Below are 57,671 nucleotides of genomic sequence, written 5' to 3'. Positions count from 1 at the left end.
ACAAGTATTATTTCGTAATGGTCGCCAAATGATGACAAACTTTTATGCAGCCTTTCTACTAATGTGTTTACAAGGTTTTCAGCTAAATATACTGGGCTTACAATCGAGATCTTTATATGTTTCATCTATCTAAAGTGTATTCTGTAAAATTTTAAATAATATATGACGACAAACAATTTAGTTGTAATCTACAACTAAATTATTTCTTTTTATCAGTAAACTTTATTCTAAATTTTTTAAATGGTAAGATATTTTGTTTAGTTTCATCATCAATTACGTTGATAAGTTTTATTAATCCTGTTTTACACACAATTACAGGATGATTATTTTTTATAAAAATTATTTTTCCAACATCTCTATTTTCTATAACGACATCCTTTTCTAATTCTGCTTCTAAAATTCGAATTTTTTGTGATCCGTTTATATATGTAGATGCTCCAAGATATGGCGACGATACAGCATTTATGAAATTTAAAATTGAAACAGCACTTTGTTCCCAATTAATTGAATAATCATCTTCATCTCTCCATAGACTATAGCTAGCAAGTTCTTCATTTTGTTTATTTGCGATAATGGTATCTTTTTGTTTAATTTTTTCCATAATTTCCGTTACTACTTCTATGTAATTGATAGTGATCAAATCGATTGCTTTGGAAATTTTTATGGGATATTCAATTTTCGTGGAGGATTGTGTGATAAGGTCTCCTTTGTCGTACTCTTCTGAAGCAAAAATGGCACTAACTCCGATCTCTTTCTCCTGGTTTATGAGCATATTTACTAATGGGGCAAAGCCTCTATATTTTGGAAGAAGAGAATCATGAAGGATGATTAATTTAGATGAATTGCTTTTTATGAGCCATCTCCATGAAATTGCAATTGAAAAATCCGATGTTATAGAATAAGTGTCATTTCTTTCAAAATATATTAAGGCATGAGTTTTGCAAAGTGAAATTATATTTTCAGAGTAATCATTAAGAACACTTTTGTCCCTACCTATAATGACTTCAGTAATGTGTTTTTTAAAGTTATTAGTAACTAAAGAATGAAGTACTTCATACCCTTTTTTAGACATCAAATATAATGTTACGCTCATAATTAAATTTTGTGCATTTTTATTGAATTAAAAATAAGATAAATTCTAAAGAAAAATATGAATCAATATATTGTGAGTAATTACCTTGTTTTTATGCTACATAACTCTCTGATTCCTAATTAAAATTTCTATTGTTTATTCTTTTTGAGGAGAAAGGGAAATGAAATTTATATTTTTAATTTGTAAATCAAAAGATAACCAACGGAATACTTTGCCGTTTTTCTTAGTGATATGCTTTAAAATTTTTTAATATTGGTAAAAACCTTAAAAGCCATAAAATACTTTCTATATTAGAAGTTAATAATAACTAAATTGGATTTTAAATATGATTATTCCATTTAATAAGCCATATATGACTGGTGATGAGTTGTATTATATAAAAGATGCCGTTAATAGAGGGAAAATTTCAGGAAATGGATATTATACAGAAAAATGCCATAATTTTTTTCGAGAAATGATAGGATTTAGGAATTGTTTGCTTACCTCTTCTTGTACTGATGCTCTGGAAATGGCGGCAATTTTAATAGATATTAAACCAGGTGATGAAGTTATTATGCCCTCTTATACTTTTGTATCTACGGCAAATGCTTTTGTACTAAGAGGAGCAAAAATTGTATTTGCAGACTCTTATAAAGAAAACCCAAATATTGATGCGGATTCTTTAGAAAATTTAATTTCTGATAAAACTAGGGCTATAGTTGTTGTTCATTATGCTGGTGTGGCTTGTGATATGAATACTATAATGGCACTTTCAAAAAAACATAATTTATTTGTGATAGAAGATGCAGCACAAGCTATAGACTCCTATTATGAAGAAAAACCTTTGGGAAGTATAGGACATTTGGCAGCCTTCTCGTTTCACGAGACTAAAAACATAATATCAGGAGAAGGAGGTATGTTAGTGATAAATGATAAACAATTTGATAAGAGAGCTGAGATTATATGGGAAAAAGGAACTAATAGATCTGCTTTTTTTAGAGGAGAGGTAGATAAATATTCTTGGGTAGATGTAGGTTCCTCCTTCTTACCTTCAGATGTTACGGCTGCTTTTTTGTTTGCACAACTGGAAAACTTACAAAAAATCCAGTCCAGGCGAATTACTTTATGGAATAATTATTTTGAAAGCTTAAAAGAGCTTGAAGAAGAAGGACTGTTAAAGCTACCATTAATTCCGGATTATGCTTCTGTAAACGGACATTTGTTTTATTTAGTTTGCAACAGTATCGAAGAAAGAAGTGCTCTTATTTCATTTTTAAAAAAATACGGTATTCTCAGTGTGTTTCATTATTTATCATTGCATAAGAGCCCTTATTATTGTAAAGAAAATGCTGTAGAGCTTAAGAATTGCGATAATTTCGCTGATCGATTAGTAAGGTTACCACTGTATTATGAACTGGACATAGAAGATCAAAACAAGATAATTGAGTTGATAATAAGTTTTTTTAGAAAAAGATGATGTTATGGAGTTAAATTTAATTTCAAAAACAACCTATCGTAATGTGTTTATTGTTAGTGCAGTTCTGTTGGGTTTTATAATGTCTTTTTTGAGTTTTGATTATGGCCCTTTAGAGGATAATAAAATTCATCAAGATCACGGTGTTCGAATTCTTAATTACTTTAAGGGGATAGATACATTAGCAACATTGAGCCCTGTTGATGATCAGGGAAATTATTATGATGTAAATAAAGATAAGGATAGTGAATACCGCGGAATGAATGGGTTTGGTGGTTTTTTTGACTTACTAACCAATTTTTTACATCAGTTTTTTGATTCGGTAGGAGTGTATGAATTTAAAAACCTTATAAACTCATTATTTGGTTTTTTGCTCTTTTTATTTTGTGGTTTGCTAGGCAAAGAACTGGGAGGTTGGAAAGTTGGCTTGGTAAGTTTATTGTTTGTAGCATTACATCCTGTTTTTTTTGGGTATTCTATGAATAATCCTAAAGATATTCCAACTGCTGCTTTTTATGTCTTCTCATTGTATCACATTATTAAGTTATTAAAAGAACTGCCTGAAATTACGCTGAAACGTTCATTTTTTTTAATACTTAATATTTCTCTGTTGATTAATATTAGACCGTTGGGACTTATGGTAATAGGTTATCTGTTTCTAGCAGTTTTTGTATGGTGGTTGTTGGAAAACTCCAAGACAAAATTTTATCATTGGAAATCTAAAAACACGCTATTGCTAGTTAGCAAAACAATTGGTTTGGGAGTATTAGCATATTTGTCAGCTAGCATTTTTTGGCCATATGCTCATACGAATCCTTTTACAGTTCCTGTGGAGGTTTTATTTGAAATGGCAGAATTGAGAGCATTTCAAAATTTACAATTATTTGAAGGAAATTGGCAAAGCAGCTTTGATGCGCCCTGGTATTTTGCGATTAAAAACCTGTTTATCATCATGATGCCACTACATGCATTTATTGGTTTCTTTTTAATCCCCTTGTTGTATTATAAAAATAATAAACGCACCATATTGGAGGTTTCTCTAGTTCTTTTTTTCTCAATCTTTCCTATGTTAATGGTTATTATTGGTGAACCTAATAGTCACGATGGTTCGAGACAATTTATGTTTTCTGTACTTCCTATGGTTGTGTTAAGTGCATTTTCCTGGTGTAGGTTGTTTGAGTTGATTCCTCAAAAAAATATTGTAAGAGTTGCGTATATTTTTCTTGCATTGTTAATGATACAACCACTAAAATTTATGATACAATATCATCCTATGCAGGCTTTATATTTTAGTCCTATCATAGATGGTACCGCAGGAGCATACGGTAATTATGAAATAGATTATTATGGAGTTGCTGTTAGGCCCGCATTGGAATGGTTAGAAAAGAATGTTGGAGATAAAGACGACCCGCCTGGGGTACGATTGTATTATGGAAGTCAAACTAAAATTACCTCGTTTTTAGATAAAAGTTCAAAGTTAAAATACGCTCTATCGAGAAGAGAATCTCCAAAATGGGATTATTCTATTGTTATGTTAGCCGAAGGAAAGTATTATAAGGATATTCATAAAGCTAATTGGTCACCAGAGAATACAGTGCATGAAATAAAAATAGACGGAGTTCCGGTATGTTTTATTATCAAAAATAATTACCAAGCTGATAACCATATTAAAACTCTTGAAAATGAGTTGAAAACAAAACCTTCGGTTAGTGGTTATATGCAATTAAGTTTATTATATTTTGATAAAAAAGACTATTACAATAGTATTATTGCTTCTAAAAAAGTTATAGAATTGGATGTTAATAACAGTATTGCCTATAATAATATGTGTTCGGCTTATAATAGATTGAAAATGTATGATAAAGCAAAAGAAGCTTGCGAAAAATCGTTAAAAATTAATAATGATTCTCAATTAACGAAAAATAACCTTAAAGTTTCTCTTAAAGGGATTAACAGGTTAGAAAAACAGGAGCTAACAGCAAGAGAGTATCTAAGGTTAAGCTTTAATTATTATAAGTTTGGATATTTTGATAAATGTATAAATACCAGTTTAGAATTGCTTAGGTTAGAACCAGATAGTAAATATGCGTATAATAATATATGCTCATCCTATAATGCTCTGAAAAAATATGAGGAAGCTATGAAGGCTTGTAAAAAGGCTCTAGAGATAGATCCGGATTATCAATTAGCAAAGAATAATCTGAAATGGATTGAGAAGGAGTTAAAGAAATAACCATGATGAATTAGTTTTACAAATGGATTATTTCTCAGATATAAACTTCGAAAAATATAAAAGATATATTGATACTGGATTAGGTGTCATTATTTTATATGGAGTTTTGTTTAATTATGTTCATTTAATCACTGCTGTAACTAATACCTATTTACCAGTTTGGAGTGACGAATTTTTTTATTTTGTGAATACAATTTCATTCTTTGAGAATAACGTATTAGATGCTGCACTAACATATAATGGAGAAGGGAGTCATTTGCTAGGTGTAGATGCTCATGGACCTGGTTATCCATTATTGCATGGCAGTATCGCAGAAGTTTTCGGTTGGAGTAATCTGAATTTTATCTACTTTAATTTTATCAGTTTGTTTTTAGCCCTGGTAGTCATATGGTTTATGAAATCAATTACGATTGCTCAAAAAATTTGGATTGCTAACATCGCTCTGATGTTTCCTTTTTTTATGCTTTATGGGTTTACTTTTATGCAAGAATCCGTACACGTGTTTACTGGTTTGATAATTAGTGTTTTAGTTTATTGTATTTATAAAAAGGATGCTAAGAGAATTTATATATCACTTTTTTTGATTACTGTTTTTATTGCAGGGATTTTCCGTGCGTTGTGGTTTTTTTGGTTGATAGGTTTAATACCATTGGCAATAACAAATAAACAACTTATACAATACGTATGCTTATTTTTATTAGGTATTGTGGTGTCTTTTATTACCGTGAAATTTTTTACAGAACCAGTGCCTAATTACTTTTCTTCAGTAATTACACTTTTCAAGAATGATAGGTTAGGAGAAGGAGTAAGTTCTTTATTCAATCATTTCTACGAGAATCTATATAGCTATTTTATTGGAGAAAAAAATAACCTGCTCTATAGATCCATCAAGTACCTAAATTTTAGCTTCGTAGCTTACTTCTTATATCGGGCTATAAGGTATAAATCAAGAATGATTATTGCTATAGCTCTTATTGGGTTGTGTAATTTTTTCTTGCTTTTTATTCTTTATGATGCATTTGATTGGAGGGAAATACGAACCATGTCTCCTCTATTTTATTTTTACATTATTTTTATAGTAACACATAAAAGAAAAGAGCTTTCGTATGTATTAGTTATTGTATTGTGTTTACTGTTTTTTCCAACAATAAAAATGTCGAATCAATGGATATCTGAAAGAAACGGTGTTCAAGTTGAAAAGAGTAAAAAAGAGGCATATAAAGAAATTGAGAAAAAAATAGGCAAAGATAAAATGGTTTTATTGGATTATATACCAAGGGACTATTCTACAGATTTGCTAGATCTTCCTTTACGGAATGTTTCGGGTTTTCCTATACGTTATATCATTCAATATTACAAAGTAGAAAAAAAGCATTACGATTATACCATATTAAGGCCAGATACATTTACACAAAACTCTAAAATAATAGATAATGAATATTATACGCTTATAAGCAATAGACCTAAAGAAAGTTCAGTTAAGAACTTATCAGCTGATGAATATATTAAATTAAGTTTATTACATTATCGAAAGAGAGAGTATATAAAAAGTATCGAAGCTTCAAGAAAGGTAATTTTATTAGATTCAAACAATAGTATTGCTTATAACAATATGTGTGCTTCTTATAATAGACTTAGGATGTACGACGAAGCTAAAATCGCATGTGAAAAATCTTTAAAAATTGAACGGGAAGTCGCACTAACAAAGAATAATTATAAAGAATCTCTTCAGGGTATAGCGAAAGACAAAAAAGGAAAGTTTACCCCAAAACATTATCTGAGCCTTAGTTCTAATTATTATAAATTAGGACATTTTAATAAATGTATAAATGCTAGTTTAGAATTACTGCGATTAGAACCAGATAGTAAATATGCATATAATAATATATGTTCGTCCTATAATGCTCTGAAAAAATATGAGGATGCGATGAAGGCTTGTAAAAAGGCTCTGGAGATAGATCCGGATTATCAATTGGCAAAGAATAATCTGAAATGGTCAAAAAACAATTTGAACTATTGATTTTAAGATTAAATAAAAATGTAATGAACGAGATTAAAAAAATCGTGGAGTCTAAAAATTTTGATGCTATTTTAATTTTTGTATTACTAATGGCAATTTTTGTACCTATTGCCAATTATCTCAGTACGGATATTCCAGATCATATTCAATGGATAATTAGAGTTAATGAGGGTAATGCTAGTTATTCACCTCATTTTTTGTTTTTTTTTCTCGTTAATTTATTTTCCTTTTTTTCAAGCAATGTTTCTTTGATGCTTTTTGTAGCTTCGGTCTTGCTATCGCTGGCTACCGTTGGTAAATATTTGATTTCTAAAGAGGTGGTTTCTAGTTCGGTTTTAGATATAGCGCATCCCTATAAAAAGAATATTATAAAGACACTGTCTTTTATGCTTTTGTTTTGTTTCGCAATTCCAGATTTCTACAATTTCTTTTTCTTAAAAAAAATGTATTTAGGAAGAACGCCATCAGTCGTTTGGCATAATTCAACGATTATTGCTGTATTTCCGTTCGCACTATTGCTTTTTTGGAGACAACTTAAGCTATTTGATAGGGAGTATTCATCTATCTTCCATAAAGATCTTTTGATCGTTACCGTATTAATTGTTTTGAATGTTTTAATAAAACCTTCTTTTATTTTTGTTTTTATTCCGGTTAGTGTAGTGTTAATTCTTAAAGATTTTAGCATACAAGATTATAAAAAATATGTAATCAAGTTGTTTCCAATATTCATAGGAGCTATTTTTATTTTGATACAATATATAAGTATTTATAATTACCAGATAGGATCGTTTCAAGCTAAGGAAAGTTCTCTGGCAATTGCTGCTCCTTTTGACTTTTTAAGACATTTTGCGCCTGGCTGGTATGTTCCGATAGCCTTTTTCTTTTCTTTTACGTTTCCAATAGCTACTGTCTTCTACTATAGAGATATACTAAAATTTAAGCCATTTAAGTATGCTTTTTATTTAACATTTGTTGGGATAGTAATAAGTGCTTTTATCGTAGAAACGGGACCTAGAAGATTTCATGGAAATCTCGTTTGGCAAAATATAATTTGTGCCTATTTGTTAATGTTGACCACTGTTACTTACTTAATACCTACATTATGGAGTAAAGATAGATTTTCGAAAAAGAATATTATTTTATGGAGTCTATTTACATTACATTTTTTGTCTGGAATTTTGTATTTGATTAAAATCTATTTTACCAAGTCTTATCATTAGATAAAGTTCATTTTAAAATATAGAAAACCCAGTAAGTGTCGTTAATCTTTCCAGTGCAAACATACCTAATTCGGAGTTTCCTTTAGGGTTTAATCGGGGACTCCAGGTAGTTACCGCATATTGACTGGGATGAATAGCAGCAATTCCTCCACCAACACCGCTTTTCCCTGGTAGACCTACTCTAAAGCTAAATTCCCCTGCTTCATCGTAAAACCCGCAAGTCTGCATGATTGCATTAATTCTTTTTACCTTTCGTTCGGAAATTATTTGTGTGTTATCGAATAAAGTTTTTCCTGAATTAGCATAGATCATAAAGGCAGTTGCTAATTCTTTGCAAGACATCTCGATAGCACACTGAAAAATATAGAGATCCAATACTTTTTCAATATCGTTTTTAATATTGCCAAAGGATTTCATAAGGTTTAATAAAGCAGCATTTCTATGGCTATATTCCTTTTCGGATTGAAATACCTTAGGATTTACATTAATTTCATGATTATTTGAAATAGTACGGATGAGGTTTAAAAACTCTTCCTCTGGATTGTCCAAAGTAGAAATTAATATATCAGCAATAACCAGAGCGCCAGCGTTTATCAATGGGTTTCTTGGAATTCCATTTTCATATTCCAACTGTACTAAAGAATTAAAAGGATCTCCCGAAGGTTCTACATCTACTCTTTTGAATAATTCATCATCATCCAATAAAGACATCGCCAGAGTTAATGAAAATACTTTAGAAATACTCTGAATAGAAAATCGTTCCTCTTGATTTCCAAAACCATAATGTCCAGAATTGATGCAATATAGATGCATACCAAATTTATTGGGATCGATTTTAGCTAACTCAGGGATGTAAGAAGCAACATTTCCGCTAGATTCCCTAAGAGAAGCTTCTTTTTCTATAGTGTTTAGAATGTTCTGGTATTCCATAAAATATTAATTTAAGTCGGATAAAGAACTGCCGAAATCTATCTCATAGGGAGTTTTGTTTTTTTCAAAAATTCTGGCTGATAATTTACCTTCAAGAGTGATTTGATCTCCGTTTATTTTTAGCCAACTTCCTTCTCTTAAACCTACTACTGGTTGGGGATTCAAATAATGAAATTCTTTGATTCTGGTTTCTCTGGTTTCTCCTTTGTGCGTTGAGGTCGGATCAGGATCCAAATAATGAGCGTTGATGTTAAAAGGAAGTATTCCTAATGTCTTATAACTTTCTGGATGAACAATAGGCATATCATTTGTGGTTTGCATAGTAAGTCCGCAAATATTGCTTCCTGCACTTGTTCCCAAATATGGAACCCCATTGTCAATAGCAGTTTTTAGAGGAGACAATACATTATTTCTGTATAATTGATCAACAAGTAGAAAAGTATTTCCTCCTCCAGTATAAATACCTTGGGTATTTTCAAAAGCTTCATTTACCGATGAAAACATATGAATCCCGAGTACCCTTTTATTGATTTTTTTAAAAATATTATTTATTCCAATGGTGTATTCATCATGAGAGATGCCTCCAGGACGTGCATATGGGATGAATAATATTTGATCAGTGTTTTTATAAAGTTCAACTAATGTGTCGAATAGATATTCTAAAGGACCGCTACCATGAATGGTAGATGTACTAGCTATAATACAGTTTCTCATGAAATAATTTTTAGTAAAAGTAGTTTAACGTTTTCTTATAAAGAAATCTTCTTAGGATATTGAAAAAATATAGTATCTTGATTACTTACAAATTTAATTGCGCCAACTATGAAAAAGAAATTATCCCTACTTTTTATATTCCTAATAATCAATAGTTCTATAGCACAAATTACTTCAAGAGTCATGATCGATGGACGCATAAGCGCCCCAATTGGAGATGATGTAGAAGGTGTTGTGGTCTATAATCTAACATCCAAAAAAGGAACTATTACGGACAAAGACGGTAATTTCAAAATAAGTGCAGGAATAAATGATAAGTTAGAGGTTATAGCCATGCAGTATCAGAAATTTGTAGTTTGGATAAACAAGGGAGTATTGGATAATAGGCGTTTAAATATTTTTTTAAATGAGTCGGTTAATTTATTAGAAGAAGTGATTGTGAAGCCTTATGATTTGTTAGGTAATGTTTCTCTGGATCTTAAAAAGATTGATGTAACCGAAAGTGGAGTAGATGAAGTGGCAAAACTAACTTCTTCAAGAATTAATGATACTGATTTTGATTGGACACCCGATGAATTATCTGAACTTGATAATAAGGTTTTCTTAGAGGATCGAATGATTTATGGATTAAATTTTGTAAACCTTTTTAAAGAAGTCTTTCAAAATAAGGATAAAAAAGAGAATAAAGTCCCTGATGATATCGATGTGCAAGTGAGAAAAATGTATAATAACGAATTTTTTAAAACCAATTTAGCTCTAGAAATGGATCAAATCAACGATTTTATTTTCTTTGCAGAGGAAAATGGGTTGAATACGAATTACCTTGAAGAAGGAAACGAACTTAATCTGATTGAGTTTTTGGTTTCTCAAAGTAAAATGTATAAAAGTAGAAATTGATATTACCACTTATTCGCAACATTTTTTGGGCACTCCAGTCTTTGGATTAGTTGACTAAATTTTGAAAATTATATTCTCGTAAGAGTTTGGGTTTGGTCATAAACTAATTCACTATATGATCAAAACATTACGAGTATTTTTACTTTTCTTATTCATAAACAATTTTTCTTTTGCCCAAAATACAAGGTTAAAAGGTACAATTGTTGCGGATTCGTTACAAGGATTTGCTATCAATATTGTTAACTATACCAAAAAAATTGGAACTACTAATGATCAAAATGGATTTTTTGAAATACCAGCATCCGCTCAAGATTCTATCATTTTTTCTTCCGTTCAATACAAAGTAATTTCTGTAGTCGTTTCTGATAACGATTTAAATAATGATGCTTTTAAGGTTACATTGTATCCCGTAGTACAAAAGTTGGATCAGGTGAATGTTAGTAATGTAAAACTTTCAGGAAATATAGATAAAGATACTAAGGATATTGAAATTAAACCTTTTGTAAATAATAGAGCCTTGGGGCTTCCGTTTAGAGATATCCAACAGCCTACACGTGCAGAAAGAAGATTATACACGGCAAAGGCTTCTAACGGCATTATATCTGTAGATCGAATTATTAATACACTTTCCGGAAAGCTTAAAAAATTAAAAAACAACAAAGCCATAGAAGATTTAAAAACACTTATTCAAAAAGGGGGGCAATCATTTGACACTGCGTTTTTTACCGAAGATTTAGGATTGCCAGAGAATCTTATTTCAGATTTCGTATACTACTGTTCTGAAGATGCATACTTCGAAGATTTATTAGAAAATACCAAAAGGTTATCATTACTAGAATTTTTTCAAGAGAAAGCTAGGTCATACAAAGAATTTAAAGAGATTGACTAATATTTTCGTATTAAATAATTTTTGGCATAATATTTTATACCAAAATGTTACATTTACGACCATTAAATAAGGAAACTTTGAAGAAGCAGCTATTTATACTCACTATATTTTTGGTAACACTAAGTTCTTTTGGTGTATTACATAAGTTTTATGTAAGCGTAACACAGATTGAATATAAAGCGGAACAACAATCACTTCAGATAATCTCTAGGATTTTTATTGACGATATAGAAGAAGCGTTAAGGAAACGTTATGATGAAAACATAACATTACTTTCTAAAGAGCAAGAAACAAAGGTTGATCAATACCTCAGTACCTATCTAAAGCAGAAACTAAGAATTACTGTTAATGGTAAAGAAGTTTACTATACTTTTTTGGGGAAGGAGTATGATAATGATTTGGTATTGTGTTATCTGGAGGCGGAGAATGTTTCATCTTTAGAAACTATAGAAGTGTCCAATCTCACGTTAATGGATTTCTTCGAAGAACAACAAAATCTTATCCATGTTAAAAAAGGGAAAAAACGAAAAAGTTTGATCTTAGAAAAAGAAAGAGATAATGGCATGTTAAAGTTTAGTGAATAAATCATTAAACTTTTAAAAAACAATTATTTTGCAGTTTATTACTTAACACAATAACATCTAATGAAAAAATTACTTTTTGTCCTCTCGGCTACGTTTTTTGTATCTGGAATTGGATTGTACGCACAGAATCAGGGCAGCGCTGAAGAAACGCGTGAACTTGGGCATACAAATGAAAATAAGTTTAAGCAAATGTACGATGAGTTTGCAACACCAAACATGTACAGAACTGCTTCTGGAGCACCAGGATCTGCTTATTACCAACAACAAGCAGACTACAAAATGGATATCGAGCTTGATGACAAGAATAAAAAGCTTACTGGTAAAGAAACTATTACGTATACCAATAATTCACCTGATAATTTAGAGTTTTTATGGGTACAATTGGATCAAAACATGAGATCCAGAAAATCTAAAACTCCATTAATCCAACCAACAGGTGTAGATGCAGCGGATCCACCACAAAGATTTGTTGGAAAATATCTTGGAGAACCTTTTGATGGAGGGTTTAATATTACTGCTGTTAAAGATGCATCAGGGAAACCCCTTGAGCATACGATAAACGGTACGATGATGAGAGTAGAAATGCCTAAAGATTTGGCGCCTGGAGGAAAGTTTGTGTTTTCTATTGACTGGTGGTACAATATTAATGACCACGTAAATGGAAGAGGTAGATCGGGATATGAAGAATTTGAGGATGGTAATAGAGCGTATGTAATTGCACAGTTTTATCCAAGAATGGCAGTGTATAACGATGTAGAAGGTTGGCAAAATCACCAGTTCTGGGGTAGAGGAGAATTTGCACTTCCTTTCGGAGATTTTGATGTAAACATTACAGTACCTGCGGACCACATTTTAGATGGTACAGGAGTTTTAGTAAATAGAAAAGAAGTATTTACTAAGGAAATGATGAATCGTTATAATCAAGCAAAGAAATCATATGATAAACCAGTTCTTATAGTAACACAAAAAGAAGCTGAAGCAAAAGAAAAGTCCTTCTCTACTAGCAAAAAAACATGGAAGCTTAGTGCAAAGAATGTAAGAGATTTCGGGTTTGCTACATCCAGAAGGTTTATATGGGATATGATGGCAGTTAAGATTGGTGGTAAAGATGTGATGGCCGTTTCTATGTATCCAAAAGAAGGAAATCCACTATGGGAAGATTGGTCTACTAAAGTAGTAGCGAGTACGCTAAAATCTTATAGTAGAATGACTTTTGATTATCCATATCATAAAGCAATTTCGGTTCATGCTAAAAATCAGGGAATGGAATATCCTATGATTTGCTGGAATTATGGACGACCAGATACAAAAGGAAAATTTAGTGATCGTACTAAGTACGGAATGATGAGTGTAATCATACACGAGGTAGGACATAACTTTTTCCCAATGATCGTAAATAGTGATGAGCGTCAATGGACTTGGATGGATGAAGGTTTAAATACATTCGTACAATACGTAGCAGAACAAGATTTTGGAGAGTGGTATCCTGATGCAATTGCGCCTTTAAAAAGTTATCCTTCTAGAAGAGGTCCTGCAGCTAAGATTGTACCTTACATGAGTGGAGATCAAAGTTTTATTTCGCCAATTATGTCACAGTCTAATAATATTTATCAGTTTGGTGCTAATGCATATGCGAAACCTGCTACAGGTTTAAATATTCTTAGAGAAACAGTTATGGGTAGAGATCTTTTTGATTACTCGTTCAGAACATACTCTCAAAGATGGATGTTTAAACACCCAACACCAGAAGATTTCTTTAGAACAATGGAAGATGCTTCTGCAGTAGATTTAGATTGGTTTTGGAGAGGTTGGTTCTATACAACGGATTATACCGATATTGGTGTTAAGGATGTGAAAAAGTATGTGGTTTCTAAAGAACCAAACAAAAGAGCTAAAGATTTTGCCGCTGCAAGAGGTGCTAAAATAGAAGATTTTGGACCATTAGTTTTTATGGTTGAAGAAGGAAGTGAAGAATACGAAGCTATTAAGAAGAATGGAAATATAATCGATGATGCAAAAACATTGAAAGAGTATTTAATCGATAATTTCTCAGTAGAGGAAAGAGAAGTTCTAAAAGAACCAAAATATTTCTATGAAATTACTTTCGAAAAACCAGGAGGTTTAGTAATGCCGTTAATAGTTGAATATACATATGAAGATGGAAGTTCGGAAACTATTACTTACCCTGCTGAGATATGGAGAAAAAATGATGACTCGGTTAGAAGAGCTATCGCTTCGGAAAAGGCAATATCTAAAATTGTCGTAGATCCGAATCAGGAAACCGCAGATATTGATACCTCCAATAATAGCTGGCCTAAAAATAAAAAACTAGGTAAGTTTGATAAATTTAAAAACAAAGTTAAGGGTCAATAAGTTAAAAAACCTATAAATCGTTTTAGTAAAGCCGTTCGAATGTACGAACGGCTTTTTTGTATTCATTATTGTAGCTATATTTGCAGAGATATGATAGCATTACCTTTATTTATAAGTGGGACAGAAATAGCCTTTATAGTGTTTATTCTGGTTATGGTTTTTGGAGCAGATAAGATACCAGAAATAGCTCGTGGTTTAGGCAAAGGAATGCGCATTGTTAAAGATGCCACTAATGATATCAAATCCGAAATAACCAAGAGTGCTGAAAAGCACGGAATAGATACAGAACTTCCTAATTCCATTACATCAGATATTAAAAATGAGATTACTCAAGCAAAGAAAGATATCGAAGATGTAACTGGTTCTATAAAGCGCAAACTTTAGTCTTTTAAGCTAGTATTTTATCATTATACTAAAATTGAACATTCGTTTTTTTGAATTGATCAAAAAAACACCACTTTTTTTATACTTTTCTTACACTGTAGTATTTTTCTGTAAAACCCTTGTAAACATTGGTGGTTGACGATGAATTGTAGTCCTATGCAAGCATAGGATCGGTATTTTTTTTAAGATTCTTTCAAAAAAATATATTAATATTTAAACTTTATTTAATAAATTAGTCATGAAATTAACTAAATGATAATTATTTGATATTTTTAAGGATAACTGATCTTAAATTTCAAATTCGCACAAACTCATTAATCTTATACTAAAATGAAAAAAATTATTCCTCTGTTTTTAGGGCTTTTTCTTGTCGTATCTTGTTCTAAAAATGATCCCTCAGAAGTAATTGAAGAAAACCAGACGTCACAAAAGATTTTATCGATAGATGAAATCAATTCTTTTATCGAATCTCAGCTAAAACAAAAAGGAGATTTAGATTGGTCAAAAGATGCTTCGGCACATATGTTATATAGTGCAGTAATGCATGGAGGAGAAGTATTGACCATTGGTTATGGTCAGAAAGGAGAAAGTTTTATTGAAGGTACGCAAAGATCTTCAAGACTAAATGATATTATAGAAGATATTTACAATACAGTACAGAGTAATGAAGGAGTGACACGTTCTAATTTTCAAGTGTTTGAAGATGATAAGCTAAATGTGTTAGACGTTCATGTTACTAAATTAGAAACTATTGAGGAGCTTTTAGCAATGGATAATATCCGTTATTTAGAACCTAATGGATATGGTTTTTACTTACAAGAAGATGTACAGCAAAAATCCGCTGGATGTTCACAAAGCGGTCAATCTATTAATAGTGCTGATTACAGTGTAATAGCACCTAATGCTAGAGTGCCTTGGAACTACAACATTCATAATATACCACAAGCTTGGAATTATAGTACTGGTGCAGGAATAACAGTGGGATTAATCGATAGTGGTGTGTCTGCTAATCAAAACCTACTTGGAAATGGATTTAATGATGGAGCTTCCAATGGAAGAAGTATCCAAAAGATTGGAACATACATAGATTCTATTTGGTGGTGGTCTAATAATGTAGATGGACCAAATGATAAATGTGGGCATGGTACTCAAATGGCTTCAATAATTGCTTCTCCACGAAACAATGATTTTATGCCTATGGGAGTTGCTTATAATTGTAATTTAATTTCATATAGAGGAACATCTGATGTTGTTCTTGAAGATTATCATGAGCGTAAAGGAGTAAGTAATGCATTAAAGCAATTAGGTAATAATGGTAACGTAAAAATTATATCCATGTCTATAGGATACCCTTGGTCTATTGGAAATGTAAAAGATGCTGTTAAGTACGCTTACGGAAAAGGTAAAATGATTATTGCGGCAGGAGGTACCTCTACTACATTTACTAACTGGTATGGGGTTATTTTTCCAGCAAGTATGAATGAAACTGTAGCTGTAACAGGTTTAAAGGACAATGGATATAACAGATGTAATATCTGTCATGATGGAAGTAAGATTGACTTTACCATTGTGATGCAAAGAGCAAGCAATTCTAATAGAAATGTGCCGGTTTTAGGATTTAATAACGGAGATCAATCATATGTTGGTGGTTCATCCGCAGCTACTGCGGCTACAGCTGGAATCGCAGCATTGGTATGGGCGCGTAATCCAAATATGACCAGAGCACAAGTATTGGATAAGTTAAAACGAGCAGGAGAGTTCTATCCGAATAGAAATAGCAAATTTGGATATGGTAATATAGATGCTCTAAAAGCTGTACAATAAATGAATTAGCAATTGTAGTTACTAATACATGTAAAAAGTGGAATCCGTAAAACAGATTCCACTTTTTTTATAATACTCTACTGATAGTTAATCCATCTCTGATAGGTAACAGAACAGTTTCTATTCTTTTATCTTCTACTAGTAATTTATTATATGTTAATAGTGCGTTCGTAGAAAGATCGTCTTTTGCAACTTCTTCAACAACTTTTCCACTCCAGAGAACATTATCAGAAAGGATAATGCCACCAGGATTCATTTTATCAATAATTAGCTCGAAGTACTTTGGATAATTAGGTTTATCTGCATCAATAAAAACTAAGTCGAATTTAATATTCAAGGACGGAATAATTTCGGTAGCATTTCCAATATGCTGATATATTTGATGACCATAAGGAGAAAGATCAAAGTATTTTCGTTGAAAATCTTCTAATTCTTCATTAATATCTATCGTATGTAAGACACCCTCTTTTTTCATGCCTTCCGCAAGGCATAATGCAGAATATCCGGTATATGTTCCGATTTCCAAAATATGTTTTGGACTGATTAATTTAGAAAGCATGCTTAGCACTCTACCTTGATATGGACCACTAAGCATTCGAGGTTGTAGTATTTTTTGATACGTCTCACGAGTTAATCTTTCTAGTAACTCTGGTTCCTTTTCAGTATGATTTACTACGTATGTATCCAGTGCTTCTGGTATAAAGTGCATAGCTTCCTGTTTTTTTTGCAAAGCTAAGTGTTTTATTATTGATAGATCTAAAAATAAGTTTTCTAATAAATAGAAACGGTACAAAAAAATTGCAGTAGAATAATGAATCTACTGCAATTATTGATTTTTTACATTTTGTATGATGAATGTATAGTAACTATACTAGCATGGAACACAAAAGTAATCAGGTCCTGGAAAGATAATCTGACCACACATTCCAGCAGGGCAACCTGCAGGACCACCATCTGAAGGACATCCTCCAACTACTAGTTTTTGAGCTTTTTTACCCATGGTTTTAACACCTTCTAATTTTTTTAATTCTTTCATAAGAGTATTAAATTTAAAAATGAATATGTGCCTGTTTATTTAAAGACATTCAGGTTATATGTCTCTAACTTAAGTAACATGGTAAAAAGAAATATAGAAAAATCTTTTTACCATATTTTTTCATTCTTAGATGTCAAAATCATTTCTCAGTTTTAGACTAGATATTAGAAGTGATGCTAGATCTAGATCAAAACATAGACTGTGAGACCAAGAAATAAAAGAAAAGAAATAATTCTTTATGTAATTAAAGGCAGCATTGCCCGTTAATATGTGTTCCAAAGCAAGTTGCACCCGATGGACTTGGAACTGCGCATAGATCGCCACCACCAGATGGACAAAAGAATAAAGAAAAACATCCAGATGGACAATCAGATAAAGAAATCAAACCGCCAGAGATAGCACTTTGGGACTCTTTAGATAATTCATTAGCCCCGCTTACTTCTAAAATTTTTTTTAACATGTTTAATAAGTTTAAAAAAATGATTATGTGCCCGAACATTTAAAGACACTCAGGTTATATGTCTACAATTAGGGTATATTAAGGTAGGCAGTTTTAAATGTGTGTTTAATATAATAATAAGTGATAATTTCCCCGCTAATTTTAACAAGGTTTTAAAAGATTATTTAATCTCAGTTCTTATATGTATTTTTGAAATAAAACTCAAGAATGCAATTCGAAAATAGCAGAGAATTTGCTAAGAAATTGGATCAGCAGGATCCTTTAAAATCATATAGAGATCGTTTTCTTTTCCCAAAAGTTAATAATAAGCAAGTCATTTATTTTACAGGAAATTCTTTAGGGCTTCAACCTAGAAATACAAAGAAGTATGTGGATGAGGTAATGAAGGATTGGGCAGAGCTTGCCGTAGAAGGTCATTTTTATGCAGATAAACCTTGGTGGGATTATCATGAAAGAATGGCAAAACCATTGAGTAAGATAGTAGGTGCTAAACCTTCGGAGATTACTGTAATGAACACCTTAACGGTGAACTTGCATTTACTCATGATTTCCTTTTATCGTCCTCAAGGAAAACGATATAAAATCATATGCGAAGAAAAAGCTTTTCCGAGTGATCAATATATGCTTCAAAGTCAAGTCCGATTTCATGGATATGATCCAAATGATGCCATTGTGGAAATAAAAAAGCGTCCAGGAGAACATAATTTTAGGACTGAAGATATTCTTAGCACTATCGAATCTGTAGGAGAGGAGTGTGCTCTAATTCTTATGGGTGGTGTTAATTATTATACAGGACAAGTTTTTGATATGAAAACCATTACAAAAGCAGGACATGATATTGGAGCTTTTGTAGGTTGGGATCTAGCACACGGTGCTGGAAATATTGAGTTGCAACTTCATGATTGGGATGTTGATTTTGCCTCTTGGTGCAGTTATAAATATATGAATAGTGGTCCTGGAAATGCTTCAGGATGTTTTGTACATGAAAGATTTCATGATCAAAAAGATATTCCTCGTTTTGAAGGTTGGTGGGGAACAAAAAAAGAGTCTAGGTTTTTAATGAAACCTGAGTTCGAACCAATGCCTAATGCGGATGCTTGGCAATTGAGTAATGCTCCGATCTTGTCATTGGCACCATATCTTGCTTCTTTAGAACTATTTGATGAAGTAGGTATGGAAGCTTTGCTAGAAAAGAGAAACCTAATTGTAGCATATTTAGAATTTGTATTGAATTCTATCGATGCAGAAGTAGAAAGTACTTTTGAAGTTATAACCCCATCAAAGCAGGACGAAAGAGGGACACAACTTTCCGTTTTTCTTCATGGAGAAGGGCGAAAATTATTCGACTTTTTAATGAAAAATGGTGTAATCGTAGATTGGAGAGAGCCTAATGTGATAAGATTAGCACCTGCGCCATTTTATTGTTCTTATGAGGATATGTACGAATTTGGGCAGATTCTTAAACAGGGAATTTTAAATAAAGATTCAAACTAGTTATTATCTAAATGATTTATATAATCTGAAGGAGAAGTATCGGTGTATTTTTTGAATTGTTTACAAAAATATGATGGGTCGTTAAAACCACATTGATATGCTACCTCAGAAATTGACATAGTTTCGTTTTCAAAGTATTCCTGAGCCTTTTTGATTCTAAACTCGTTTAAAAAGCTAATAAAACTTTTATTCGTGGCTGCTTTAAACATTCGACAAAACGAATTGGTGGTTAATCCTAATTCTTTGGCAATTGCTTTTGATTGTATTTTTTGAGAATAGTTCTTATTTATATATTCAAAGACTCTTGAAATTCTTGGTAATGCGGTTTTATCAATTTCCAAAAGTTGGGCAGATTTGATGACCGGAGTATTATCTTTTGAAACAGAAAGCTGATATAAGATATTCATAAAATTGAGTAGTTTCTCGGTGTCATTTTGAGATGCCAATTGTAGAAATGAATTAGATAGTTTATCCTTGGTCTCTTTAGAAAAAATACATCCTTTCAATGTTTTTTGAATAAACTTTTGTATACTCGAAAATTCTGGAAATACTTTTAACTTCTCTTGAATGAAATTTTGATTAAATTGAATTACAACTTCTACATTATCCTCTAGATCTTTATTTCCAAAAGGCATATGAGGAATATTTGGACCAAGAAAAATTAAGAGTCCATCTTTATAACTTTTGATATTAGATCCTACTTGGATAATGCCATTTCCGTTTTTAATAAAAACTATTTCATACTCAGGATGTAAATGCCAGTTTATTTCATTACAAAGAGCATCTTTGGTATAGCTTTCTATTTTTAACGATTTAGATTGTTTAACATAAATTTGCTCGTACGATAATTTCATAAAACAAAATTATCATAATAGGCTATATATAAAGCTATAAAAGAATAAATTGTTTTAATGTTTGAATATTTTGTGTTATTTATACTTAATATTTTGTTAGTAATTTTGAGAAATACTTAAAAGTTTAAATAGCAGATTTTGAATTCTTTATATCTTATTCTTACAAAACTACGTTACTTTGGTCCAGCTTGGGTTTTCGCATCTCTTAATATCATGACAGGTACTTGGGTGTTGTATATACCAAAGGTAAGAGCAAAATTGGCCATTGATGACGCACAGTTAGGAATTGCCTTATTTTGTTTTGCATTAGGAACTCTTACCATGATTCCAATATCTTCATTGATTATAAAACGAATTGGAGTAGGAAAGACAACGATGATAGGAATCATTATTTTTTCTTTACTTTTTTTAATCCCCTTACTAGCTCCTACATATTTGTTATTATGTGCTGTCTTATATCTGGTGGGATTATTCGCTTGCTTAACAGATATCGCTATGAATGCTCTGGTGTCTGAAATAGAACAGACAGATGCAGTTCATATCATGTCCGCTTCGCATGGTTTTTTTAGTTTAGGAGGTGTTATCGGGGCAGGTATCGGAGGCTTTTTAATAACCAAGATAGAAGTCCCTATTATTCATATGTTATTGGCGACTACTTTCGTTATCATAACAAATCTTTTGGTTTGTAGCGCTTATGTTATGATTAAAGGAAAAAAAGAAGAAAGTACTAAGAAGTCTTTCGATTTTAAAATTGTAAAACCTTTATTAGGATTAACCGTGATTGCTTTTTTGATAATGGGTAGCGAAGGTGCGATAGAGCATTGGAGTAAACTCTATATGCAGGATATTGTAAAAATTGCTTCTGAGAAAATCTCTGGTTTTGGATTTGTGGCTTTTTCTCTTATGATGACGATAGGTCGATTTTTTGGAGATGCAGTGAGTAAAAGTTTTGGATCCTTAACAATTATCATAGGAGGAGCTTCCATTAGTGCTTTAGGGTTTATCTCTGTGCTGAGCAGTACTTTAATACTTAGTATACTTGGTTTTGGACTGATAGGTTTGGGATTCTCCGTGATTATTCCAGAATTATTTAGATTGGCAGGAAAAACAAAAGGAGTCTCACCTGCAGAAGGAATATCATTCGTTGCTGGATTTGGATATCTTGGCTTTTTGGTGAGTCCGCCATTCCTTGGTTTATTATCCAAAATTGAAAGTCTGAAACTCAGTTTTACTGCATTACTAGTAGCTACACTAATTGCTTTAATGGTAACTCTATTTATTTCTAAAAGAAGATCTAATTAGCTTACGTAGCTAATAATAGTTATTTGTCTGTAATCACTTCAATATTTGTGAAGTAAAGTTTCCAGTTACCTTCGTTTTTCTGATGGGTTTTCGCAATTTGTATCCCGTTGAAGCTTTCATAATCTTCCCACGAAGTTATCAATGATGGTTCTGGTTTGTTTTTTTCTCTAAATACCCATTCTTTTATTTTAAAATCTCCTTCGAAATAGAAATCATAAGCATCTCCAGGTGTATATCCACCTTCATTTTTATAAACGATAGTGAGTTTCTGCATTTCTTTATTGCTAATAGGAGCAATTGCTTTTACTTCATGTGAGGATGTAAAGCTGTTTTGATCCCAAACCAAATTAAAAGGTGCTAATAACCAATACTTATCATTAATAAAACCTTGGTCGGCTCTGATAGCAACACTGTCGATATTTGAGCGGTTATATGCAATTGTGTCCTTGGCAGTGGTTAGGATGATTTCATTTTTTTTCGGTTTCCAGTTCCAGGAACGTTCGTAATGACTACTGTCGCGATCTATGTTAAAAGTAAATTTAATTTCTTGCACTTTTTCCCATTGATCAAAACCATTTGCTAAGGCTATTGCTTCTGTAGTGCTAAGAATTTTAGTAATTGTTTTCTCTTCCTTTATTTCGTCATTGTTATCATATGTGTATTGTTTTTTAGCATCTTTTTTACACGAAAAAACAATAAAAGAACATAAAAGTAGTCCAACTAGATATCTCATTATAATGGAAATTTTAGGCTAAAATATATAAAGCAATGCCTGGATCAATTTTATTAACAAGGTTTTAGGTTTTTATCTAAGTTTAGTGGATATTATTTAAAACAAAAAACTCCCTTAAAAAAAGGGAGTTTTAAAGTTTAATATTTCAAAATAATTACTCTACAATAAGTTTATATTGTGGAGTTTTATTTAATGGACAAAAATAAGTGTATTCTCCTTTTTGTAACGTTACTGTTTTTGAACTCTCAGTTTTTCCTTCTGCTACAACTTTAGTTACATAAGCTTCCTGAATATGATTTTTAGGATTAGAAGCGTCTTTTCCAGCTGGTACTAGAACAAACCCAACATCAGTACCTGAGTTGTTATTTGAGATATTGAAAACATAACTTCCTTCTGATAAAGTAACTTGTTTTTGAGTAAACTCTCCTTTAGTCTGCTCTAAAGAAACAGTTTTAACATCTTGAGCATTTGCACTTAAAGTAATTGCGAAAATGAATGTGAATAATGTGATTAATTTTTTCATGATTTTAGTATTTAAATAATTAAGGTTGAAAATGATTTTTTTGATTTTCTGAGAAGAAAGAGTTTCTTTCTGAATTCTTTCTTCTCAGAATTGTCTAATTGTTAGTATTTATTGGTGGTTGATATTTTATTATGCTGTAGTAGTTTCTAATGGTTGTGCTACAGGGAAATCAACAGGAACTTGAGTAGTACTATGAATGTAGTTTGAGATAGTTTTATCACCTACCAATACAATCGTGTCAATTAAGTTTCCTTTATCATATCCAGCCGCAAAGAAATTGTCTACTACTTCTTGATCCGCACGACCTCTATTTTCTGTAATGTTCTTAGCTAATTTAGCCAGCGCATCTAATTTAGAGTCAAAAGAAGCTTGCCCAGCTCTCAATTCTAATATTTGTTCATCTGTAAAACCGTTCATCTTTCCAATTGCAGTATGTGCAGATAAACAATAAATACAATTGTTAACTTCGCTTACCGCTAAGTTTACTACTTCTTTTTCTTTAGCTTTTAATGATGTTTTAGCGTTAGAGAAGTTTAAATAATTTTCTAATGCTGTTTCACTATGTGCGTATGTCGCATAAAGATTAGGAACAAATCCTAACGCTTTTGTAAGATTGTCAAAGATACCTTGGTTGGTACTGTTTACTTCTTCTCTTGTTGGTACATTAATTGTTGCCATGATTGTGATTTTTTAGTATTCTGAGCCAGCGCTTCAGAATGGATTTATATTTAAGTTTTAATTGTTATTTAATTTAACAAGGCAAAGATCCGATCGAAATATGTGTATTAGAATGTTCGTTTTTCCCGATGACTTGTCAATTTTTCCTTCCTCTATTTTTTTGAAGCTATAAAAGGTCTTTCTACATCACAATAAAAATCATGATGACTTCTTTGCTCACAATGAGCTTTTGTATTAAACGTGTTTACAATTGTTCTTTTTCCTTGACGAAAAATTTCTATTAAATTGAATATGGATTTATTATCTACTGTCATTTTTGTATTGTTTTAAATTAACATTACAAAGATGAAGTAATAATAAGGGCTACAGAATGTCATTTTTTCCTAACCGCTTGTAGATTTTTCCCTAAATAAAAAAAACCTCCAAAAATTGGAGGTTTTTTACAGTAAGTATATAAGTTTTAGAAGAATTTAATTTCTCTTCTTTTTATCCAAAGAATAATACCACTTAGAATAAATGTTAATAATGCGGTAATAAAAAGAACACCTCCATCATTGTTGATTTCAACTCCTAATTTAGTTAAGTGCATAAAAATAGCTCCTCCAATAACACCAAGTGTTATCGTAGCACCTATCCATACTGTTTTAGGAATTAATAATAAGATTCCGGCAATTAATTCTACAATTCCGGTGGCTATTCTTCCGTAAGGTTCTAAGCCCACTTTTGAAAAAATATAAACACTGTCGGGGTGCGCAGTAAACTTAAATCTAAGGGTTTGTATAAGAATAATAGCTACAATTATTCTTAGTACCAGGGGTATGGCCTTTTTCATTGTTAAATATTTTCAGAGTTTGTGTTAGTTACTATAGAACGCTGGGTAACGCGTCTATTTTACCATTAAATGTATTCTTTCTAGATATAAAATACAATTGTTCCAGATTGTTATCTTGTGACAATTGATTAGAGAGTTGTGGTAAATTGTTTCGTAAAAAAGTTTCAAAGGAATCTTTGTTTTTACTTCTATTAGCAGCTTTTCGTATGATTTTCAGATAAGAAGCTTTTTCTAACACTATTTTTTCTTTATTTGAATCAAAAAATAAAAGACTACTTTTTCCCTTTAAATTTTTTATTTCTTTTTTGAACTTAATTTCATTTAAAGCGATTAAGTCGTTATTATATTGACTAAAAGTATTCTTATAGATAGTTTCTTTGGTGTTTTGTAAGTATACTGTCTCTAGTTGAGATTTATACATATCTTCTTGCGAATAAGAAAAGGATAAACTTATCAATGAGAAAATTGCTGTGAAAAATGAATTGTAAAAAGTTTTCATACTGGTACGTTTTAAGTAAATCATTAAATTATACTACAATACCGGGGCAAAAAATATGTAGATTAAAAAATCTGAATAATTATGTATGACGTATAAGTCGCAATTGCATTTAAAAAATTACATGTTCCTTTTACCACTTCATAAAATGATCAAATAACTTTCAATGTTAAGTTGATACAAAATTAATTATTTAACTTGATAAAATATGTTAGGGAAAGTCTAATAAATCTTATTTAATGAAAGCGGTTAAAGTACTTTATATGTAGTTTTGTAAAAAAAAGAGGTGATATAATGAGTAAAGATTTTCAAGAATATTTTTCGACCAATAAATCGACTTGGGATACAAAGGTTTCGATACATGCAGCTAGTGAGTTTTATGATGTAAAATCTTTTAAAGATGGGAGAAGCTCTCTTGCAAAATTTGAATTAGAGGCATTGGGAGATGTTTCGGGAAAATCATTATTGCACTTGCAATGTCATTTTGGACAGGATACTCTAAGCTGGAGTAGGATGGGAGCTGAATGTACGGGAATTGATATTTCTGATAAAGGAATAAACCTAGCAAAAGAACTAGCAAAGGAATTAAAGTTAGAAGCTAATTTCTATTGTTGTAATGTGTTGGATACTTCTTATCATGTAAAGGAAAAATTCGATATTGTTTTTACGAGTTATGGCGTAATAGGTTGGTTACCCGATTTGAAACCTTGGGGGCAAGTGATTGCAGAAAGATTAAAACCGGGAGGAATCTTTTATATAGTAGAGTTTCATCCTATAGTTTGGATGTTTGATTACCTAGAAGAAACCCCTAAAATGAAATATGGATATCATCAAAAAGAAGCTATCTATGAAGAATATCAGGGTACTTATGCTGATATGAACTCTAGCATGATTAGTAAAGAATATGGGTGGAACCATGGATTGGGAGAGGTAGTGTCTGCTCTATCTGAAGCTGGATTAACTATAGAATACTTAAAAGAATATGATCAATCTCCGTACAACGTGTTTCCTAATATGACAAGGAATAATGACGGAATGTTCGAAACTAAGGATAAATTATACCCAATACTATTTGCTATTAAAGCATTTAAGTAACAATTCATTGATAATTTTTTTACATTTGCTGAAGGTTTTGGTGTCAACAAAAGCTCTGAAGTATATAGAGCTAGTTTGCCAAGAACATTAAAACTCGGATCGTATAATGTTCCTTTTTCATATTTTGGCAAACTGGAATCACTTTTACATATGCAACCAAAAAATATAGCTATCGTGGGAAGTGGCCTAGCGGGTTCACTATTAGCAATTTATCTAAGAAAGCGTAACCATAAAGTAACTGTTTTTGATAGAAGACCCGATATTAGACAGGTAAAATTTAGTGGTAGGTCAATCAATCTAGCAATGTCAGTTAGAGGTTGGAAAGCTTTGGATACTGTTGGAATTGGTGAAGAAATTAGAAAACTAGCTATTCCAATGGATAAAAGAACGATGCATGTAAATGGACAGCCTATATACCATCAATATTATGGAAAAGAAGGCGAAGCGATATATTCAATTTCCAGAGGGGTATTAAATCGAAAAATGATTAGTTTGGCAGAAGAGTCTGGAGCCGTTTTTAGATTTAATGAAAAAGTGTGGGATGTAAATTTACCAGAAGCTAAAATTTATACAGGAGAGACAGAAAAAGGGGAGTGGAAGGAGTATCAATATGATTTAATTTTTGGATGTGATGGTGCCTTTTCTAGAGTACGACATAAAATGCAGCGAAGAAGTAGATTTGATTATTCACAAGATTTTTTAGATGCAGGATATAAAGAATTAGGTATCCCCGCTAATGAAGATGGAACACATAAATTAGATAAAAATTCACTTCATATTTGGCCTAGAGGAAAGTTTATGTTGATTGCCTTGCCAAATTTAGATGGAAGTTTTACTTGCACTTTATTTATGCCGCATGAAGGAGAGAATTCTTTTGAGAGTTTAAAGACGGATGAAGAGGTAAAAGAATTTTGGCAAAAGTACTTTCCGGATACTATAGATCTTATGCCAACACTTTTAAATGATTTTAATAATAATCCTACGAGTGCATTAGTTACGATGAAATGCTATCCTTGGAGCTATTGGGATAAAGTTGTTTTGGTAGGAGATTCAGCACACGCTATTGTCCCATTTTATGGACAAGGAATTAATGCAGGTTTTGAGGATATTTCTGTACTTGATCAGATTATAGAAGACCATAATGGAGAAAATTGGCAAGAGATTTTTGAGGAATATCAAGAAGCTAGAAAACCAAGCACAGATGCTATTGCAGAACTTTCTTATCGTAATTTTATGGAAATGAGCAGTAAAACTGCGGATTCCAATTTTTTACTTCGAAAGAAAATAGAAAAGCGTTTTTCTGAAAACCATCCTGATAAATGGGTTCCTTTATATTCTAGGGTTACTTTTACGAATCGACCTTATGCTGAGGCTCTTGCGATTGGAGATCAACAAGCAGCTATTATGGATGAAGTAATGAATATTGATAATATCGAAGAAAAATGGGATAGTGATGAGGTAGAACAGAAAATCATTGCATCTTTAAATATGAGGAATTCTCTACAATTTTAGCCAGCGTTTTATCAAGAATCAAAGGAGATAGTTAATTACTAGTGCCCTTATAGAAAATGTTAAGGACACTAGTAAGTCTAAATTTTAAAAAATCCCATCACCAAGTCCGTTAGTACAATCTGGATCGCCTGGTAAAGACAATGGTTCTTGCCCTCTTCCAAAAGAATATCCAGCCGCTTTTCCTTTTAAAAATTCTGTTGAAAGATCATCGAATAAATCATTATAATACCCTTGGTTATTGTTTTGGGTAATCTGAATAATGTTACTAGAAGCATTTGTTTTTCCAGCAGCAATTCCTACTGTGCCATTCGGAGTAACTATTCTTATCTCTTCACAAGGGTCATAATTATAATTACGAACCGTAGTATTGTAGTGATAAACCCAATCACTATAACCTCTTTGGAAACCGCAATCATATTCTTGATTAGGGAAAAGACCAAATCCACAAGAACTCTTTTGGTTTATTTCAGGATTTAAATTTTGTTGGTTAAGAGAATCATTAGCATCTTCTGTGGAACAGGAATAAATAGTTACGAGTACTAGTGTCAAAATTAGTTTTCCAATTTTTTTCATGTTTAGAAAGTTTTAAAAGTGAATAAAATGATTATGCTATTTTCAATGTTATTATCTAATAGCAATTAGTAGTGTTCTAAACATCTTATTTGTTACTATAGCAAAATAAGGTTTCTTTTGCTTTTAACTTTGATTTAACAGCTACGCTAATTTAGTAGGATTTATTTTGAATTTTTTAAGATGTGATATTGACATCAATATCAGGCAATCTTTGTAAGCGCGAGGATCATCCAACCAACCTTTTTAGCCATTTTAGTTTGGTGCTGGTATAAGGAGAATATTTGAGGTTTAGCTCTATTAAAAAGGATTTTTCCAAAATGCTTTTGTAATGTGAAAAGGTTTCAAAACCAGCTTTGCCATGATAGCTCCCAATACCACTATCACCTACACCTCCAAAGGGTAAATTTTGTTCCATGAAATGCATTACAGCATCATTTACAGCTCCTCCGCCAAATGAGATTTCTTGTAGTATTTTATTCTTTATTGTTTTACTTTTTGTAAATACATAACAAGATAAAGGCTTGGATAATTTTTTGATATCGGTAATAGCCTGATCTAAATGATCAAAAGAAATTACTGGTAAAATAGGACCGAAAATCTCTTCTTGCATTACTTTATCAGAAAAAGAAACTCTAGTCATTACGGTTGGCGATATAGTGCGATTTTCAGCATCGCAATTTCCTCCAAAATAAACCTTTTCAGGTTCAATCATATTTTGTAATCGTTCGAAGTTTTTTTGATTTACAATTTGCGTATAATTTTGATTCTCTACTTTATAATCTGCACTCTCGATATGACGTTGTATTGCAACCAATAAATCATCATGTACAGCCTTATCAACCATTACATAATCTGGAGCAATACAAGTCTGACCAGTATTCAAAAATTTAGCCCAAACCAAACGTTTGGCAGTCATGTCGATGTTGACATCTTTGGTAATAATTGCTGGACTTTTTCCTCCAAGTTCTAAAGTTACTGGGGTGAGGTGTTTTGCAGCTGCCTGATATATGATCTTTCCAACTGGAATACTTCCAGTAAAAAATATTTTATCAAATTTTACTTTTAATAATTCTGTAGTTTCTGGTACTCCTCCTTCAATCACTTTAAAGAATTCAGGACTAAAATTTTCATTAATTATTTTAGCCATAACGGAAGAAGAATTAGCTGGTATTTCGCTTGGTTTCATAATAACCGTACAACCAGCGGTAATGGCAGCAATTGCAGGTACGATTGATAATTGATATGGATAATTCCAAGCACCCATTACCAAAACAGTTCCGAAAGGTTCAGGTATGATATAGGTTTTTCCAGGAAGATTAGCAAGTCCTGTAGAAACGCTCTTTTTTTTTGACCATTTTTTGATTTTTACCAGAGCTAGATCAATCTCATGGTACATGATCGCAAGCTCAGTCGTGTAAGTTTCGTATTTGGACTTTTTAAAATCTGAGTAGATAGCATTGTATAATAACTCTTCATTTTGTTGTAAAACACTTTTAAGGTGTTTTAATTGTTGTATTCTAAATGAGATATTTTTAGTAGCATTGGTTTCAAAAAAAGCCCTTTGCTTGTCTATGACATCTTGATAATTCATAGCTAAAAGTATAAAAATATATCTAGAAAAGCATTATGATTATGCTTGCATTTGCTTCTTAAGCTCTAGCTCTTTTTGCATTTGCTTTACCGTGAGAGTACTACCGTCATGACTCCATCCTGGAGGTCCGAAAATGTACATAAACTTGTGATACCAATTTTTGGATTTTTTGGTGTCGTTCCAAATGTCCTTGTATTCATGGGTAAGTATTACCCAAGGATTATAGGAATTAGGAGCATGAGTAACTCCATATTGTACTTTTATATTTTCATCAAGTTCTTTCCAAGAACCAAAAATTTTATCAAAGATGTTAAGAATCCCGCCATGATTTTTATCCATATACTCTATGTTTTTAGAGTGATGCACTTGATGCATGGTATGGGTATTGAGAATTTTTTCAACAAAGCCCATTTTAGGAATAAATACACAGTGTAGTTGGAATTGCCATAAGGCTTCAATTCCTAAACAAACAATAACCATTTCTACAGGAAAACCAATAATCGGTAACCAAACATAGAATAAAGGTTTGTATAGTAAAGTAAACCATCCGTTCCGTACAGCAGTACCCAAGTTAAAATTATCTGAGGAATGATGAACTATATGTGCAGCCCAAAAAAACCGTACCATGTGATTTTGTCGATGGAACCAATAATAAGAAAAATCATCTCCCAACATACATAATAGCCATATGGGCCAACTATATCCAAAAGATTCCCATCCCATAATATTAGTTCTTACGCCATCGACCTCGGGATTAAAGAGATCATAAGCATAGTTAAAAAATAGGATGATCGTTATTGTTTTAATTAATGGTCCTAAAATAGCCGAGCCTACGCCCATAAAAACACTCGCGGCTAAATCTTTCCATTCATAAAGTTCTTTGTGTTTACTTGTCTTACTATATGTAAGTTCTACTAAGATTAATCCTAAGAAGCAAGGTACTCCATAGACTAATGGGTTGGTAAAATCCATTCTTTTTCAATTCTTTTCTTTACGGGGCAGAATATAGTAAGAATTTGTAGTAAAACTTTAACATTCGTACCTTTTAAATTAAAAAAGATTGGTTTTTAACGATTGTTTACTAGAAAAGAGTGAATTTTACGAATATGAAAGAGTTTATTTCATGAAAATTTGAGATGGATCTTTAAAAGATTTAAACTCTAAGGCATTTCCGCAAGGGTCATAAAAAAACATTGTAGCCTGCTCTCCAACTTCTCCTTGAAATCTAATATAAGGTTCAATAACAAACTGTATTTTTTTTTCGGATAGCATATTAGCAAATTCTTGCCAAGTATCCCATTCTAGAATAATTCCGAAATGAGGAACGGGAACTTCTTTACCATCGACACTATTATGATGTGCTTTTTCTTGTTCTGATTTTGGTTTGTAATGAATGACTAACTGATGTCCAAAAAAATCAAAGTCTACCCAATGATCACTACTACGTCCTTCGCTAAGATTAAGGATGTTATTGTAAAAATCTCTTGCTATTGCTAAATTGTCTACAGGAATAGCTAAATGGAAAGGAGATAAGGTGCTCATAATTGAATTAATTAATGTAGTTCTATGTGTTTTTTATACTCTCGTTTTATGAACTAAAGTTTGACGTAATTTACCTAGTTCAAAAGGAAAGTTATAGCCTATTAGGATATAATTAACACGCTTCATTTAGCGTCTTCTATCGCTTCTCTTTCTTTTTTTTGAGTGTGAAGAATTTCTTGTGTTATTGTTTTTAGAATTAAAACGTTTAGAAGAATGAGGTGCTTTATCTTCCGATTTTTCTTTTACAAAGGAAGCTTCTTCTGTTTTGCTCGAATCTCCAACATCTTTATTAATAATGTTTAACTCTTTTTCTGTAAGATATCTCCATTTTCCAACAGGGGTATCCAGATTAATATTCATTATCCGAATTCGTTTTAATCGAGTTACTTCATACCCTAAGTATTCGCACATTCTGCGGATTTGTCGGTTTAAGCCTTGAGTGAGTACAATTCTGAAATCGTATTTGCTAATTTGCTCAACTTCACATTTACGTGTAACGGTATCTAAAATAGGAATCCCATTACCCATTCGTTTAATAAATTGAGGACTAATTAATTTGTTTACAGTAACAATGTACTCCTTTTCGTGATTATTCCTAGCTCTTAAAATTTTATTTACAATATCTCCATCACTAGTTAATAGTATTAGCCCTTCGCTAGGTTTGTCCAATCTTCCAATAGGAAAAATTCGTTTAGGATAATTTATATAGTCAATGATATTATCTTTTTCATTTTGTGCAGTTGTACAGACAATTCCTATAGGTTTATGAAAAGCAAGATATACATGTTTTTCTTTAGGTTTAGTTATTAATTCTCCATCCACTCTTACTACATCCTCTGGAGCAACTTTAGTGCCCATTTCTGGTACTTTGTTGTTTATCGTAACACGACCTTGATCAATCAATTTATCTGCTTCTCTTCTCGAGCAGTATCCTACTTCGCTTAAGTATTTGTTGAGTCTGGTAAGGTTCGTATTTGACATATTTTAAATAAAATGCAAATATAGTATTTATAGCTACGATATCTAGGGATCTGAAAATGGCTTTCATGGATAAGTAGTTACAACTAAATCTATTTTAGTAAAAAAAATAAGAGTTTTACGAAGTACTTATTTTTTTAAAAAGTCAATGATCATATCATCTACTTCGTCAAAAAAGAGAGAATGTCCAAAATCTTCGGTAGTGATGAATTCTGAGTTATTCCAATTTTTATGAATCTTTTCGGATCCAGAATAAGGCGCAATATCATCTAATCGATCATGAATAAGCAAGCCAGGATGTGTTAAGCTTTTAGCAAACTCAGCAACTGAAAACTCATCGAAATAATAACCGAACTTTTCCTTAAAATAATGACTTAAAGCTGTCATAAATTTATCAGACAGCTTTAATGTTTTTTGATAACCTTCCATAATTACTGCTAATTCTGTAGGAGGTGCTAAGACGATTAGTTTTTGTATCTCCGGATTGGGATACTTGAATTGATGAAAAATTGAAGTCATTCCGCCTATAGAATGGCCAATCACATAATTTGGTCGATACAATTCGATAATTTTCTGAAGACATTCTGCGTATAAAGGCACATTTAGTGTTTTTCCTGAGGAGTTTCCGTGCGCCGGAGCGTCAAACGCTATGATGTTATAATTTTTCTGGTGAAGTTTTTCTATGAGTGTTTTCCATCGATGGGTGTTACTATCCCATCCGTGAACCATTAATACAGTTTCTCCCATATTTGGCCATCGGTAAGTTTGTAAATAATGCCCATTTAAAGAAACGACTTCATCTTCTGCTTCTTCTAAGAAATATTCTTGATCCGGTAATATTTTTCCTTTCAGTGGTGTGCTAAAAAGAATGTATGCACTGTGTAATGCCTTTTTTTTGTTAAAAAAGAAAAGTAATAAAAGTCGTTTTCCTATTAATATAGGAAGATACTTTTTAAGTTTTTTCTTCATAATTCCTCTCTATGAACGGATTCTATTGAAAAGGCAGGAAGACAAATCGCGATATATTCACATGGCTCATCAAAAGGATTTGCATATTGTATTCTGGTATTTTTTTCAATTTTGATAGACTGACCTGATTCTAAAACGACCTTTTCTCCTTCGATAATAAATTGTTTTTTTCCTTTGATAATATAGGTATATTCATCAAATTCTGGTGTTTGAAAAGGTTCGCTCCATCCTGGAGGTGCTACCATGTGAGCAATACTGACTTGAGTATTTCCATCTGTTGCTCTTCCGAAATGTTCTTCGATTAATTTACCATCTGTAGTAGGGACGACAAATGGTGATTTTTGAATCTGATATTTTTTACCCATAAAGTTATCTTTCGGCATTTATTTTTCTTCCCAGTTAATAATAAAATATTTGATCGCAGCAGTATCTGGTATTTGTGATGCTTCGATTTTGGCAGCAGTATTCGCTTTAAGGCTACTAGGCAAATCTTTTTTGTCTATGGAAATAGAAGCCTGTATACTGTCTATAAAAATAACCGCAGAACTTAGGGTATTATTAATTTTGCTTATCGTATAGTTATCTTTGATGTCCTTAAAAACACTTTTGGTAGATAAACCTGAAGTAGTTTTAAATTTGGAGTCTATAATTTGAACACTTTCTATAGAAGATTCTGGGTTATTTTCTTCTCTGGGTTCTAAAGATAAAAGCTTGGAGCCTCCTTTTTCATAAATCTCTATGGTTTTAGCAACATTTACAAAACTACCACCTTGCGATGCTTTAACGATTGAATCATTGGCATAGATAGAGTCTAATTGACTAACTTTTGTAGTGTTGGTTAATTTTCCAATTCGATTAAAAGATATTTCAAAAGGATCTTGCTTTTTATCTTTCTGACAACTTAATAAACTTAAACTGATTAGTAAAATACAATGAATTTTTTTAAACATAATGTATTAGTTATTCCCAAAGTTAAACTATGATTTGTGCGTTGTTTAGCGTAATAATTTATTAAGAACTCCAAGTGCTCCTCGTATAAAAGTTGCACTTGTTAATACTTTGATAACTGCTTTTTCAGTGGTGCTAGCTCTTCTGCTTTTTGATCTCGAACTAGAGGAAGTTCTTTTTAACTTCTCTCGCTCTTTTTTTGCAGCAGCTTTAGCTTCTTCTGCTTCTGCTTTTTCTATTTTTTCGTTAAGTATTTCATAGGCACTTTCTCTATCAATATCTTCATTGTACTTTTTAGAAAGTTTAGATGCATTAAGCAATTCTTTTAATTCACTTTCTGAAAGTATATCCATTCTACTCATTGGTGCTCTAAGCATAGTCGCAGCGAGTGGAGTAGGTCTCCCTTTTTCATCCAGTGCAGACACTAAAGCTTCTCCGATTCCTAACGAGGTAAGTACCTCTTTAGTATCATAATATTCAGATATTGGATAATTTTCGGCAGTAAGTTTTATGGCTTTGCGATCTTTGGCGGTAAAAGCTCTTAGCGCATGTTGTACTTTTAAACCTAACTGTCCTAATACTCCATCTGGAACATCAGTAGGATTTTGCGTAACAAAATAAAGGCCAACTCCTTTTGATCGTATTAATTTAACAATACTTTCTATCTGATCCATTAAGGCATTAGAGGCTTGCTTAAAGATAAGATGAGCTTCGTCTAGAAAAATAATTAATTCTGGTCTTCCGCTATCACCTTGTTCTGGAAAGGTGCTATATACCTCTGCCAAAAGACTTAACATAAACGTAGAAAATAGTTTTGGTCTGTCTTGTATATCAGTTAATCTAAGGATGTTTATAAATCCTCTTCCGTCGTCATCTACTCTGCATAAATCTTGAACCTCAAAAGATCTTTCACCAAAAAAGATATCTGCTCCTTGTTGTTCTAATGCAACAATTTTACGAAGAATAGAACCTGTAGAAGCGGTAGAAATTCTTCCGTAGTCTTTTTCTAATTCCTTTTTTCCTTCTCCAGTAGCATATTGTAATACTTTTTTTAAATCTTTCAGATCTAACAGTGGTAATTTATTATCATCACAATATTTAAATATTATCGAGATAATACCTGCTTGGGTTTCTGTTACATCAAGAATTCTAGAAAATAAAACCGGACCAAATTCACTAACCGTTGCACGTAGTCTAACTCCATCTTGTTCTGATAAACTAAGAATCTCCACAGGAAAATTCTTAGCTTCAAATGGGATTCCTATTTTTTCATGGCGTTCATCAATTTTAGGATGTCCAGGACTAGCAGCAGCCAAACCACTTAGGTCTCCTTTTATATCCATTAGAAGAACTGGAATACCTTGTTCACTAAGGTTTTCTGCTAATACCTGAAGCGTTTTTGTTTTACCAGTACCTGTTGCACCTGCAATTAATCCATGACGGTTTAGCGTCTTAAGAGGAATTTTAACATGTGCATTCGTTACTGTTTCTCCATTATGCATAGCCGCTCCTAAGGCGATAAAATCTCCTTTGGTAGTATACCCCTTAGTTATATGATCAAGGAATTCTTGATTAGTACTCATAGTTGATGTAAATTTTGATAAAAATAGGAATCTTACTTCTTCTATCGAAATGAATGTAGTTTTGTTTAGGTAAATTTATAATTTTTAAATTAATAAGAAGAAGTGAAGAAAATTATAGTTTTCTTTATCTAGAAAATTTCAAATGTTTAAAACAATGAAAAGGATATATTTTTTTGTGATGCTTATTTCGATGATGTTTAGTTGTGGTAAAAACCAAAGTTCTAATACATCTGTTATTTTCCATAAAACTCATGAGCCAAAGAAGTCAAATGCGCCATTTTCTGATGCGGTACAAGTTGGTAATTTATTTTTTCTTTCTGGTCAAGTTGGAATGGATCATACTACTCGAAAATTAGCAAGTGGTGGAATTAAGGCAGAAACAAAACAAACTTTAGAGAATATTAAAGCAGTACTGGCGCATCATGATATGGAGATGAATGATGTGGTAAAATGTACAGTGATCCTTTCTGATATCGCTGATTTTAGTGCTTTTAATGAAGTGTATAAGACATATTTTCCGCAAAAGCCAGCAAGAACTACATTTGCTGCAAAGGGATTGGCTGTAGGTGCTAAAATTGAAATTGAATGTATTGCTACAAAATCTGAATAAATACTTACATCATTTCATATGAGAAATAGTATTAATTAAGATTCCATAATTAAAGAACAGGTTTTATGAAGAAAAACACACTAAATTCGAATGTTGGATAGGGTGTGTCATTCATAATTTATTAGCTACCTTTGCAGCCTTATGCAAAAAAGTGTGGAAAAATTGGTGAATGAGGGTAAAATGCTTCCATTAATGGAAGAGTTTTATACTATACAAGGAGAAGGGTATCATAAAGGTACTGCAGCTTATTTTGTACGAATAGGTGGTTGTGACGTAGGATGTCATTGGTGTGATGTGAAAGAAAGCTGGAATGCAGAGTTACATCCTCCTACAGAAACAGACGTAATTGTAGAGAACGCAGTTAAATATAGCGATGTTGTAGTGGTTACTGGTGGAGAACCACTTACTTGGGATATGACTTTACTTACAAAAGGTTTAAAAGATAAAGGAGCGAAAACACATATAGAAACTTCTGGTGCTTATCCACTTACTGGCGATTGGGACTGGATATGTCTTTCTCCAAAAAAGGTAAAACTTCCAACACAAGATATTTATCCAAAAGCAGACGAATTAAAATGCATCGTTTACAATAAAAGTGATTTTGCCTTTGCAGAAGAACAAGCCAAGCAGGTATCATCAGAATGTGTGTTGTACTTGCAACCAGAATGGAGTGTGCGTGACAAAGTAATTCCAATGATAGTCGATTATGTGATGGAGAATCCTAAATGGAAGGTTTCGCTACAAACTCATAAATACCTAAATATTCCTTAATTGACTTATTACTTTTACGGTTTTTGACGTTTTTATCGGGTTGAAACTTCTTGATTTTTAAGTAAGTAAGGTTTTTCCGTAAAAATGTGAGAATTTACCCATTAAAAAAAGTAAGAAAAAGTAAGAAAAAACTTTCTTTTGTTTTTTTGTTGTCCTTTTGGTAACAGTTTTTTAACCTATATACATATTATTTTAACTAAAAGTTTAGCGATACCATATTTATTTTTTGATTTTCCTGAAAGTAGTTCTTAATTTTATATAAGTATTTTAAAAACAATATTTTATGAAAAACTTATACTCTATTTTTGGGCTCGATTTTAAAATTGTAATAGATTTTATGAGAGATTTACCTAGTGCTTCTCGATATGCAATGAGAAGATAATAACAAGTTATACTTCGTTTTTAACCATAAGTAAAAGATTACATTATTTTGTAATCTTTTTTTTATGTCTACAAGATGCAAAATTAAGCTTTTGTGAATATCGTATTTGTTTTGCACCAAGAATAATTCGCTTTTTAGTGATTAAATATTTACTTTTCAGTAGGTTAGCATTAATTAGGGTGTGATTTTTAGGGGGATAACCCCCTGAAGACTGTTTATTTTTTGTAAGTAAAAACGTCAAGTACATTTAGAGTTTTTGTACTTTTTGTTCTTTTGGCGATGATAATTATGTTTATAGCTAAAACTTAGATTTTGATATGTTAAAATTTTCATACCAGGGAGTTTTGCAAGCTATCTTTGTACAAGAAATTAAAAATCAGATTATTATGACAAAATTTTACAATATATTTTCAATAGATTTTAGTGCAATAAGAACATTTTTAAAAGAATTGCCAGCAGCAAGCAGCAATGCAATACACAGGTAGAGGTATTCTAGGTGTAATTTCTAATTAATTGATTTGAGTAAAAAGAAATTATTCTTTAATTGATTCGTAAGTGTATGGGAAGAGGCTTTGTTAAAAAGTAAGATAAATGCCTTTAGAACTTCAAATTAAGTAGGAAAGAAAATACTTGTATAATTGGAAAAATGCGTTGTTAATCGGTAATTTTTTACCAAATATCTAAAAGTACTTACATTTTTTGTTAAAATTGTTGATTTAGAACCTTTTAGATAGTATCTTGTAACGTAATAAATTGGAAATTTTATGGGGCTATTTTACACTAAATTCAGATTAACATTTAGGGTTGTCATGGACTTCCTTAAAGAATTACCAGGAGCGTCTAGCCACGCTATACATCGGTAAAAGATTTTTAAACTTATAATCCTTATTATGGTATATATTCATTGAAGATAAGAGATTATTAGGGAAAGATAAAAACGAGATTAATTGTTATAATTAATCTCGTTTTTGTTTTATTTCCAATCCGAGGAATTAATTATAAAAAGGAACTTCTACTCTTGTAGTTTCCCATCCTAATACCATATGATATCCTTTATCTACTTTTTTAAACGCTATTGAAAAAGCTTCTAGTTCATCTCCTGTTCCTGCTGGAACTTTAATTCTAGCTACATCTTTGCCTTCATCATAAGAATAAGCTCCCCATACATCCAAGTCAGAGTTTAATATAATAGTCCACTCTTTTTCACCTGGGATAGTGAATAAAGAATAGGTTCCTGCTTTTACAGTTTTTTCTCCTAGTTTCATGTCCTTGAAAAGTTTGATTTCGGTAGCTTCATCAGCTCCTGTTCTCCACACTTTTCCATATGCAACTTTTTCTCCAAGCATCGTTCTTCCTTTCTTCTGAGGTCTACTGTAGATTACTTTAACGTCGGGTTTAGCATTTCTATCCGTTTTAGCATAAGAAATATCGGTTGGACTTTTTTGTAACCCAGCAAATTTCTGAGCATTCATGCTAGTAACAGTTCCTATGAAAAGTAGGATAGCAAATAAGAGTGATTTTTTCATAATTTGTGATTTTATTTTTATAATCGTCGTAAAGATAGAAGCGAACATACATATGAAATGTTAATCACCTCATTAAAGTTCTGTTAAAAGAGAAAATAACAACTTGATACTTTTATTAGCTTTTAATAGAAAAAATATTTCATTTTGATAAATAAAAATGCTTTTATGTTTTTATTTGAAACTAAAATAATCTTTTCTGTTTAAATATTGTAACTATTACTTCATCTTTGACTTCTCAATTAATAGAAAAAGAAAGATATGTGTGGAATAGTTTGCGCTTTTGAATTAAAAGAAAAGGCTGAGGTTTTAAGACCACAGCTATTAGAGATGTCTAAAAAAATACGTCATAGAGGACCGGATTGGAGTGGTATCTACTCTGATCAAAAGGCAATTTTGGCTCATGAAAGATTAGCTATAGTGGATCCAGTTTCTGGAAAGCAACCTCTTTTTAGTGAAGATAAAAAATTGGTTCTTGCAGCAAATGGAGAAATTTATAATCACCGGGAAATTCGTAAACAGTTTGATGGTTCATATAATTTCCAAACAGAATCCGATTGCGAGGTAATATTAGCTTTATACAAAGAAAAGGGTGTTGAGTTCTTAGATGATTTAAATGGAATCTTTGCTTTTGCGTTATATGATGCGGAAAAAGATTCGTATTTAATTGCGCGAGATCATATGGGTATTATTCCTTTATATATGGGATGGGATCAAAATGGGACTTTTTATGTAGCTTCTGAACTAAAAGCCTTAGAAGGTGTTTGTACCAAAATCGAGTTGTTTCCACCTGGTCATTACTTAGATGGTACGACGGGAGAATTAACAAAATGGTACGTTCGTGATTGGTCAGAATATGATGCAGTAAAGGATAATCAAACTAGTATTGATGAGGTGAGAGATGCTTTAGAAGCAGCTGTGCACAGACAATTAATGTCTGACGTTCCGTATGGAGTATTGTTGTCAGGAGGGTTAGATTCTTCAGTTACTTCGGCGATAGCCAAAAAATATTCAGAAAAGAGGGTTGAATCCGGTGATACCAAAGAAGCTTGGTGGCCACAATTGCATTCTTTTTCGGTTGGTTTAGAAGGTTCTCCAGATCTTGCAGCAGCACAAAAGGTAGCCGATCATATTGGTACTATACATCACGAGATCAAGTTTACTATTCAGGAAGGTTTAGATGCAATCAAAGATGTGATCTATAATCTAGAGACCTATGATATTACTACTGTTAGAGCATCTACACCAATGTATTTAATGGCAAGAGTTATTAAGTCGATGGGAGTGAAGATGGTACTTTCTGGTGAAGGTGCAGATGAGATTTTTGGGGGATATTTATATTTCCACAAAGCTCCTAATGCTCAGGAATTTCATGAAGAGACTGTACGGAAATTAAGTAAACTGCATATGTATGATTGTCTAAGAGCTAACAAATCGCTTGCAGCTTGGGGTATCGAAGGAAGGGTGCCTTTCTTAGATAAAGAGTTCATGGATGTAGCGATGAGAATCAATCCACAAGATAAGATGATTAATGGAGAGCGAATGGAAAAGTGGGTAATTCGTAAGGCTTTCGAATCTTACTTGCCAGAAAGTGTAGCTTGGAGACAGAAAGAACAATTTTCCGATGGAGTAGGATATAGTTGGATAGATACACTAAAAGAAGTGGTAGATAGAGAAGTGACTGATGAACAAATGGCAAATGCTCATTTTAGATTTCCAATTCAAACACCACAAAATAAAGAGGAGTTTTATTACAGATCTATTTTTGAAGGACATTTTCCAAGTGATGCAGCCGCACTAAGTGTACCACAGGAGCCTTCTGTGGCATGTAGCACAAAAATCGCTTTGGAGTGGGATGAAGCTTTCAAGAATATGAACGACCCAAGTGGAAGAGCTGTAGCAAATGTACATGACGATGCTTACCTAGTGGATGAGGTCGTTCAATAAATAATAATCAAGAAATTTAAGAATTTCAGCTTGAGTCGCTGAAAGTTGAGTTAATTGAGATGTAAAACCCCAAGAATATTGCATTCTTGGGGTTTTTGTTATGTATAGTGCGTGGTTTTAATTAATTACCACATCTTCCTTGGTTAGACCATCTCCTATTATCTTGTAAAAGATATAAGTAACCGTTATACGTAACTTGATCACCAGGGGAATAGCTTCTATTACTGCTATAAGGGTCCACACCTTCACAAATATCTGCAGGTTGAGAAGTTCCACATTCTCCTAATCGATTCCATGAGTAAAAATCTCTTTCATATAAGAAACCTTGATAAGTAACTTTATCTCCAACGTTATATCTAATATTTGGAGACCATTCGTCTATACCATCGCAGATGTCATTTTCGTTTCCGTCGCCATCTCCATCGCCGCCGTCACCGCCATCTCCGTCACCAGAAGGGTATGCTTCATTTGTTCCTGAAATATCTCCAGCGGATAATTCTGCTCGTCTTCTTGCGTGTGTAGTGCCATCTAATTGTACTATGGTTGGCTGACCATTTTTACTAAAAGTGTAAGCTCCATACATCATAGTAGATTTGATGTCGAACTCTCCAAGGTTCAAGGAGTTTTCGTTCTTTCTAAATTGGCTTTCAGCTCCATCTTGTATGTTTTCAAACAATATTCTTACATAATTGTCTCTGTCTGATCTGGTTTGTTCATGAATGTACCCCAGAGTATGACCGATTTCATGGATCATTACAACTTCGCTAGTTCCAGTACCAATATTTATTCTTCCTCTATTTCCGTTTACTCCTAAATTAGCGCTTCCGCAGTTACAAGACTGTCCATTATTTATGATAGTAACGTAATAGCTTTCGTTAGTACGTTCTTTAAACCGGATATTGGTTTTTGTAGACCATTCTCTCATCGAGTTTAGAGTTACTTGTATCTGATTGTTGGTAAGGCTATTGTCTAAAACGTAAATAATGGTGTTGTTTGGCCATTTTTGTACACCTCGGTAAAAGCCTAACTTTTCATCTAAATCTTCATTGGGTTCTGGATTAGAGTTGTAGCCGACTTTTTGATCAGTTAATTGTCTCGATTCATAAATGATATCTCCGCTTAAAAAAGTACCATTTTTTAGATCTTCTACGATAACAACATCATCATTAAAGAATTTTTTTACGACTTCAGTTTCTTGACTACTCGTGATTTCGTCAAAACTTTCGTTTGTACAAGAACTTGCTAAGATTCCAAGACCTATGAAAGCAGCTCTTCCTAAATTGATTAATTGTTTTGTTTTCATTTTAATAAAAGTTGAGTGTGTAGTTATTTTAAAATTATTTGTAGCATTTTGCTATAGCATTTAACGTTGCAGAGAGTTTATATTGTAGTAAACAAGGTCGATTTGAAGTGTGTTTTAGTATTCGTAGGTAGTGAATGAGAAATCGTGTAAGTTTGCTGAATCTTCTCTTTGTTTTTTTATAAAATCAGCAATTTAGGATTTAATTTTTCTAAGTTTGGAGATGTTGTTTTTTTACAATAAAAAGGAATTAAAATGTTTATTTACAGAGTTTTGTGTTGAATGGTGTGTTAATTGATCAATTATTAATTTAATCTTAAATCCATTTTAAGGCTATTTTTAACGCTTTTAAGAGGTTTTTTGTTTTTTCTGGTCTTGTTCTTAACTAATTGTTGATAACTCTTTAAATCATACTTTCTAAAACGCTTTGAACATTTGACTGTTTTTTTATCTTTGTTTGTTGACCAAAAAATTGTAATTAATATAGCTGATTTATGAGCGAAGAAGCAAAGAAAAATAATTATTCAGCCGATAGTATTCAGGCATTAGAAGGAATGGAGCACGTGAGGATGCGTCCATCGATGTATATCGGTGATGTTGGCGTAAGAGGTTTGCACCATTTGGTATATGAAGTAGTAGATAATTCCATCGATGAAGCACTAGCAGGTCATTGTGATGCTATCGATGTTACTATAAACGAAGATAATTCTATAACGACCAAAGATAATGGTCGTGGTATTCCAGTCGGAATTCATAAAAAAGAAGGAGTTTCTGCATTAGAAGTGGTAATGACCAAAATTGGTGCAGGAGGTAAATTTGATAAAGACTCCTATAAAGTATCAGGAGGTTTGCATGGAGTAGGGGTTTCCTGTGTGAATGCACTTTCTGATCATTTACATGCGATTGTACATAAGGATGGTAAAATATGGGAACAAGAATATGAGAGAGGAAAGCCATTATATCCCGTAAAGTCTACAGGTGATACTGATTTTAACGGTACTATAGTAACCTTTAAGCCGGATGCTACTATTTTTCAGCAGACCTTAGAATACAATTATGATACTTTAGCGAGTCGTATGCGAGAATTGGCATACCTTAATAAAGGAATTACGATCAATCTTACAGATAAACGCCATACAGATGATGATGGTAATTTTGTGTCTGAAATTTTTCATTCAGAAGAGGGATTAAAAGAATTTGTAAAATTCTTAGACGGAAGTCGTAATGCTATTATTGGTGACGTAATTTCTATGGAAGGCGAAAAGAATAATATCCCTGTAGAAGTTGCCATGATTTATAATGACTCCTATGCTGAAAACCTTCACTCTTATGTAAATAATATCAATACGCATGAAGGAGGTACACATCTTTCTGGATTTAGAAGAGGATTAACTTCTACATTAAAGAAATATGCTGATGCTTCTGGAATGCTGGATAAGCTAAAGTTTGAGGTAGCTGGTGACGATTTTAGGGAAGGTTTAACTGCAATTGTTTCTGTAAAAGTAGCAGAGCCTCAATTTGAAGGACAAACAAAAACGAAACTTGGAAACAGAGAGGTTACTTCGGCCGTTTCTCAGGCGGTATCTGAAATGTTAGAAAATTATTTGGAAGAACATCCAAATGATGCTAAGACGATCGTTCAGAAAGTAATTTTAGCTGCTCAAGCAAGACACGCTGCTAAAAAGGCGCGTGAAATGGTGCAGCGTAAAACCGTAATGAGTATCGGAGGGCTTCCTGGTAAGCTTTCTGATTGTTCGGAGCAAGATCCTGCGTTATGTGAAGTGTTCCTTGTGGAGGGTGATTCTGCAGGTGGAACTGCTAAACAAGGTCGTGATAGAATGTTTCAGGCGATATTACCTTTAAGAGGTAAAATCCTGAATGTAGAAAAGGCAATGCATCACAAAGTATTCGAAAATGAAGAGATTAAGAATATTTTTACAGCATTAGGTGTTACTATCGGAACAGAAGAGGACAGTAAAGCACTTAACCTGTCGAAGCTTCGTTATCACAAAATTGTAATTATGTGTGATGCGGATGTCGATGGTAGTCACATTTCTACACTGATTCTAACATTCTTTTTCCGCTACATGAAAGAATTGATAGAAGCAGGACATATTTATATAGCAGCACCACCTCTATATTTGGTGAAGAAAGGTGCTAAAAAGCAATATGCTTGGAATGATGATCAACGTGATCGAATTGTTAAAGAGTTTGGTGATAATACTAAGATTCAGCGATATAAGGGTCTTGGAGAGATGAATGCAGAACAGCTTTGGGATACTACTATGAATCCTGAGTATAGAACAATGCGTCAAGTAACTATAGATAATTTAACAGAGGCAGATAGAATATTTTCTATGCTAATGGGGGATGAAGTTCCTCCAAGAAGAGAATTTATTGAGAAAAATGCAGTGTATGCAAATATTGATGCTTAATGTAAATACTGCTAAATAATTTAGAACGAAATCCGTTATACCATGTATAGCGGATTTTTTTATATATTGTTGCGCCTATTAAAACCCAAATCTAAGGAAATGAACGTGCCAGACTTCCATATTTTTTAAATGTTTGGTTCTGTTAATTTTATCGGATTATTGAAAACCATAGATACAAACAGATGAAAAAAACTTTACTCTTTTGTTTAATGCTTGTGCTCAAAGTATCTTATGCACAAACTAATGTCGATCAATTACTAGAACTTGGTATACAAAATGCACAGCGCTTTAGTACCGACTATTTTGCTCCAGGAGGAGAGGTATTAGTTAATAGTATGTCTAATGGTTGGTATAAGAGCGCACATGTTAAAAAACTATGGCGTTTCGAAGTAGGTTTTGTGGGTAATTTGTCTTTTGTGAGAGAAGAAAAACAATCGTTTATCCTAAATACGGCAGAATATGATGGAGTAGCATTTCGAGAAGGGCCGGCGAGTCAGGAGGTAGCTAATGCTTTTGGAGGGAATCGTGGAGATTTTGTTGTGGTATTAAATCAAGGACAATTAGCGCAAGTAGAAGTAACGCTTCCAGACGGAATTGGGGGGCAAGAAGTAAATATTGCGCCTACAGGTTTTTTGCAAGGTTCTATTGGAGTTTCTAGAAGTACAGAAGTAAAAGCAAGATTCTTACCAAAAATAGCTGTTAGAGAAAATACAGAAGTATTTCTATATGGATTAGCGGTACAACATGAATTTACAGATTGGATTTTTTCTTGGAAAAGGCTTCCTTTTAGATTCTCTGGACTCGTAGGGTATACCAATGTCAGAGGGTTTTATGATTTTGCTGCAGATAGTGAAACAGAAGGTAATGATCAAGAAATTAGATTAAAATCAAATTCGTGGTTGGTTAGTGGAATTATTTCGACCAAATTTTCCAAAGTTAATCTCTATGGAGGTTTTGGTTTTTATACAGGTAATAGTACTGCCGATGTCTTAGGGTCTTATGAGGTGCAAAGTGGTCCATTAGCATCACAAACTGTTGTTGATCCGATTTCTGTAGACAATAAAACTTCAGGACTAAAAGCAACGCTAGGAGTAAATGTGAAATTAGGTTTCTTTAGAGCTAATTTGGATTACACATTACAGAACTATCAAAACCTTTCTATAGGTATGAATTTTGGTTGGTAATTTAACTAAGAATTCACAAACAAAATCGTTAAAGAATTCGTATTTTCGCGCTGATATTGAAGAAATTCAATATACTAGGATAATATTAATCAAAATTATATTAAAATAATGAAAGTTACAGTAGTAGGAGCTGGTGCAGTAGGTGCAAGTTGTGCAGAGTATATTGCCATAAAGAATTTTGCTTCAGAAGTAGTGTTGTTAGATATCAAAGAAGGATATGCAGAAGGTAAAGCAATGGATTTGATGCAAACCGCTTCTTTAAATGGGTTTGATACTAAAATAACAGGAACTACAAATGATTATTCTAAAACTGCAGGAAGTGATATTGCTGTAATAACTTCTGGAATTCCTCGTAAACCAGGAATGACTAGAGAAGAGTTAATAGGTATTAATGCAGGAATTGTAAAATCAGTTTCTTCTAGTTTAATCGAGCATTCTCCAAATGCTATTATCATTGTAGTAAGTAATCCTATGGATACGATGACGTATCTTGTACATAAAACTACTGATCTTCCTAAAAACAAAATTATCGGTATGGGTGGTGCTTTAGATAGCGCACGTTTTAAGTATCGATTAGCAGAAGCTTTAGAAGCACCTATTTCTGATGTAGACGGAATGGTAATCGGAGGTCATAGTGATAAAGGAATGGTTCCTCTTACAAGACTAGCTACAAGAAATAGTGTGCCTGTTTCAGAATTTATTTCTGAAGAACGTTTAGAAAAAGTAGCAGCAGATACTAAGGTTGGTGGAGCTACGCTTACCGGATTGTTAGGAACTTCTGCTTGGTATGCTCCAGGAGCTGCGGTATCTGGTTTGGTACAGGCAATTGCTTGTGATCAGAAAAAGATTTTCCCTTGTTCAGCACTGTTAGAAGGAGAATATGGATTAAATGATCTTTGTATCGGTGCACCTGTAGTATTGGGTAGAAATGGAATCGAAAAAATCGTAGAGATCGAGCTTAATGATGCTGAAAAAGCAAAACTTGCAGAAAGTGCAGAAGGAGTTAAAAAGACAAATGGATTGTTAGAGTTATAATCTGTTTTAATCGAATATATTAGGAAAGAGCTACTGTCTTAAATAGTAGCTCTTTCTTTTTTTATAAATGTTTATCTAAAAGTTTTTCCAAATTTCCTGATGAAGGTAAAGGACAATTATCAGATAATAATTCTCCATTTTTATCAACGAGGAAGAATTTAGGGATTGACCAAGTAGTGGTAGTTTTATCTCCAGAAGTTTTGGTTTCACCTATAAATTCTACAAGAGGACTGTTTGGAGGAACCCAGAAATGTTTCTTTTTTGATTGTTTTTTTGATATGAATTGGTGCCATCTTTCTTTTTTGAAATCTAATGAAATATAGATGACATCTATATTAGAACCATATTTCTTTTTAATCTCCTCCAAAAAAGGAGTCTCAGCGATACAAGGTTTGCACCAAGTGGCCCATAAATCTATGATAGTAAGCTTATTTAATTGACTATTTAGAGAAGATGTTTTCTTGTCTGTATCAGAAACTTCAAAATCAGGAAATTGTTTTTGAGAATAAGAGCCTAAAAAAGAAAGAAAGAGTATGAATGTTAAGAAGTTTTTCATAACGATTAGATAAGTATGATTATATCCAAATATATAAAATTGCAATAATTAGTTACGAGAACGAATGGTTTAATTAAGACGTTGATAAAGATGCTTCCTATTTATTAAAAATACACTAGACACAAAGTTTTAATTTTTCTATATTTGCGACCATGAAGAAAGAATGGTACTTCGGAATGTTAATTTCAGCTTTTGCGTTACTAGTAGTAATGCAAGGGCAAACTGTCGTGCCTAACCAAGAGATTGTTCTTGACTTTAGAAATGTTACTGTATCGTCACAAGAAGCTGAAAATGCAGTAAAAACTGTAAAAAAACAGTTAGCATCTATTGGTGTAAAAAACATCCGAATATCCAATGAACTTCATAACGGTAAGCTAAGAATTTCTTATTACAGCGATGCCGATGTAGAAAGTATACAGCAAATACTTGCAGAGAATCATATTTCTTGGAATCATATTCTTTTTGATAAAAACGGTTCTAATAATTCTAAAATTCCTTTTGATAAAGAATCTTCAGACTATCATGTAGCTGTTTATAAAATTCAGAAAAGTACCGATAATGATTCAGGTTTTAGTGGGATTCACGTTTTAGAATTAGAACAAAAACAGGATAGGGCTTCTGGTGTTTCTTATAGTTTTGTGAATGAAGACGCTAATGAAGCGATCAACCGATTTATACAATTAGCACAGAAGGTGCATAGTGCGATTGCTATCGCAATAGATAATACTTCGTATAAAATTCCAGAGGTAAGAGCAGGACCTATTTCTTAGTTTAGAAATACACTGTTTACCAAATTTCTAAAAAAAAATAAATAAGCTATTCCGTAGATTTTTATACTGCGGTATTAGCTAAAACCTAATAACTAAGTCATATTCAGACCTAGTTGAATTACATTTTTAATATACTAACAATTGTCAATCACAGAAGAATGTTCGAAACATTTGGTGGGTTGACTAAAATAAACCACAATGCAAAATAAAGGACTTGTTAGAGTGTTTGCGATTATATTTGGATTGGTATGTCTTTACCAGTTATCGTTTACATATTTAACATACACAAAAGAAAAAGAAGCTGAAGTTTTTGCGATAAATAAGTATCCAGAAACAGTAGAGAATTACTCTAAACTTAGAGAAACAGCTCAAAAAGAGTATTTAGATTCTATCGGAAAGGATCCGATTTTTGCGAATTTTAGTTATAACGAAGCAAAAGCAAAGGAACTAAATAAAGGTCTTGACCTTAAAGGAGGAATCAATGTAATTCTTCAAATATCAGTAAGAGATATTTTAGAAGGATTAGCAAATAAATCTAAAAACCCAGCATTCATTCAGGCATTAGATGCTACTGATGAAACTCAGAAAGATAGTCAGAATACCTATGTAGATGACTTTTTTACAGAGTTTGAAAATATTCCTGATGCTCAGTTAGCATCTCCAGATATTTTTGCGAATAAAAACTTAAGTGATGATATCACTTTTGATATGTCTAATGATCTAGTAAAGCCTATATTAAGAACAAAAATCGACGAATCGGTAACATCAGCATTCGAAGTATTACGTAAGCGTATTGATAAGTTTGGGGTTACACAACCAAATATTCAACGTTTAGGAGAGTCTGGTCGTATTTTGGTAGAACTTCCAGGAGCTAAAGATGTTGATCGTGTAAAGAAACTTTTACAGAGTACAGCTCAATTAGAATTCTGGGATGTTGAAAACTCTCAAGAATTAGGAATCTTCTTAGGAAGAATGAATGATAAGCTTAAGAAAGAATTAGAAGCAAAAGAAAATAAAACTACTGAGAAAGAAGAAGTAGTATCTGAAAAAGTTGTAGATACAGTAAAAACTGATAGTACCGAAGTAAATACTGCTCAGGCAGATAGCACTCAGACAGATGCAGATGCAGAAATCGAAAAATTATTAGCGGATTCTGAAGATTCTACGGATGTTGAAGCGCAGGTAAATCCTATTAATGATTTAATCGGTCCTCCTTCTGTTCCTGGAGCTTTAGTTTCTGTAGCGGTAAATGATGTGGAGCAGTTTAACTCGTATCTAGATAGAAAAGATATTAGAGCACTATTACCTCAATCATTAAGATTTGTGAAGTTTGCTTGGAGTAAACAAGCAAAAGAGGAAGATAGGGTAGATTTATATGCTCTTAAAGGAAATCGTGATAATACTCCAGAATTAAGTGGAGGTGTTATTACCGACGCTGCACAGACCTATGACCAACTTAATAATGTAGTTGTGACGATGCAGATGGATGGTAAAGGAGCTAAGAAATGGGCAGAAATGACCGGAAGAGCTTCTCAAACAAGAGGTCAGATTGCAATTGTATTAGATGATATTGTATACTCTGCGCCTGGTGTTTCTAAAGGAGCTATTACAGGAGGAAGAAGTGAGATCTCTGGAGATTTTACGGTAGAAGAAGGACAAGATTTGGCAAATGTATTAAGAGCAGGTAAATTACCGGCATCAGCAGATATTATTCAGAGTGAAGTTATAGGGCCGTCATTAGGGCAAGAAGCAATCGATAGTGGTATCATGTCTTTCGGAATTGCATTGGTGTTGATTTTAATCTGGATGATTTTTTATTATGGAAAAGCAGGTGCTTTTGCCGATGTTGCTTTGGTAGTAAATATCTTATTTATATTTGGAGTATTAGCTGGATTAAAAGCAGTATTAACATTACCAGGTATTGCAGGTATCGTATTAACGATTGGTATGTCGGTAGATGCGAACGTACTTATTTTCGAAAGAATTAAAGAAGAATTGGCCAAAGGTAAATCACAAGTTGATGCGATTAAAGATGGTTTTAGCAACGCATTGTCTTCGATTTTAGATGCAAATATTACAACAGGTTTAACTGGTTTAATTCTTTTATTCTTCGGTACAGGACCGATTAAAGGATTTGCAACTACTTTATTAATCGGTATTCTTACATCTTTATTCACTGCGATTTTCATCACTAGGTTGTTTATTGATGGATATGGTAGAAATGGTAAAGAATTGGCATTCTCTACAGCAGCTACTAAGAATTTATTTAAAAATGTAAATATTGATTTCTTAAAGAAGAGAAAAATAGCTTATGCTATATCAGCTGTTATTGTATTAGCTGGTTTAGGATCATTATTTACTCAAGGTCTAGATAAAGGTGTTGATTTTGTAGGAGGTAGAACATATACTGTTCGTTTTGCTAAGGATGTAGTCCCTACAGATGTAGAAAAGGATTTAGTAGCTGTATTTGGAAGTGCACAAGCAAAAACACTTGGTGCAAAAAATCAGTTAAAAATTACTACAAAATATAAGATTAATGAATCAGGAGAAGCTGTAGATTCTGAGATTTCTGATTTGTTATTTAAGTCTTTAAAATCTCACCTGCCTGATAATATGAGCTATGAAGAGTTTTCTAATGGTGATGAAGATAAGCAAGTAGGTATTATGCGTTCTATGAAGGTTGGACCTACGATTGCAGATGATATTCAACAAGCAGCCTTTGTTTCTGTTATAGGATCTTTAATTGTAGTTTTCTTATATATCTTATTTAGATTTAGAAGATGGCAGTTTAGTTTAGGTGCGGTAGCGGCAGTTTTCCACGATGTATTGGTAGTGTTAGGTGTATTCTCACTTACTTGGAAGTTTATGCCATTTAATATGGAAATCGACCAAGCGTTTATTGCAGCTATTCTAACTGTAATTGGATACTCGCTGAATGATACCGTGGTAGTATTTGATAGAATTCGTGAATATTTCGCGGAGCACACTACATGGCCGTTAAATAAGAATATTAATGGAGCGTTAAATAGTACGTTAAGTCGTACATTAAATACTTCGTTAACAACCTTATTAGTATTAATAGCGATCTTTATTTTTGCAGAGCCTTTACGAGGATTTATGTTCTCATTAATCATAGGTGTACTAGTAGGAACCTACTCTTCTTTGTTCATTGCTACTCCAGTAATGTTCGATACTGTAAGCAAAGTAGGTTTAAAAGAAAAGAAAAAGACTGAAGAAGAATCATAGAAAAGTCTATTTCTAGAATATCAAAAAAGCTGCATTTAAAAAATGCAGCTTTTTTTATGGGTTTAAGTTAATCACATTGATAAAAATTTAGGGGATTTTTTAGTTTTTTATTAACACTATATCGTTTGAGTAAATTCTGATTAGGGAGTTTACTTTTTTTATTACCTACTTTTGAAAATATCATCAAATAATTATTAAAAAACTGAGTATTTAACAGTCTTGTTGAGAAGTGTTGTCGCTGTTATAGACATGGATCAAATGGGACTGTTTGTTTACTACAATTTTCGTTTGATGGGATCATAATAAATATCCTTTTTATGAATGTTTATTATGGGTATAGAATCTTGGGGAACTATTGTTTGGGAAGATAGTTTTTGGAATATATGCAAGCTGTTTTTACAGCATTTTTTAATTGTATAACACACACACAAGATTCATGAAAAACACTAATCTATTTTTGTTGTTATTGTTCTTTTATTCTGGAATGATAGCACAGCAAGTCCACACTTCTTATTTATGGCACATGCAACAACCCATTTATTGGGCAGAGAAAAGTAAAGAAAACCCTAATCGGTATCAAACAGTTTTAGAATCACATAATTTAAAAGTATCAGGTGATTCCTGGAATGTATATGCTGATGGGATTAGTCATCCACTAAACGATTTAGAAGAAATTTTTGGGAAGTATGATCGAGTAAAAGCCTACCAATACGGTCCTAAGAACTCGGTTCAGACTCTTTTAGGATTGCCAAACGGAGGTGCACAGGTAAATTATTCTGGTTGTTTAATTGAAAATGTAAACAGTCTAGCAAATGCTGGAGTTTGGGGATATAATCAAGGTTGGCAAAATGACTTTATCGAAGCAAAAAGCTGGAGAACTTCTGGTGGTCAACCCAGAATGGATCTAACTGGTTTTACATTTCATCACGCTTTGGCTCCTTTAATTAGTGAGAGAGCCCTAAGAATGGAATTGAAAACACATCGATATATCACTGATCAAACTTTTGGAGGTGAATATTCTAAAGGATTTTGGCCTGCGGAATGTTCTTTTTCTGAAAGAATAATCAAAGTATTGGTAGAAGAAGGTTTCCAATGGTCGGTTATCGCAAATAGTCATCTCTCAAGAACGCTAAATGATTATCCATTAGATTATGGTACTTCTGGAGTTAATATTGATCCACCAAATGCTGCGGATAAGGTAGCTACCAATGGTAATAACTGGTGGAAAGGACAAATCGACGGCAGAGGTGGTACCTTTGCTGCTCCATATTGTTACCAGGCACATAAAGCGCAATACATAGATCCAGAAACAGGACAAACTTATAAGATGGACGTAGTTCCTATGGCTGATTTACTTAGTTATCAGAATGGATTTAGTTCTATGGGTACAGGAGAAATTGATGCTAATATTGCACCATTTAGTAATGCAAGTCAACCATCTATTGTTTTGTTAGCACATGATGGTGATAATGCTTGGGGAGGTGGTGATAGTTATTATCAGGAATCTGTTCCAGGTTTCGCTAATGAAGCTGCCTCTAAAGGATATGACCCAACTACTATTCAGCAGTTTTTAAATTTCTACCCAGTTCCTGAAAATGATATTGTAAAAGTGGAAGATGGTTCTTGGGTAAATGCAGCCAACGATTGGGGACATCCACAATTTATTAACTGGCTATGGCCGTTATATGATACTACTGATTATAGATTTAATCCTGATGGATGGACAGAAGATGCTAGAAACTGGGCAGTGATTACTGCTGCAGAAAATTATGTGTTAATGGCAGAAGATAATAGCAATGGAGTTGATATAGCTAAGATAATAGATCCATCATTTGGAGCTTCTAGTGCAGAAAAAGCGTGGCATTTCTTTTTACCATCGCTAACCAGTGGTTATATGTACTATGGTAAAGCGATCGATATGGAAGTAAAGCAAACCTTAGCTGGGAACATAGCAATAGAACATGCTTTAGATGCACTTGGAGGATCTATAAATCAGGATAATACACCACCTTCTGTTTTTATTCCTCAAAGATTTCCTTACAATCCTGGTGGTAAAGGTTTTGGCCCAATATATGCGTATCAGGAAGTTCAAAATTCTTCTGATTTTCATATATGGACATTTGCTCATGATGTAAGTGGATTGGCTTCAGTAGTTTTAAAATATAGAACCGATGATGACGGTATAAATCCTATTGCGGATAATGTAAACGACACCTATGCTGGAGGAGAAGAAGTAAGTTCCTGGAATACAATTTCCATGACACAAAAAGAATTTCCAAAAGATAATGTCACTCAGGATCCAGAAATAGATCTTTTTATAGAGCCTACGGCAATAGCAGATCTATGCTATGCAGAAATTCGTGGTTTGTCTAATGTATTAGTAGATTACTATGTTGAAGCTACAGACACTCAAGGGAATGTATTTAAGACTCCAATTCAACATGTGTATGTTGGTGATTTTAACAGTAGTGATGAGGTCACACTTACTGTGGAACCTAATTCTGGAAATTATGATGATACTATTGAAGTAGTTTTAGAAGCATCAACAACTTCTGATAATGATGATGTGACAATTTATTATACGATAGATGGATCAGAGCCTACAACAAATAGTCTGGTTTACTCTAATCCATTTGATTTAGGAAATGAGGATAGTGATCCAATCCAGCTAAAAGTTGTGGCGTATGACGGAGATGGAAATCTTTCTGACGTAATAACACATTATTATACATTCGGAGACATCCCTTCTTATAAAGTGTACTTTAAGAATACTTCCAATTGGAATGATGTGTATGTGTACGCATTTGACAAGAACAACAATACACCATTACCTGGATGGAATTGGCCAGGAAGATTGATGGCTCCAACACCAAATTCTCCTTGGTTTAGCTATGAAGTTGCTGAATCAGTTGAAGTAGGATTGGTATTTACGAATGGAAGCGGACAACAATCAGATGATCAGTTTAGAAATGTAGAAGGATGGTACGTATTATCAGAAAATGTTTGGTACGATCAATGTCCTTCTGATTGCCCTGGAGAATTAGAGTTGCCAGTATTATCAGTAACTCCTCAAGGAGGAATTTATGAGGGTAGCGCAACAGTTAATTTAACTGCTACGAATCAAGGTGTCATTTATTATACATTAGACGGGACCGCACCATCAGATTCAAGTTCTTTGTATTCGAACTCACTTGTATTAACAGAAACCACTACACTATCTGCGATTGCCTATAATGATACAGGTGCTTCTAGTGTGCTATCCGAGGAGTATACTATTAATCAACCTCAGTCCTATACAGTTCATTATAGGAATACACAGAATTGGTCCGATGTTTATGTGTATTTGTTTAATCAAGATACTAACCAGCCATTACCAGGATGGAGCTGGCCAGGACAGCCTATGTCTAGAATGGATAGTTCTCAGTGGTATTCCTTTGCGATTCAGGAATCAGGAAATATAGGTATGGTTTTTAATAACAACAATAACGGAAGTCAATCTGATGATCTCAATAGAACTATAGATGGTTGGTATGATCCATCGACAAATCTTTGGTATCCAGATTGCCCAGTGGCATGTCCAGGTGATGTCACAGATGATAGTTTAACAATCTATTACAACAATAACAATACAAATTGGAATACCGTTAGTTTGTATTATTGGGAGACGTCTCCGGCTGCTTTGAGTACTTCATGGCCAGGAGTTCAAATGACAGATGATGATAATGACGGCTGGTATGAATATACATTAACAGGAGTTACTTGTGCCAAAGTAATTTTTAGTACTAACGGAAGTCAGCAAACAGAGGACTTAGAAATTTGTGGAGATGGTTGGTATGATAATGGTTGGGTAAGTGCACCATTAAATAAAGGTCCAGAAAAAGATGAAATCAATGTTTCTGCACCATATCCAAATCCATTTGAAGATACCATTAATTTTAATGTATCTGGAGAAACAGAAGCAGTAAATGTTACTGTTAGAGATGTTAAAGGTGCTCTGTATTATTCGGATAGAGTGACGAGTAAAAACGGAACGATATCAATTCCACTGAATGTTTCAAAAGGAATATACTTTATAAAGTTCAGTAATAAAAACATCAATAAGGTTGTAAAAATAATTAAGTAGCGGCTATCCTTTTTTTGTACTACCTAGATAAGGCCTCTTGGAATATTTGTTTTTCAAGAGGTCTTTCTTTTTTGGGCAATCTAACTTTTCTTAAAACTAATAGAATCACCTTCTTTTAGATTCCATTGATCCGATAATCCAGCATTAATTTCTAAAACATATCTAGCAGGTTTTCCAGAGGGTAACGAGGTTGGATCCAATGGTTTTGCATTTTTCTGGAAACTCACGATTTTAAATTGCTCATCGATATAAATAATATCCAAAGAGATCTCTGTATTTTTCATGTAAAAACTCTGTGGCCTTAAGGTTTCCATAATAAATAGCATTCCTCGTTTTTCTTCCATGGTTTTGCGATACATTAAACCTGTTTCGCGTTCATAATCGTTATCCGCAATTTCGATATCTAAGTTTACTATAGATTTTGGAATAGAATCTTGTATGTTATAGATGAAGAGTTCTCCTTCTTTTTTAAATGTTATCTCTTCAGTAATGATCTTTTTATCATTCTCTTTTTTACAAGAAAAAATGGTTACAGCACTTAGGGCTATGCAGAGTATTAAAATATTCTTTCGCATCAGTCTAACTTTATGAGATAAAAGTAGACAAAAAAGTCGCACTTCAAAAATTCGAAGCACGACTTTTATTTGGAAATCAAGATTTAAATCCTCTGAAAGTAGTTTACTATTAATTAGTGCATATAAGTATGAGACTTACGATGTTTTCGATACCAAATGAACATTCCTAATAGTATAAGTAAGATAAGAAGATGAGGTTCGCTCATTCTAGCAGTATCATCTCCAATATCTAGATTTTTATTACCTGATAGTACTTGTTCTTGTTTCTTTTTAAGAATGGCTTTTTGAGCTTCATTTTCTACGACAATATAGGAGGTAACAGGAGTCATTATTTTAGACATAAAACTGTTTCGTACCAATTGCAACCAATCTTTTTTTCCTTGTGCAGGAAATAATGTTTGGGATAACCACATGCCTTGCATAGCTAACCCGTCAAACCATTTTTTTTCAGAAATTGAATTTTCATTAAGATTGTAAGGGCCATTTTTAAGAATAATACTTGGTGTTTCATCCCTAGACAGATAAGTGGTAGAAAGATCTTTATGTTTGTAGATAAGAACATTTTGATCAAATGTTATAGGAACAGAATCAACTATTTTTTTCTTTGGATTTTCTAAAAGAGAATGTGGTTCGAGAATCCCATTGTTAGAAAGATTATAGAATCTGTTATGGTCTGGAAATGCAATTTTAAAATCTGAAAAATCTTTGTTTAGCACTGCTTTCTCGATTGAATCCGTAACTGCCACAAAAACAGGATAAGAATCTGATGGATTTTGATACGAATCAAACAATGTTTTTTTGATAGCTCTATCTAAATAGAACCCGCCTTCAAATGATTGTTGGGAAAACTCTTTTTTCCAGTTTTCTATACCTACGGATGAAGAAGTATAGGTATTCACAAAACTAATTTTAAGCCGAGTACTAATTTCAGGATATTCGTTAATTAACTTTTGAATTCGATTACTATAGTTATTTAAGTACCTCTCTTTATGTGCAGAAACATCTACAAGAAAATGAAAATACGGTTTCCTTTTTACAGATGCCAAATTCTCTTTGCTCTTAGATGAAATGTAAATCAAATTACCGAGGTCCATGGTGCTATATGCTTTTTCCTGTACTTCACTTCCTAAAGTGGTAATATGCCCATCAATTTGTAAGGTAACTGGTTCTTTATGTATAAATTCTATCCCAGTTTTTCGAGTCTCATTTTTAGCAAAAGGAAAAACTCTAAAAGCTACTTTATTACCGGTTAAGTAATATAAAATTCCGGGATCTTTATTTTCATTTCTTATCTGAGAAAACACCCACATAGCAGATTTCTTTTCTGCTAATATTCCCATCTCTTTTCTGTCTCCAACATACAAATAATAATCACTGATCCAACAACCGTTCGGTAAGTTT

The 57,671-nt window shown here is 32.7% G+C and carries 51 protein-coding genes (2 of these 51 running past the window's edge); 23 read left to right on the top strand and 28 right to left on the bottom strand.

Annotated elements, in window-relative coordinates; genetic code table 11:
• Window positions 1-125, bottom strand: partial view of a glycosyltransferase family 2 protein gene (locus Q1B37_RS19550; protein WP_299901537.1) — the 5' portion only. The gene continues 805 nt to the left of window position 1, outside the view; 125 of the gene's 930 nt are visible here — the first part of the coding sequence; its start codon is at window positions 123-125; the stop codon falls past the left edge of the window.
• Between the two features lie 74 nt (window positions 126-199).
• On the bottom strand, window positions 200-1,093 hold the full coding sequence (locus Q1B37_RS19545) for a formyltransferase family protein (protein ID WP_299901534.1): 894 nt from the start codon (window positions 1,091-1,093) through the stop codon (window positions 200-202).
• A 328-nt stretch (window positions 1,094-1,421) separates the two neighbouring features.
• On the opposite strand from Q1B37_RS19545, the gene rffA reads away from it, so the two are divergent.
• From rffA to Q1B37_RS19525, 4 genes are read left to right on the top strand one after another with little or no spacing between them, the layout of a single operon-like run.
• The gene (rffA, locus tag Q1B37_RS19540) at window positions 1,422-2,549 is read left to right on the top strand and encodes a dTDP-4-amino-4,6-dideoxygalactose transaminase (protein WP_299901555.1); all 1,128 of its coding nucleotides are present in this window, start codon (window positions 1,422-1,424) and stop codon (window positions 2,547-2,549) included.
• 4 nt (window positions 2,550-2,553) lie between these two features.
• On the top strand, window positions 2,554-4,779 hold the full coding sequence (locus tag Q1B37_RS19535) for a hypothetical protein (protein WP_299901531.1): 2,226 nt from the start codon (window positions 2,554-2,556) through the stop codon (window positions 4,777-4,779).
• Between the two features lie 22 nt (window positions 4,780-4,801).
• Window positions 4,802-6,799: a hypothetical protein gene (locus Q1B37_RS19530; RefSeq protein ID WP_299901528.1), complete on the top strand. Its 1,998-nt coding sequence runs from the start codon at window positions 4,802-4,804 to the stop codon at window positions 6,797-6,799.
• 23 nt (window positions 6,800-6,822) lie between these two features.
• Window positions 6,823-8,019, top strand: a complete 1,197-nt coding sequence (locus Q1B37_RS19525; protein WP_299901526.1) for a hypothetical protein — start codon at window positions 6,823-6,825, stop codon at window positions 8,017-8,019.
• Window positions 8,020-8,031: 12 nt separating this feature from the next.
• Here Q1B37_RS19525 and Q1B37_RS19520 read toward each other — a convergent pair whose 3' ends face one another.
• The gene (locus Q1B37_RS19520) at window positions 8,032-8,949 is read right to left on the bottom strand and encodes a glutaminase (protein WP_299901523.1); all 918 of its coding nucleotides are present in this window, start codon (window positions 8,947-8,949) and stop codon (window positions 8,032-8,034) included.
• A 6-nt stretch (window positions 8,950-8,955) separates the two neighbouring features.
• Window positions 8,956-9,663, bottom strand: coding sequence for a dipeptidase PepE (gene pepE / locus Q1B37_RS19515; RefSeq protein WP_299901520.1), 708 nt, complete (start codon window positions 9,661-9,663; stop codon window positions 8,956-8,958).
• Window positions 9,664-9,771: 108 nt separating this feature from the next.
• On the opposite strand from pepE, the gene Q1B37_RS19510 reads away from it, so the two are divergent.
• The 6 genes from Q1B37_RS19510 to Q1B37_RS19485 all read left to right on the top strand — a co-directional run bounded on the left by Q1B37_RS19510 (window position 9,772) and on the right by Q1B37_RS19485 (window position 16,614).
• Window positions 9,772-10,560 (top strand): carboxypeptidase-like regulatory domain-containing protein, encoded by a 789-nt coding sequence (locus Q1B37_RS19510; protein WP_299610298.1) that lies wholly within the window; start codon window positions 9,772-9,774, stop codon window positions 10,558-10,560.
• Window positions 10,561-10,675: 115 nt separating this feature from the next.
• Window positions 10,676-11,449 (top strand): hypothetical protein, encoded by a 774-nt coding sequence (locus Q1B37_RS19505; protein WP_299901517.1) that lies wholly within the window; start codon window positions 10,676-10,678, stop codon window positions 11,447-11,449.
• Between the two features lie 77 nt (window positions 11,450-11,526).
• Complete coding sequence (locus Q1B37_RS19500; RefSeq protein ID WP_299901515.1) at window positions 11,527-12,033, top strand: DUF6702 family protein; 507 nt, start codon at window positions 11,527-11,529, stop codon at window positions 12,031-12,033.
• 60 nt (window positions 12,034-12,093) lie between these two features.
• Window positions 12,094-14,406 (top strand): M1 family metallopeptidase, encoded by a 2,313-nt coding sequence (locus Q1B37_RS19495; RefSeq protein ID WP_299901513.1) that lies wholly within the window; start codon window positions 12,094-12,096, stop codon window positions 14,404-14,406.
• A gap of 90 nt (window positions 14,407-14,496) precedes the next feature.
• Window positions 14,497-14,790 (top strand): twin-arginine translocase TatA/TatE family subunit, encoded by a 294-nt coding sequence (locus Q1B37_RS19490; RefSeq protein WP_299610288.1) that lies wholly within the window; start codon window positions 14,497-14,499, stop codon window positions 14,788-14,790.
• Window positions 14,791-15,120: 330 nt separating this feature from the next.
• Window positions 15,121-16,614 carry a S8/S53 family peptidase gene (locus Q1B37_RS19485; RefSeq protein WP_299901510.1) on the top strand — a complete coding sequence of 498 codons (1,494 nt, stop codon included), beginning with the start codon at window positions 15,121-15,123 and terminating at the stop codon, window positions 16,612-16,614.
• 67 nt (window positions 16,615-16,681) lie between these two features.
• On the opposite strand, the gene Q1B37_RS19480 is transcribed toward Q1B37_RS19485, so the two are convergent.
• The 3 genes from Q1B37_RS19480 to Q1B37_RS19470 all read right to left on the bottom strand — a co-directional run bounded on the left by Q1B37_RS19480 (window position 16,682) and on the right by Q1B37_RS19470 (window position 18,149).
• The gene (locus Q1B37_RS19480; protein ID WP_299901552.1) at window positions 16,682-17,323 is read right to left on the bottom strand and encodes an O-methyltransferase; all 642 of its coding nucleotides are present in this window, start codon (window positions 17,321-17,323) and stop codon (window positions 16,682-16,684) included.
• Between the two features lie 162 nt (window positions 17,324-17,485).
• Window positions 17,486-17,650 carry a hypothetical protein gene (locus Q1B37_RS19475; protein ID WP_299901507.1) on the bottom strand — a complete coding sequence of 55 codons (165 nt, stop codon included), beginning with the start codon at window positions 17,648-17,650 and terminating at the stop codon, window positions 17,486-17,488.
• Between the two features lie 244 nt (window positions 17,651-17,894).
• A complete protein-coding gene (locus Q1B37_RS19470; protein ID WP_299610278.1) occupies window positions 17,895-18,149 on the bottom strand; it encodes a hypothetical protein in 255 nt (84 codons plus the stop codon).
• Between the two features lie 168 nt (window positions 18,150-18,317).
• On the opposite strand from Q1B37_RS19470, the gene kynU reads away from it, so the two are divergent.
• The gene (gene kynU, locus Q1B37_RS19465; protein WP_299901506.1) at window positions 18,318-19,604 is read left to right on the top strand and encodes a kynureninase; all 1,287 of its coding nucleotides are present in this window, start codon (window positions 18,318-18,320) and stop codon (window positions 19,602-19,604) included.
• Here kynU and Q1B37_RS19460 read toward each other — a convergent pair.
• Window positions 19,601-20,458: an AraC family transcriptional regulator gene (locus Q1B37_RS19460; RefSeq protein ID WP_299901503.1), complete on the bottom strand. Its 858-nt coding sequence runs from the start codon at window positions 20,456-20,458 to the stop codon at window positions 19,601-19,603. The two genes, kynU and Q1B37_RS19460, sit on opposite strands and share 4 nt — an antisense overlap.
• Before the next feature lie 138 nt (window positions 20,459-20,596).
• Between Q1B37_RS19460 and Q1B37_RS19455 the strand changes: the two genes are divergently transcribed.
• Window positions 20,597-21,760 (top strand): MFS transporter, encoded by a 1,164-nt coding sequence (locus Q1B37_RS19455; RefSeq protein WP_299901501.1) that lies wholly within the window; start codon window positions 20,597-20,599, stop codon window positions 21,758-21,760.
• Between the two features lie 19 nt (window positions 21,761-21,779).
• On the opposite strand, the gene Q1B37_RS19450 is transcribed toward Q1B37_RS19455, so the two are convergent.
• From Q1B37_RS19450 to Q1B37_RS19425, 6 genes are all read right to left on the bottom strand, one after another.
• Window positions 21,780-22,493: a hypothetical protein gene (locus tag Q1B37_RS19450; protein WP_299901499.1), complete on the bottom strand. Its 714-nt coding sequence runs from the start codon at window positions 22,491-22,493 to the stop codon at window positions 21,780-21,782.
• Window positions 22,494-22,647: 154 nt separating this feature from the next.
• Window positions 22,648-23,016, bottom strand: coding sequence for a cupredoxin domain-containing protein (locus tag Q1B37_RS19445; RefSeq protein WP_299610265.1), 369 nt, complete (start codon window positions 23,014-23,016; stop codon window positions 22,648-22,650).
• 129 nt (window positions 23,017-23,145) lie between these two features.
• Window positions 23,146-23,694 carry a carboxymuconolactone decarboxylase family protein gene (locus tag Q1B37_RS19440; RefSeq protein WP_299901495.1) on the bottom strand — a complete coding sequence of 183 codons (549 nt, stop codon included), beginning with the start codon at window positions 23,692-23,694 and terminating at the stop codon, window positions 23,146-23,148.
• Between the two features lie 152 nt (window positions 23,695-23,846).
• Window positions 23,847-24,008, bottom strand: coding sequence for a hypothetical protein (locus tag Q1B37_RS19435; RefSeq protein WP_299901492.1), 162 nt, complete (start codon window positions 24,006-24,008; stop codon window positions 23,847-23,849).
• Between the two features lie 146 nt (window positions 24,009-24,154).
• Window positions 24,155-24,526, bottom strand: coding sequence for a DoxX family membrane protein (locus tag Q1B37_RS19430; protein ID WP_299610259.1), 372 nt, complete (start codon window positions 24,524-24,526; stop codon window positions 24,155-24,157).
• A 31-nt stretch (window positions 24,527-24,557) separates the two neighbouring features.
• Window positions 24,558-25,025: a hypothetical protein gene (locus Q1B37_RS19425; RefSeq protein WP_299610253.1), complete on the bottom strand. Its 468-nt coding sequence runs from the start codon at window positions 25,023-25,025 to the stop codon at window positions 24,558-24,560.
• Between the two features lie 291 nt (window positions 25,026-25,316).
• Here Q1B37_RS19425 and Q1B37_RS19420 point away from each other — a divergent pair, with 291 nt between their 5' ends.
• Together Q1B37_RS19420 and Q1B37_RS19415 are read left to right on the top strand one after the other, a co-directional pair.
• Entirely contained in the window at window positions 25,317-26,117 is an 801-nt protein-coding gene (locus Q1B37_RS19420) for a class I SAM-dependent methyltransferase (protein WP_299901489.1), read from the top strand.
• 150 nt (window positions 26,118-26,267) lie between these two features.
• Entirely contained in the window at window positions 26,268-27,629 is a 1,362-nt protein-coding gene (locus Q1B37_RS19415; protein ID WP_299901549.1) for an NAD(P)/FAD-dependent oxidoreductase, read from the top strand.
• Between the two features lie 84 nt (window positions 27,630-27,713).
• Here Q1B37_RS19415 and Q1B37_RS19410 read toward each other — a convergent pair whose 3' ends face one another.
• The 9 genes from Q1B37_RS19410 to Q1B37_RS19370 all read right to left on the bottom strand — a co-directional run bounded on the left by Q1B37_RS19410 (window position 27,714) and on the right by Q1B37_RS19370 (window position 35,813).
• Window positions 27,714-28,202 carry a hypothetical protein gene (locus tag Q1B37_RS19410; protein ID WP_299901486.1) on the bottom strand — a complete coding sequence of 163 codons (489 nt, stop codon included), beginning with the start codon at window positions 28,200-28,202 and terminating at the stop codon, window positions 27,714-27,716.
• A gap of 226 nt (window positions 28,203-28,428) precedes the next feature.
• Complete coding sequence (locus Q1B37_RS19405; RefSeq protein ID WP_299901483.1) at window positions 28,429-29,793, bottom strand: aldehyde dehydrogenase family protein; 1,365 nt, start codon at window positions 29,791-29,793, stop codon at window positions 28,429-28,431.
• Between the two features lie 39 nt (window positions 29,794-29,832).
• Window positions 29,833-30,765 carry a sterol desaturase family protein gene (locus Q1B37_RS19400; RefSeq protein WP_299610245.1) on the bottom strand — a complete coding sequence of 311 codons (933 nt, stop codon included), beginning with the start codon at window positions 30,763-30,765 and terminating at the stop codon, window positions 29,833-29,835.
• A 144-nt stretch (window positions 30,766-30,909) separates the two neighbouring features.
• A complete protein-coding gene (locus Q1B37_RS19395; protein WP_299901481.1) occupies window positions 30,910-31,335 on the bottom strand; it encodes a VOC family protein in 426 nt (141 codons plus the stop codon).
• Between the two features lie 126 nt (window positions 31,336-31,461).
• Window positions 31,462-32,316, bottom strand: a complete 855-nt coding sequence (gene rluF / locus Q1B37_RS19390) for a 23S rRNA pseudouridine(2604) synthase RluF (RefSeq protein ID WP_299901478.1) — start codon at window positions 32,314-32,316, stop codon at window positions 31,462-31,464.
• 126 nt (window positions 32,317-32,442) lie between these two features.
• Complete coding sequence (locus Q1B37_RS19385; RefSeq protein ID WP_299901475.1) at window positions 32,443-33,282, bottom strand: alpha/beta hydrolase; 840 nt, start codon at window positions 33,280-33,282, stop codon at window positions 32,443-32,445.
• The gene (locus tag Q1B37_RS19380) at window positions 33,279-33,647 is read right to left on the bottom strand and encodes a cupin domain-containing protein (RefSeq protein ID WP_299610325.1); all 369 of its coding nucleotides are present in this window, start codon (window positions 33,645-33,647) and stop codon (window positions 33,279-33,281) included. Before Q1B37_RS19380 ends, Q1B37_RS19385 begins: the two co-directional genes overlap by 4 nt.
• An 18-nt stretch (window positions 33,648-33,665) precedes the next feature.
• On the bottom strand, window positions 33,666-34,232 hold the full coding sequence (locus Q1B37_RS19375; protein ID WP_299610234.1) for a hypothetical protein: 567 nt from the start codon (window positions 34,230-34,232) through the stop codon (window positions 33,666-33,668).
• 45 nt (window positions 34,233-34,277) lie between these two features.
• Window positions 34,278-35,813 (bottom strand): helicase HerA-like domain-containing protein, encoded by a 1,536-nt coding sequence (locus Q1B37_RS19370; RefSeq protein WP_299901473.1) that lies wholly within the window; start codon window positions 35,811-35,813, stop codon window positions 34,278-34,280.
• A 154-nt stretch (window positions 35,814-35,967) separates the two neighbouring features.
• Here Q1B37_RS19370 and Q1B37_RS19365 point away from each other — a divergent pair, with 154 nt between their 5' ends.
• A complete protein-coding gene (locus tag Q1B37_RS19365) occupies window positions 35,968-36,423 on the top strand; it encodes a RidA family protein (RefSeq protein ID WP_299901471.1) in 456 nt (151 codons plus the stop codon).
• 141 nt (window positions 36,424-36,564) lie between these two features.
• Window positions 36,565-37,194, top strand: coding sequence for a 7-carboxy-7-deazaguanine synthase QueE (locus Q1B37_RS19360; protein ID WP_299901468.1), 630 nt, complete (start codon window positions 36,565-36,567; stop codon window positions 37,192-37,194).
• Window positions 37,195-38,568: 1,374 nt separating this feature from the next.
• Here Q1B37_RS19360 and Q1B37_RS19355 read toward each other — a convergent pair.
• Entirely contained in the window at window positions 38,569-39,102 is a 534-nt protein-coding gene (locus tag Q1B37_RS19355) for a DUF2911 domain-containing protein (protein WP_299610225.1), read from the bottom strand.
• 258 nt (window positions 39,103-39,360) lie between these two features.
• Here Q1B37_RS19355 and asnB point away from each other — a divergent pair, with 258 nt between their 5' ends.
• A complete protein-coding gene (gene asnB / locus Q1B37_RS19350) occupies window positions 39,361-41,046 on the top strand; it encodes an asparagine synthase B (RefSeq protein ID WP_299901465.1) in 1,686 nt (561 codons plus the stop codon).
• Window positions 41,047-41,167: 121 nt separating this feature from the next.
• Here the strand turns inward: asnB and Q1B37_RS19345 are convergent, their stop codons facing one another.
• Window positions 41,168-42,349 (bottom strand): M12 family metallopeptidase, encoded by a 1,182-nt coding sequence (locus Q1B37_RS19345; protein ID WP_299901462.1) that lies wholly within the window; start codon window positions 42,347-42,349, stop codon window positions 41,168-41,170.
• A gap of 491 nt (window positions 42,350-42,840) precedes the next feature.
• Here Q1B37_RS19345 and gyrB point away from each other — a divergent pair, with 491 nt between their 5' ends.
• From gyrB to mdh, 3 genes are all read left to right on the top strand, one after another.
• Window positions 42,841-44,781, top strand: coding sequence for a DNA topoisomerase (ATP-hydrolyzing) subunit B (gene gyrB / locus Q1B37_RS19340; protein ID WP_299901460.1), 1,941 nt, complete (start codon window positions 42,841-42,843; stop codon window positions 44,779-44,781).
• A gap of 182 nt (window positions 44,782-44,963) precedes the next feature.
• Window positions 44,964-45,965, top strand: coding sequence for a DUF6588 family protein (locus tag Q1B37_RS19335; RefSeq protein WP_299901458.1), 1,002 nt, complete (start codon window positions 44,964-44,966; stop codon window positions 45,963-45,965).
• Window positions 45,966-46,073: 108 nt separating this feature from the next.
• Complete coding sequence (gene mdh / locus Q1B37_RS19330) at window positions 46,074-47,000, top strand: malate dehydrogenase (protein WP_299610214.1); 927 nt, start codon at window positions 46,074-46,076, stop codon at window positions 46,998-47,000.
• 61 nt (window positions 47,001-47,061) lie between these two features.
• Here the strand turns inward: mdh and Q1B37_RS19325 are convergent, their stop codons facing one another.
• Complete coding sequence (locus Q1B37_RS19325) at window positions 47,062-47,556, bottom strand: TlpA disulfide reductase family protein (RefSeq protein ID WP_299901456.1); 495 nt, start codon at window positions 47,554-47,556, stop codon at window positions 47,062-47,064.
• A gap of 152 nt (window positions 47,557-47,708) precedes the next feature.
• On the opposite strand from Q1B37_RS19325, the gene Q1B37_RS19320 reads away from it, so the two are divergent.
• From Q1B37_RS19320 to Q1B37_RS19310, 3 genes are all read left to right on the top strand, one after another.
• Entirely contained in the window at window positions 47,709-48,326 is a 618-nt protein-coding gene (locus tag Q1B37_RS19320) for a hypothetical protein (protein WP_299901453.1), read from the top strand.
• A gap of 198 nt (window positions 48,327-48,524) precedes the next feature.
• Entirely contained in the window at window positions 48,525-51,572 is a 3,048-nt protein-coding gene (secDF, locus tag Q1B37_RS19315) for a protein translocase subunit SecDF (protein ID WP_299901450.1), read from the top strand.
• Window positions 51,573-52,008: 436 nt separating this feature from the next.
• Entirely contained in the window at window positions 52,009-55,695 is a 3,687-nt protein-coding gene (locus Q1B37_RS19310; protein WP_299901448.1) for a starch-binding protein, read from the top strand.
• 80 nt (window positions 55,696-55,775) lie between these two features.
• Here the strand turns inward: Q1B37_RS19310 and Q1B37_RS19305 are convergent, their stop codons facing one another.
• Window positions 55,776-56,270, bottom strand: a complete 495-nt coding sequence (locus Q1B37_RS19305; RefSeq protein ID WP_299901446.1) for a DUF192 domain-containing protein — start codon at window positions 56,268-56,270, stop codon at window positions 55,776-55,778.
• A 113-nt stretch (window positions 56,271-56,383) separates the two neighbouring features.
• Window positions 56,384-57,671: the 3' portion of an MSEP-CTERM sorting domain-containing protein gene (locus Q1B37_RS19300; protein ID WP_299901443.1), read on the bottom strand. 1,103 nt of this gene lie beyond the right edge of the window; the window shows 1,288 of its 2,391 coding nt (coding positions 1,104-2,391); the start codon falls outside the window, past its right edge; its stop codon occupies window positions 56,384-56,386.

The sequence above is a fragment of the uncultured Aquimarina sp. genome, from assembly GCF_947492965.1.
Classification (GTDB): domain Bacteria; phylum Bacteroidota; class Bacteroidia; order Flavobacteriales; family Flavobacteriaceae; genus Aquimarina.
Note: the sequence above shows the minus strand (reverse complement) of the source record. Positions and strands in the feature narration are given on the sequence as shown.

Coding starts and splice junctions, on each gene's coding strand:
- Q1B37_RS19440 (WP_299901495.1), bottom strand. CDS start 23,694: ATGGCAACAATTAATGTACCAACAAGAGAAGAAGTAAACAGTACCAAC.
- Q1B37_RS19365 (WP_299901471.1), top strand. CDS start 35,968: ATGAAAAGGATATATTTTTTTGTGATGCTTATTTCGATGATGTTTAGT.
- Q1B37_RS19325 (WP_299901456.1), bottom strand. CDS start 47,556: ATGAAAAACTTCTTAACATTCATACTCTTTCTTTCTTTTTTAGGCTCT.
- kynU (WP_299901506.1), top strand. CDS start 18,318: ATGCAATTCGAAAATAGCAGAGAATTTGCTAAGAAATTGGATCAGCAG.
- Q1B37_RS19305 (WP_299901446.1), bottom strand. CDS start 56,270: ATGCGAAAGAATATTTTAATACTCTGCATAGCCCTAAGTGCTGTAACC.
- Q1B37_RS19405 (WP_299901483.1), bottom strand. CDS start 29,793: ATGAATTATCAAGATGTCATAGACAAGCAAAGGGCTTTTTTTGAAACC.
- Q1B37_RS19380 (WP_299610325.1), bottom strand. CDS start 33,647: ATGGGTAAAAAATATCAGATTCAAAAATCACCATTTGTCGTCCCTACT.
- Q1B37_RS19535 (WP_299901531.1), top strand. CDS start 2,554: ATGGAGTTAAATTTAATTTCAAAAACAACCTATCGTAATGTGTTTATT.
- Q1B37_RS19435 (WP_299901492.1), bottom strand. CDS start 24,008: ATGACAGTAGATAATAAATCCATATTCAATTTAATAGAAATTTTTCGT.
- Q1B37_RS19375 (WP_299610234.1), bottom strand. CDS start 34,232: ATGTTTAAAAAAATTCATTGTATTTTACTAATCAGTTTAAGTTTATTA.
- Q1B37_RS19310 (WP_299901448.1), top strand. CDS start 52,009: ATGAAAAACACTAATCTATTTTTGTTGTTATTGTTCTTTTATTCTGGA.
- Q1B37_RS19335 (WP_299901458.1), top strand. CDS start 44,964: ATGAAAAAAACTTTACTCTTTTGTTTAATGCTTGTGCTCAAAGTATCT.
- asnB (WP_299901465.1), top strand. CDS start 39,361: ATGTGTGGAATAGTTTGCGCTTTTGAATTAAAAGAAAAGGCTGAGGTT.
- Q1B37_RS19445 (WP_299610265.1), bottom strand. CDS start 23,016: ATGAAAAAATTAATCACATTATTCACATTCATTTTCGCAATTACTTTA.
- Q1B37_RS19520 (WP_299901523.1), bottom strand. CDS start 8,949: ATGGAATACCAGAACATTCTAAACACTATAGAAAAAGAAGCTTCTCTT.
- Q1B37_RS19430 (WP_299610259.1), bottom strand. CDS start 24,526: ATGAAAAAGGCCATACCCCTGGTACTAAGAATAATTGTAGCTATTATT.
- gyrB (WP_299901460.1), top strand. CDS start 42,841: ATGAGCGAAGAAGCAAAGAAAAATAATTATTCAGCCGATAGTATTCAG.
- Q1B37_RS19470 (WP_299610278.1), bottom strand. CDS start 18,149: ATGTTCGGGCACATAATCATTTTTTTAAACTTATTAAACATGTTAAAA.
- Q1B37_RS19420 (WP_299901489.1), top strand. CDS start 25,317: ATGAGTAAAGATTTTCAAGAATATTTTTCGACCAATAAATCGACTTGG.
- mdh (WP_299610214.1), top strand. CDS start 46,074: ATGAAAGTTACAGTAGTAGGAGCTGGTGCAGTAGGTGCAAGTTGTGCA.
- secDF (WP_299901450.1), top strand. CDS start 48,525: ATGCAAAATAAAGGACTTGTTAGAGTGTTTGCGATTATATTTGGATTG.
- Q1B37_RS19510 (WP_299610298.1), top strand. CDS start 9,772: ATGAAAAAGAAATTATCCCTACTTTTTATATTCCTAATAATCAATAGT.
- Q1B37_RS19370 (WP_299901473.1), bottom strand. CDS start 35,813: ATGAGTACTAATCAAGAATTCCTTGATCATATAACTAAGGGGTATACT.
- Q1B37_RS19525 (WP_299901526.1), top strand. CDS start 6,823: ATGAACGAGATTAAAAAAATCGTGGAGTCTAAAAATTTTGATGCTATT.
- Q1B37_RS19460 (WP_299901503.1), bottom strand. CDS start 20,458: ATGAAATTATCGTACGAGCAAATTTATGTTAAACAATCTAAATCGTTA.
- Q1B37_RS19425 (WP_299610253.1), bottom strand. CDS start 25,025: ATGAAAACTTTTTACAATTCATTTTTCACAGCAATTTTCTCATTGATA.
- Q1B37_RS19415 (WP_299901549.1), top strand. CDS start 26,268: ATGCAACCAAAAAATATAGCTATCGTGGGAAGTGGCCTAGCGGGTTCA.
- Q1B37_RS19345 (WP_299901462.1), bottom strand. CDS start 42,349: ATGAAAACAAAACAATTAATCAATTTAGGAAGAGCTGCTTTCATAGGT.
- Q1B37_RS19480 (WP_299901552.1), bottom strand. CDS start 17,323: ATGCACTTTATACCAGAAGCACTGGATACATACGTAGTAAATCATACT.
- Q1B37_RS19505 (WP_299901517.1), top strand. CDS start 10,676: ATGATCAAAACATTACGAGTATTTTTACTTTTCTTATTCATAAACAAT.
- Q1B37_RS19410 (WP_299901486.1), bottom strand. CDS start 28,202: ATGAAAAAAATTGGAAAACTAATTTTGACACTAGTACTCGTAACTATT.
- Q1B37_RS19475 (WP_299901507.1), bottom strand. CDS start 17,650: ATGAAAGAATTAAAAAAATTAGAAGGTGTTAAAACCATGGGTAAAAAA.
- Q1B37_RS19355 (WP_299610225.1), bottom strand. CDS start 39,102: ATGAAAAAATCACTCTTATTTGCTATCCTACTTTTCATAGGAACTGTT.
- Q1B37_RS19545 (WP_299901534.1), bottom strand. CDS start 1,093: ATGAGCGTAACATTATATTTGATGTCTAAAAAAGGGTATGAAGTACTT.
- rluF (WP_299901478.1), bottom strand. CDS start 32,316: ATGTCAAATACGAACCTTACCAGACTCAACAAATACTTAAGCGAAGTA.
- Q1B37_RS19530 (WP_299901528.1), top strand. CDS start 4,802: ATGGATTATTTCTCAGATATAAACTTCGAAAAATATAAAAGATATATT.
- Q1B37_RS19400 (WP_299610245.1), bottom strand. CDS start 30,765: ATGGATTTTACCAACCCATTAGTCTATGGAGTACCTTGCTTCTTAGGA.
- Q1B37_RS19395 (WP_299901481.1), bottom strand. CDS start 31,335: ATGAGCACCTTATCTCCTTTCCATTTAGCTATTCCTGTAGACAATTTA.
- Q1B37_RS19360 (WP_299901468.1), top strand. CDS start 36,565: ATGCAAAAAAGTGTGGAAAAATTGGTGAATGAGGGTAAAATGCTTCCA.
- Q1B37_RS19450 (WP_299901499.1), bottom strand. CDS start 22,493: ATGAGATATCTAGTTGGACTACTTTTATGTTCTTTTATTGTTTTTTCG.
- Q1B37_RS19485 (WP_299901510.1), top strand. CDS start 15,121: ATGAAAAAAATTATTCCTCTGTTTTTAGGGCTTTTTCTTGTCGTATCT.
- pepE (WP_299901520.1), bottom strand. CDS start 9,663: ATGAGAAACTGTATTATAGCTAGTACATCTACCATTCATGGTAGCGGT.
- Q1B37_RS19490 (WP_299610288.1), top strand. CDS start 14,497: ATGATAGCATTACCTTTATTTATAAGTGGGACAGAAATAGCCTTTATA.
- Q1B37_RS19385 (WP_299901475.1), bottom strand. CDS start 33,282: ATGAAGAAAAAACTTAAAAAGTATCTTCCTATATTAATAGGAAAACGA.
- Q1B37_RS19495 (WP_299901513.1), top strand. CDS start 12,094: ATGAAAAAATTACTTTTTGTCCTCTCGGCTACGTTTTTTGTATCTGGA.
- Q1B37_RS19320 (WP_299901453.1), top strand. CDS start 47,709: ATGAAGAAAGAATGGTACTTCGGAATGTTAATTTCAGCTTTTGCGTTA.